We start from the raw sequence: 57,671 nt of genomic DNA, 5'->3' as shown, positions 1-57,671 counted from the left end.
GCCCAAAGAATACCGAAATTTTATCTTTAAGAATATTTTTAAGTTCCTCTAAATTTTGTTGGGTACGAGACGAAATCAAAAGACTGTCGTAACCAATATGATGATAGATAGTTCTAAGAGCTTCTACATATTCTATATCGTCTTCATTCAGCATATCCGCTTTATTGAACAATATAAGTGGGCGGATATTATAAGCCTCACAACAAGCCAAAAAACGGTCTAGGAAACCTAACGATGTTTCGGGACTATTTAAAGTGTAAAGAAAACAAGCGACATCTATATTAGACGCTATGATATGAGCTTCTTTGGATAAATTAACCGACTTTCTGATGAGATAGTTTTTTCTTGACTCTATTTTGGTAATCCAAGCCACGCCATCGGTCTCTAGCTGAAATTCTACCCAATCTCCCACAGCGAGAGGATTGGTAAGCCTTGTTTTTTGGAGTTTAAATTTACCTCTCATTCTTGCCTCGTAGAACTGCTGAGTATCTTGCTCCAAAACTTGATACCAGCTTCCAGTGGATTTTGTAATCAGTCCTTTAAATATTATGGTTTCATTACTACTACTCATAAGAGGTATATTCTACTATTTTTTATTAGTATTTGCACTATCTACTACTAATATGAAAATCTCTTCGTTAGATTTTTTCATAAAGTAATTCTCTCTAGCAAACTTTTCTTTTTCGCCTTTATTAAACATTAGTTTTTTGTAGAAAGCATCATTTTTTTCATACTCTGTTTTGTAGTAATCTAGCTGCTCTTCGTACTTTTTAATCTCTGAGTTTAAATCTCTTATCACAAGAAAAGAGGTGTTGTCAAAAAAAGTCATCCAAACAAAGAAAGCCACAATGGTAATAACATACTTATTAAGTATGTATTTCTTAAAAAACACCATTTTAGGAGAAAGTTTTTTAGGCTCTTCTGTTGGATTTATATCTTTAATGAGCTTTTTCATTCAGATTGTTTTTTTAGAGAATTACTGATGACCGTGGTTAAAAAGTCTATCGCCACAGGATTTTGTTTCATATTAGGAATAATGATGTCTGCTTCGTTTTTAGACGGCTCTATAAACTCTTGATGCATTGGTTTCAAGGTTGTTTGATAGCGATAAAGCACCTCTTCTAAATCTCTGCCCCTCTCCTGCGTATCTCTTTTAATACGACGGATTAGACGCTCGTCTGAATCAGCGTGGACAAAAATCTTCACATCAAACTCCTTAAGCAATTCTTTATCTGTAAGTACTAGGATACCTTCTACAAGCAATACTTTTTTCGGCTCTACGGTTACATAATCTCCTGTACGAGAGTGCGTAACGAAGGAATAGATAGGTTGTTTTATAGACTCATTATTTTTAAGAGCCTTTACATGTTTGCGTAGAAGTTCAAAATCTATTGATTTTGGGTGGTCATAGTTAAGTCCTTCTCGCTCTGCCATACTAAGATTTTGGTTGTCATGATAGTAGTTATCTTGAGAAAGAACATTTACGCCCTCCACATTTAGTTTCTTCAAAATTTTGTTGACTACCGTAGTTTTTCCTGAGCCTGTACCACCTGCTATTCCTATTACTAACATCTTATTTAATTCTATTTTTTACTCCGCAAAGATACACAATATAACAAAAAATAATGTAGAATATATTCAATTAGCCATTGATAAAATTCACATTGTGAAATTCAGTTTAATTATCTAACTTCACACTATGAAAAAATAATCTAATGGAGAATCATATTTTAGTTAACGAGTTCCCTGAGTTTTCGGAGAAAATTTCAGATTTGAAACAAATTGATAATCATTTCAAAAAACTTTTCAATGATTATGATGAAGTTAATGGTAAAATTAAACATTACGAAGCTGGAGAGCAAAATCATACCACAGATGAGTTTCTCACAGAACTTAGAAAGGAAAGATTACATCTAAAAGATGAAATCTATGAATATCTAAAAAGTAAGTGATATAGATGTTTATTTTTAGAGCAACGCAATGGGGAAAGCCTGTTGCGTTTTTTATTATCTATTAAAAGACCTTCTAAGTCCATTTTTTTTCCTATTTTTGCCGCGTAATTTTTTCTTTATGCAAAATATTAGAAACATCGCGATTATCGCCCATGTTGACCATGGAAAAACAACTTTAGTGGACAAAATTATCCACGCAACTAACATCTTTAGAGAAAACCAAGAAAGTGGTGAGCTTATTATGGATAATAATGACCTCGAAAGAGAACGAGGCATTACTATCCTTTCTAAAAATATCTCGGTAACCTACAAGGATACTAAAATAAATGTAATAGATACACCTGGACACGCCGATTTTGGTGGAGAGGTAGAGCGAGTGCTTAAAATGGCAGACGGTGTGTTACTACTTGTAGATGCCTTTGAAGGACCTATGCCACAAACTCGTTTCGTTTTGCATAAAGCATTAGAATTAGGATTGAAGCCTATTGTGGTTATCAATAAAGTGGACAAACCTAACTGTCGTCCAGATGAAGTTCACGACCAAGTTTTTGATTTGTTCTTTAACCTAGACGCTACCGAAGAACAACTAGACTTCCCTACTTTCTATGGCTCGTCTAAAGAAGGTTGGTTTAATTCAAGCCTAGAAAAATCAGAAAATATTTTACCACTTCTAGATGGTATCCTACAATATGTACCAGAACCAAAGGTAGAAGAAGGTAACCTACAAATGCAAGTAACCTCGTTAGACTACTCGTCTTTCTTAGGAAGAATTGCCGTAGGGAAAATCATCAGAGGTTCGGTTAAAGAATCTCAATGGATTGGCTTAGCTCAAGAAGACGGCAAAATCGTTAAAGGTAAAGTAAAAGAGCTTTATATTTTTGAAGGTTTAGGTAAGAAAAAAGTAAGCGAAGTATTTGCTGGAGATATTTGTGCTATTGTTGGTTTTGACAATTTCCAGATAGGAGATACTTTCGTAGATTTAGAAAACCCAGAGCCTCTCCCAAGATTGTCTATAGATGAGCCTACTCTTAATATGACTTTCTCTATCAACAACTCTCCGTTTTTTGGTAAAGATGGTAAATATGTTACCTCTAACCATTTAAAGGAAAGATTAGAAAAAGAACTTGAGAAAAACTTAGCCTTAAGAGTACAACAAACAGAAGATGCAAATACTTTCTTGGTATTTGGTAGAGGGATATTGCACTTATCTGTACTTATAGAAACTATGCGTAGAGAAGGTTATGAGATGACTATCGGTCAGCCTCAAGTAATTCTTAAAGAAATAGATGGCGAACAGTGCGAACCTTACGAGTCTTTAGTGGTAGATGTTCCTGAAGAATATGCTTCTAGGGTGATAGATTTAGCTACACAAAGAAAAGGAGATTTACACATTATGGAGACCAAAGGAGAAATGCAACACCTAGAGTTTGAAATTCCTTCTAGAGGTCTTATCGGACTTCGTTCTCAAATGCTTACTGCAACAGCTGGGGAAGCAATTATGGCACATAGATTTGTGGATTACAAACCGTTTAAGGGTCAGATACCTGGTAGAAGTAATGGCGTATTGATTTCTAAAAATCAAGGGTCATCTACCGCTTACTCTATTGAAAAGCTACAAGACAGAGGACGTTTCTTTGTAGACCCAGGTGAAGAAATTTATGTAGGTATGATTGTAGGAGAACAGAACAAGCCTGGAGATTTAGTAGTGAATATTGTGGAAGGTAAGCAACTTAACAATATGCGTGCTGCAGGTAAAGATAAAGATGGAAGCATCGCGCCTAAAGTTCTTATGACTTTAGAGGAGTGTATGGAATACATACAACAAGACGAATGTATAGAAGTAACGCCTAATTTTATCCGAATGAGAAAGAAGATTCTTTCTGAAGAGGATAGAAAAAGAGCCGAAAGAATGGCAAAAGCCTAAAATACCAAAATCCCACTATAGTTTTTATAGTGGGATTTTTTTGTCTAAATAAAAAAGCTATTCCAAATCAATGGAATAGCTTTTTAATAAATTTAGGTGGAGAATACGGGATTCGAACCCGTGACCTTTTGACTGCCAGTCAAACGCGCTAGCCAACTGCGCCAATTCCCCAAGATTGCTTTTACGAAGATATAAATATTTCAACACAAAAGCAAAATAGTATTTCTACTGTTGAGACTTTAGATATTCATCTACAATTTCTAAAGCCTTTTTTTCATCTTTTAATTCTACCTTAACTTTCATAGTCGTTGCCGTAGGCGTAGATAAAAATGAAAGATAACTATTCTCTACTTCTGCTGTGATACCAGCTTCTTCTAACTTTGATTTAATTAGTTGTACTTCTTGTATGGTATCTCCCTCAAATACGGGAACTCTTGTTACTACGTCCATAATCATTATTTTTTAGGTTAATGACCCCAATATACTACTTTTATTTGTAATAACCAAATTTCTACAAGGCGTATTTATTTTGATAGCTCATTTATCGTTTTCTGAATATCAGGATCATCAGGTGTGATGGCATAATATTTAGCAATGCCAGATTTTTGATTAACCACAATATACCTAGGAATCCAATTCAAATCTATGTAGTTGTTAAAATCATTTTTCCAACCAGAAAAGAACCAATAATTTTCTTTATTAGCTAATTCATGCTTGTCTAATCCTTTTTTCCAAGCCTCTTCGTTCCTATCTAAAGATAGAAATACAAAGTCTACATTAGGATTGTTGTTCTCTAATGTTCTTGCAGCAGGTAAGGCGTTAATACAATCTCTACACCAACTTGCCCACATATCTAGTACTAGTATTTTCCCTTTGTGTTTAGCTAGTACATCTTTAATTGTAACTTTCTTTCCGTCTATTGTTTGTACTTTTTGAGACAGAGCAGATGCACTAAAACTAGTCTTTAAAACTTTAGGAGCTTCTTGTGAATAAGCTAAAGCTCCAAATATCATTCCTGTTATTACGAGTATTTTTTTCATAAGTTTTAAATAAATGAGATTACAATAATACAGACTTTCCTCATCAAAAACAAAACCAAAAAGCCTTTTGATATCCCATTTTTTTAAATTATTTTTGTAACATTCTAATAAAAAAGTAAAAAATATGTCAACTTATGTGGTAGTAGGACTCCAATACGGAGACGAAGGTAAAGGTAAAATTACAGATGTACTCTCTGCAAAATCTGACTATGTGGTTCGTTTTCAAGGTGGTAATAATGCAGGGCATACGGTATATGTGGGTGAAGATAAATTTGTTCTACATCTTTTGCCTTCTGGTGTATTGCAGTGCAAAGGTAAATGCGTGATAGCTAACGGTGTAGTAGTAGATCCTAAAGCGTTTATCTCCGAAATAAAACAAATAGAAGCTAAAGGGCTTAGTACAGACCATATCTTTATCAGTAGAAGAGCTCATGTCATTATGCCTTATCATATTCTTTTAGATACTTATAGAGAAGAAGAGTTGGTAGGAGAAAAGCAAATCGGAACGACTAAGAAAGGTATAGGACCGTGTTACGAAGATAAGATTGCAAGAGTAGGAATAAGAATGATTGACTTACTAAACCCAGAAGTCTTAGCTGAAAAAATTAAAGTAAATCTTAAGGTTAAAAATTCATTATTTGAAAAATATTTTAATAAACCAACTTTAGATTTTGATACCATTTATAATGAATTTTTAACCATTGGAGAACAGCTAAAAGACAGAATTGTAGATACAGAACTAGAGATTAATGAGGCGATTAAAGAAGGAAAAAATATCTTGTTTGAAGGGGCTCAAGCTTTAATGTTGGATATAGATTTTGGTACCTATCCTTATGTTACTTCATCATCTCCATCTACAGGAGGCGTATGTACAGGTGCGGGTGTGCCACCTACAGCTCTCAAAAATTTAATAGGTGTGGCTAAGGCTTATACCACAAGAGTAGGTAATGGTCCCTTCCCTACTGAGTTAGATAATGATTTAGGCGAAAAAATTAGACAAATTGGTCATGAGTTTGGAGCAACCACAGGAAGACCTAGAAGGACAGGTTGGCTAGATTTGGTTTCGTTAAAACACGCTTGTATGATTAACGGGATCAATAATTTAGTTATTACAAAACTAGATGTACTCACTAATATTGAAGAGCTAAAAGTAGCAACTAAATACAAAACAGAAGACGGAAAAATTATAGATTACTTTACCTCTTCTACTACTAAACTCTATCATTATGAGCCTATATATGAAACTCTAGAAGGTTGGACGGAAGACATTACCAAAGCTCGTTCTTATGATGAGTTACCCGTGAACGCTCAAAAATATATAGAATTTATAGAGAAATATTTAGGTATCAATGTTTATTTGGTGTCTGTAGGGCCAGAAAGAACTCAGAATATTATAAGGAAAGAATTATTTTAAAATTAGACTTTATCATTCAGTATTATAAAAGTTAGTTGTGAAAATTCATGACTAACTTTTTTTGTAAAAAATGACACTTACATTATTTATATTTAAAATAAATTATAATTAAAGTAGTGGTAATAGAAATATTCTATAAATGTAATTTATCATAATATATCTCGGTAATATGTGGTATTTTTGCAAAAGAAATATAATAATTCTGATATGAGAAGGAGTAACGCTATTTTTACAGTACTTTTAGGAGCTATGTTAGTAAGCTGTACTGAACAAGTGGACAAAGGAAAAGCAGAGTATGTGTTTGACACTTCTGGAATGTCTGATTTAATGAGAAGTGCTAATCAGTACTTTAAACCAGTATCAATAACTGATAAAGGTGATTTCAGTGAGGATATGATTAATCTTGGTCAGAAGTTATATTTTGACAAAAGACTTTCTAAAAATGAAACCATTAGTTGTAATTCTTGTCATAACTTAAATACTTTTGGTGTAGATAACCTGCCAACTTCTCCTGGAGATACTAAAGAATTTGGAGGACGAAACTCTCCTACCGTGATTTATGCTTCGCTACACAGTCAGCAGTTTTGGGACGGAAGAGCTAAAGATGTAGAGGAACAAGCAGGAATGCCTATCTTAAATCCGATAGAACACAATATCCCATCTGAGAAATTCTTAGAAGACAAGTTAAGACAAATCCCTGAATATCAAGCTTTATTTAAAAAAGCATTTCCTAATGAAGCTCAGCCTATTACTTATAAAAATTTAACTAAGGCGATTGGTAGTTTTGAGAGACAACTATTACCTGAAAGTAGATTTGACAAGTATCTAAATGGAGACGAAAATGCATTAACACAAAAGGAAAAAGATGGTCTAAAAGCCTTTATAGATAATGCTTGTATTGCTTGCCATAACGGTTCTGCCGTGGGTGGTGGCTCTTTACAAAAATTTGGAGTTTATGCAGATTATTGGAACTACACTAAGAGTAAAAAGGTAGATGCTGGAAGGCAAGATGTAACCAAAGACGAGAAAGATAAATTCTTATTTAAAGTACCAAGTCTTAGAAATATTGAGAAAACTTACCCTTACTTCCACGATGGTTCTGTAGCTTCATTAGAAGAAGCCGTAAGAATTATGAGTAAAATACAAAACAATAAGGATATTAGCGATAAAGATGTTGAAAATATAGTTGCTTTCTTGAAGTCGTTAACGGCAGATATAGACAGCAAGTATAAAACAGTAGCTAATAAATAAAGTACTTCGTAGTATATTTTTAACTAAAAACTCAAGGTTTTCAATATAGCCTTGAGTTTTTTTATGATATCAATCTTAGGTTTTTGGTGTCTCTATATTAAATTATTAACTTTGCAACCTCGTAATTTAGAATAAAATGATGCATTTATCAGAACAAGAAATTATCCGTAGAGAAAAGTTAGAAAAACTTTCTCAAATGGGCATAAATGCCTTTCCGGCAGACGAATATGCTATTACACATACTACACAATCTATAAAAGAAAATTTTCAAGAAGGAAGCAAGGTTAAAATCGCTGGTAGGCTAATGTCTAGAAGAATCCAGGGGAAAGCTTCTTTTGCCGAATTACAAGATAGCGAAGGTAGAATACAAGTGTATTTTAATAGAGATGAAATCTGTCCTGAAGAAGACAAAACCCTTTATAACGAAGTTTATAAGCATCTTTTAGACATTGGAGATATTATAGGCGTAGAGGGAGAATTGTTCAAAACTCAAGTAGGAGAAATGACGGTAATGGTTAAAAATTTCACTCTATTAACCAAAACGCTTCGTCCACTTCCTCAACCTAGAACTGATGAAAATGGCGTGGTACACGATGCTTTTAATGACCCTGAACTTCGTTATAGACAGCGTTACGTGGATCTTACAGTAAACCCACATGTTAAAGAAATTTTTGTAAAAAGAACCAAATTGTTTAACGCAATGCGTGGGTTCTTTAATGATGCTGGATACTTTGAAGTAGAAACGCCTATTTTACAGGCTATTCCAGGTGGAGCTTCAGCAAGACCATTCATTACGCATCACAATGCCTTGGATATTCCATTATATATGAGAATTGCTAACGAGCTTTATCTTAAAAGGCTTATCGTAGGTGGGTTTGATGGTGTGTATGAGTTCTCTAAAAACTTCCGTAACGAAGGTATGGACAGAACTCACAACCCTGAGTTTACAGCCATGGAGATTTATGTGGCGTACAAGGATTATAACTGGATGATGGATTTTACCGAAAAACTATTAGAACATTGTGCTACTGCGGTTAATGGTAAACCGGAATCTCAGTTTGGCGAACATACTATCAATTGGAAAGCCCCTTATCCAAGAATTTCTATGACGGAAGCCATTCAGAAATTTACAGGGTTTGATATTACAGGAAAAACCGAAGAGGAACTTAGAACCTTCGCTAAATCCATCGGTATTGAAGTAGATGACACGATGGGGAAAGGCAAGCTCATTGACGAAATTTTCGGAGAGAAGTGTGAAGGTAACTTTATTCAGCCGACTTTCATTACTGACTACCCTATCGAAATGTCTCCGCTTACTAAAAAGCACAGAAGTAAAGAAGGCTTAACCGAAAGATTTGAGTTGATGGTTTGCGGCAAAGAAATTGCCAATGCTTACTCTGAGCTTAACGACCCTATCGACCAAAGAGAACGCTTTGAAGAGCAGCTTAAACTTTCAGAAAAGGGCGATGACGAAGCGATGTTTATCGACCAAGATTTCCTAAGAGCTTTAGAGTACGGTATGCCACCTACGGCTGGTTTGGGTATTGGTATGGATAGATTGGTGATGTTTTTGACGAATAATGCTTCTATTCAGGAGGTACTATTCTTCCCTCAAATGAGACCAGAAAAGACTCAACCTAAAGTAGAGATAGGAGAAAACGAAGAAATTATCCTTGGCATTCTTAATAAAAACAATGGTAAAATGCTGATAGCTGACTTAAAAACACAATCAGGTTTAAGTGGAAAGAAATGGGATAAATCTTCTAAACTATTAGTTTCTAATAATTTAATTTCTCTAGTAACTGAAGGTGAGGATAAATATTTCCAAATAGTTTAAAAATAGAACTTTATAAAATTACAAGCAGGCTCAAAATTTATAGAGCCTGCTTTATTTTTTGAGTTACAATAATATTCTAAACGACAATGGTTTTGGTAAGGGTATAACCATTAGCAACATCTCCTTTGATATCATCTAACATATTACCACTTAAACTATCGGAGAAGACATTATCACTCTCGTTTTGTGTATCAGCCACTCCTTTGTAGCCTGTTGTTGCATAAACAGTATCGCAAACACTCTTTGGGAAAGCTATCTGCGAAACTCTAATAGAATTTCCATTTGCATCAAGAATTTCCAAATGTATGTGTGATGCACGCCCTCTGTACCAGCCTGGGAAAATACTTATAAATGATACTTGTCCGTTTTTATCCGTAGTGCTTCTGCCCCTTAAAAAATTATTACTAGTATAATTTGCCTGTTGCATACCTCCACCTCCATACTGTGAGTAATTGCCCTCGGCGTCGCAGTGCCAAATATCCACCAAAACACCAGCCATTGGTTGGCAATTATTACTTTGGTCTTGTACCGTTAAATTTATAAGGAGAGCAACACCTGAGCGGTCTCCTACAATATTTTCTCTAACTAATTGAGCAGGTGTCTTAATTGGGAACGGACCTGCGGTTTCACTTGGTGACAAACTACAACTTCCTGTACTAGAATCGGTACTTGTTGTACTGCTTGACTCTCTATCTTTTGAGCAAGAAGTAATTATTGATGGTATTGCAACTATAGTCCCCAACCCTAATAAACCTTTCTGTAAAAATTTTTTCCTATCCATATATTATTCTTTACTTACAAAGAACAATATTCTTTACTTCAGAAAATAGTAAAATACAGACATTTTATAAAACATTTTGTTCTTTTCTAAACTGCAAAGGAGTGACATTATTATTTTTTTTAAAGACCTTACAAAAATAAGATGGCTCTAAAAATCCCACTTCGTAAGCTATTTCAGAAATAGATAAATCACTATGTTTTAATAATCTTTTAGATTGCAGTAGCCTTCTATTCAATATTATGGTATTTAATGTAGTATTAGAAATAAGCTTTATCATACGACTCAATTGTCGGGTAGAAATTTTAATTCTGTTGGCATAGTCTTCTAGAGATAAATCTTTATAGTAATTGGTTTCTACTAAGTCTAGAAATAATTTGTAACTACGAATTTGATTGTTAGTATAAATAAAGTCGTCATTCGTATCAGATATAATGTTTCTTTTAACTTCATTTAAAAATAAAAATAATAAGGCTTTTATATTTTCTAAAGTTAGAGCTTGTTGGTCGTATTCTGACAAAAGTAAGTGGGCATAATTATATAATTCGCTATGCTCAGCAATTGAAATAAGTGGTTGGTATCGAATATTATGCAAATACACAATTTCAAATAAAAGATTAGAAGGAATTAAGCTGTTATTTATAAAGTCTTTTGTAAATAAAATCCTGTAACCTTTAAGCTCCTGACTAACATTTTTCTCTAAGTGATGTACTTGCCCTTCATTGATAATAAAGAGGTTATTGTTTTTAATATGAAATGTATTAAAATCTACATTATGTATGGCAGAGCCTTCTTTTAGTAAATAAATTTCATAGAATAGATGTTTATGTGGCGTTTTTATAGATTGAGGTGGTAAATAATCTAAATTTTCTAATTTATGGATAAGGAAATCTTTATGCTTTAGCTTTTGTCCTACGAAATCTTCTATACTATAAGCTGTAAACATTTAAAATAAATTATTATAAACAATAAACAAAGATACAAGTTTATTAAAATGTAAGAATTTAAATCAACTAAAAAGGATTAGCAAAATGCTAATCCCTTTTTTAATTTAGTCTTTACCTACAGGATAACGCTCTGTAAAGCAACCGAAACAATGTTTATCCGAGCCCAAAATAGCTTTAAGATTTTCTAAGCTCAAAAACTCTAGAGTATCTACACCTAAATAATTTCTTAGCTCTTCTAAGCTCATATTGGCAGAGATTAAATCGTCTTTTGTGGGTGTATCTATTCCCAAATAACACGGTGCAATAATAGGCGGAGATACGCTTCTAAAGTGGATTTCTTTAACTCCAGCATCTTTTAAAATCTTTACCAATCGTTTGGAGGTTGTCCCTCTCACAATAGAGTCGTCTATAATTACTACTCGTTTCCCTTTAATTTCGGAAATAATAGGGTTGAGTTTTAGATTTACTATTCGCTCTCTCATTTCCTGTGTAGGCACAATAAAAGAACGACCAATGTATCTATTTTTAATTAAAACAGGACGAAACGGAATACCCGATGCTTTAGAAAATCCAATAGCGGCTGGCACTCCAGAATCAGGAACACCTATAACAATATCAGCTTCTACAGGTGCTTGTTCCCAAATTTTCTCCCCGGATTTTTCTCTAATTTCGTGTACATTTATCTGCTCCATTTCGGAGTCTGGTCGTGCAAAATAAATGTACTCGAAAGAGCAAATGTTTCTTTCACAGTCATTTTTTACCATATAAGATTTCAGCCCCTCTTCGTTTTCACCTGTATAGATGATTTCTCCAGGTTGAATATCTCTTACATAAGTAGCTCCCACAGCGTCTAAAGCACAACTTTCAGAAGCGACTACATAGGCATTACTATCCTTCATCTCTCCTAGTACCAATGGACGAATGCCGTTAAAATCTCTAAAGGCAAAGAATTTATTTCGGGTCATACCCACCACAGAGTAAGCACCTTTTATCTTTTCCATCGTTACCTTTATTGCTCCACGAAGCCCTAAATCTAAGTTTTTTTGTATAAGTCTTAGGATAACTTCAGAATCGGAAGTTGCTCTAAAAACCACGCCTTCTGCTTCTAGCTCTTGCTTTAGTTCCATAGCATTGGTTAGATTTCCATTATGAGCTATGGATAGGATAATTTGGTCGTACTCATTTTTGGCAAAAAACGGCTGATAGTTGTATTTTTTCTTATCCCCAGCAGTGGTATATCTGGTATGTCCTATTACAGCATTACCCATAAAATCTTCGGGGTCTTTAATTTCTTTATAGACATCTAAAACAAGACCTTCATCTTTAATATTGATGATTTTTCCGCTGTTACTCACAGAAATACCACAAGCCTCTTGACCTCTGTGCTGAAGAGCAAAAAGCCCAAATTGAGATAATGAAAAGGTATCTAAATTTTCTTCCGAATACAGTCCAAAAATACCGCACTCTTCTTGTGGAGCGTCTAAAGCCTCTTCTTGTTTCGTTCTCAACAGGTTTCTTCCATACGGACGATGTTGAAACTGCTTTAGATAAGTTTCCTTATGTTCAGTTAAGTTTTTCATTAGTTAATATATCCTAAATATGAGTTAGTTATTATGCTAACACTTTTTTTAGTCTTTCATAAATTTCCTCGTATGCCTCTGTAACACCACCTAAGTCTCTTCTAAAACGGTCTTTATCTAATTTTTTCATTGTGTCTTTGTCCCAAAGGCGGCAAGTATCAGGAGAAATTTCATCAGCCAAGATGATTTGTCCGTCTGAAGTTTTACCAAGTTCTATTTTGAAGTCCACTAAAATAATATTCATTTTATCAAATAACTCTATTAGAATTTGGTTGATTTTATCTGTTAACGAATACATCTCGTCTAATTCTTCTCTTGTAGCTGCCCCTAGAAATATAGCGTGATAATCGTTGATTAGTGGGTCTCCCAATTCATCTTTTTTGTAGCAAATATCAAAAATAGTAATAGGAGATTTAATGCCTTCCTCCATACCTAAACGCTGTGCCATACTTCCCGCAGAATAGTTTCTCACTACCATTTCTAATGGAATAATGTCCACTTTTTTCACTAACTGCTCTCTGTCGTCTAGCTGTTTAATAAAATGGGTAGGAATCCCTTTCTCGTTAAGGTATTGAAAAATAAGCGTTGTAATGGCGTTATTCATTTGCCCTTTCTTATCTACTTGTCCTTTTTTTTGAGCATTAAATGCCGTAGCATCATCTTTAAAACGAACAATCACCTCGTCTGCTTTATCCGTAGCGAATACCTGTTTCGCCTTACCTTCGTAAAGCATAGCTCCTTTTTGACTCATTTTTATACTTTTTATTTATTTATTATTTCTCTAAAACATTCACTCATTTTTAATCTCTGAAATAAGAAACTCCGTTCTTAAATATATTATGATAATTTGCCGTTGGGATATTCTTCATCAATCCTTCTGCATAGCGTTCAGGGTGTCCCATTCTACCGAATATCTTACCGCAAGGGCTGGTAATACCCTCAATTGCAAATAGAGAATTGTTAGGATTGTATGGCATACCGTGAGCAATAGCTCCATCTAAATCCACATATTGTGTCGCAATTTGTCCATTTTTGTATAATTGAGTAATCACTTCTTCTGATGCCATAAATCGTCCCTCTCCGTGGGAAATCGGAATGGTATAAATCTCCCCTTTCATACCTTTAAGCCAAGGGCTATCATCATTTATAACCTTTACATTTACCATTTGAGAAATATGTCTTCCGATGCTATTATGAGCTAAGGTAGGCGAATTTTGGTCTAAATCTCTAATCTCTCCGTAAGGCAATAGACCCGATTTTACCAATGCTTGGAAGCCATTACAAATACCGATAATCATACCATCTCTCTCCAAAAGTCGGTGTACAGCCTCACGCATTATATCATTCTTAAGCACATTTACGATGAATTTGGCAGAGCCATCTGGTTCGTCTCCAGCAGAGAAACCACCCGAAAAAGCCAAAATCTGAGATTGGTCTATCTCCTTAGCCCACGCTTTGATACTCTCTTGCAAAGCATTGTGATTAAGATTAACCAATGGCTTCATAGAAACCTCCGCTCCTTCTTTTCGGAAGGCATTAAGTGTTTCGTATTCGCAATTAGTACCTGGGAAAACAGGCGTGAACGCCTTTGGTTTGGTAATATGATGTTTTTTAATTATAATCGTTCTAGGTTCAATAGAATTAAGTTCGGTGTCTAATTCTAGCTCTATTTTTTGTTTTTCTTTTGTTGGGAAAAGCGTTTCAAAAGTTTGGCAATAGACTTTCTTCAAATCGTCTATATCAAAACTATCATTGTTGATTACTAATTTTTTATCATTGCTAACTTCACCTATCTTTTGTAGTAACTGGTGAGATAAAGGCTCTGTACTTTCAATAAGTAATCCACCAATATTTTTTTCTAATAAAGCTGTATCATTGGCATTAACTATCGCACCTAACCCATTTCCAAAAGCCATTTTGGCTAACCCTACAGCTATACCACCTTCTTTTATGGTTTTTACAGAAACGATTTTTTTATCTTTAATTTGATTGAAAATATAGGTGTATATTTCCTTTAAATCGTTATAGTTAGGAAGTCCTTTAGCTTCTTCTGTTTCTTGAGAATGATGATAGAAATGATAAATTAAATTTCCTGCTTTTTTAAATTCAGGCGAAATTATATTTGATTTCTGACCATCTGCACACGCAAATGAAATAAGTGTAGGTGGTACATTGATGTCTTGATAAGTGCCAGACATAGAGTCTTTTCCGCCAATAGCGGCTAACTCAAAATTCATTTGAGCATGATAAGCTCCTAGCAACGAGGCTAATGGTTTTCCCCATTTATCAGGATTTTGCCCAAGCTTCTCAAAATATTCTTGGAAACTTAAACGAATTTTGCGGAAATCTCCACCCATCGCTACAATTTTAGCCACACTTTCCACTACGGCATTAGCCGCTCCTACCATTGAGTTTTGTTCCGAAATAGTGGCATCAAATCCCCAACTGGCTAAAGAAACAGTTTCTATATCCTTAGCCTCCATAATTGGTAAGGTTTGAACGCTTCCCTCCATTGGTGTTAGTTGATGTTTTCCACCTAGAGGCATTGCTACCGTAGTTGCTCCCACACTAGAGTCAAACATTTCTAATAAACCTTTTTGAGAGGCTACATTTTTATCAGCTAATAATTTTTTAAAGTTAGTTTCGTTAAATTCTAACCTTTCTGTCTGTACTTCTTGAAGATGATTAACCGCTACTTCTTGTTTTTTAGAACAGCCGTTGGTATCTAAAAATGCACGGCTTAAATCTACAATCTTCTCACCTCTCCAAAACATTTGCATTCTGCCAGAATCTGTAACTTTAGCAACTTCTACTGCCAAAATATTCTCCTCTTTACAAAAGTTGATGAATTTATCTTTATCGTTGGCATCTATTACCACTGCCATCCTCTCTTGAGATTCAGATATAGCTAATTCTGTTCCGTTAAGTCCTTCATATTTTAATGGAAGAACATCAAGATTAACCTCCAAACTTTCAGCTATTTCGCCTATTGCTACCGAAACTCCTCCAGCACCAAAATCATTTGATTTTTTAATCAATTTTGTAACCTCTGGATTTCTGAAAAGTCTTTGTATTTTTCTTTCCTCCACAGCATTACCCTTTTGTACCTCGGTAGATAGTGTGTGGATAGATGTTTCGTCTTGCTCTTTAGAACTTCCCGTAGCACCTCCTACGCCGTCTCTACCCGTAGCACCTCCTAAAATAATGACTAAATCACCTGCCTTAGGTTGCTCTCTTTTTACCCAATCTACAGGCACAGCTCCTACTACAAAACCAACTTCCATCCTCTTAGCACGATAGCCCTCGTGATAAATTTCGGAAACTTGTGTCGTCGCTAAACCAATCTGATTTCCGTAAGATGAGTAGCCATTAGCGGCTTGTTTGGTAATTGTTCTTTGAGGTAATTTTCCTTTGAGCGTATTTTCCACAGGCTCCAACACATCTGCTGCTCCCGAAAGACGCATCGCCTGATATACAAACGAACGCCCAGATAATGGGTCTCTAATAGCACCACCTAAACAAGTCGAAGCACCACCAAAAGGTTCTATTTCCGTAGGGTGATTATGAGTTTCATTTTTAAATAAAAGATACCAAGGCTCTTTTTTACCATCAAATTCAGCATCTATTTTGATAGTACAAGCATTGATTTCGTCTGAAACTACAAGATTATCTAGTTTGCCTGTTTTATGGAAATATTTAGCACAAACGGTAGCCAAATCCATTAACGAAATAGGTTTAGCCTCTCGCCCTAAAAAAGCTCTTTTCTCCAAATAATCTTTAAAAATATGTTCTAAAGTAGCCTTAAACTGTCCCTCAAAACGAATGTCTTTAAGTTCTGTTTCAAAGGTGGTGTGTCGGCAATGGTCACTCCAATAAGTATCTAAAACTTTAAGCTCTGTTTCTGTTGGATTTCTCTGTTCTGACTTAAAATAATCTTGTATATAAGCTAAATCGTCTAAACCAAAGGCGAAGTTTTGCTCTGTATAGAACTCCTTTAATTGTGATTCGTTTAAAGTTATAAAATCGTGATAGGTTACCACTTCTTTCGGAGTTTCCTCTTTTGGGATTTCCAATTTAGAAAGGTCTTTCTCCTGAGACTCTACTCTATTGATGAGTAAATCTTTTACTTTTTGTAGCTCTTTTTCGTTGATACCTTCTATTTCTACTAGCTTTCCGCTTCTTACTTTGGCTTGAGTATTTTCCGTTAGCAATACAATACATTGCTGTGCAGAATCTGCTCTTTGGTCATACTGCCCTGGCAGAAATTCCATAGCGAAAGATAGGCTTTTAGCAGGGTTTTCATAGTGTAAAATATCGGTTACAGGGTCTGCAAAGACATTATATACTACTTTATCAAAATCAGTGTCATTAAGTCCAAAAACATCGTAGATATTATAAACCTTTACCTGCTTGATGTGAGGTAATATATTCTTTATTTCATCGAAAATTTTAGGACTTTCCACATCAAAAATCCCTCTTTTTTCTATGTAAATTCTTTTACTCATTATTAGATTTTTTAGATTTTATTTTTCAAAAATTAGAGCGTTCCAAAAATACTCAATTTTTGATTTTATTCAGAATATAAAGCCGACTATTTTACGACTTCTGTAAAAAAATATCACAAAAAAAGCCGCTATTGGACACCCCAATAACAGCCTTTTATGTTAATAACGAATTTAAGTCATTTTTTAGTCTAAATCTTCGTCATCATATTTTTCTAATTCAGCATCGCACCACTTGAAAGCAGCTTCTACAGCTTTAGTAGCTTCATCTGCAATGCTCTCTTCATCATCTCCTTCTAAATCATCTAACCACTCTACTTCTTCCTCCTCTACATTAAGAATGAATCTAGGGTACTCAGTGTGAACTACGAATAAGTCTTCTGGAAACTCGGTGTTGTCCGCTAATAAAAATTTAGGTAATTTCATTGGTTTAAAATTTTAATATTCTAATTTTAGAATCTTGTCCTGCAAATATAAACAATTATTTCTGTTAATCTGAATTAAATTTTGTTAATTTTTAGAAAACATACGGGCTACTTTTTCAGCCTTTTTTGTTTCGGTATAGTCATAGAAACCTTCTCCTGATTTTACTCCTAATTTCCCTGCCATTACCATATTTACCAATAGTGGACATGGGGCGTACTTTGGATTCTTAAAACCATCATACATTACATTAAGAATTGCTAAACAAACATCTAGACCTATAAAATCTGCTAGTTGTAGCGGTCCCATGGGATGTGCCATACCTAACTTCATCACGGTGTCTATTTCCTCTACTCCAGCTACATTATTGTATAAAGTTTCTATAGCTTCGTTTATCATTGGCATTAGGATTCTATTGGCTACAAATCCAGGATAATCGTTAACTTCTACAGGCACCTTTGATAAGTCTTTTGACATTTTATAAACCACATCGAAAGTTTCTTTAGAAGTAGAATACCCTTTGATAATTTCCACCAATTTCATAATAGGAACAGGATTCATAAAATGCATTCCGATGACTTTATCAGGTCTCTGCGTTACCGCTGCAATCTGCGTGATGGATATAGAAGAAGTATTGGTTGCTAGAATACAGTGTTGTGGTGCTAAAGTATCTATTTTTTTAAAGATATTCAATTTTAACTCTGTATTTTCAGTGGCGGCTTCTACAATCAGATCTGCATCTTTAACAGCACTTTCTAAGGAAGTGTTTTTGGTAATATTGTTTAATGTTTCTTCTTTTTGAACTTCGGTAAGATGTCCTTTAGAAACAATTCTATCTAAATTTTTAGAAATAGTCTCAACACCTCTGTCTAGAGCTTCCTGTGAAATATCTACTAAATTTACCTTAAAACCATTTTGAGCAAAGGTATGAGCTATCCCATTCCCCATTGTCCCAGCTCCGATTACTACAATATTTTTCATTTTTGATTTAATTATAAATTTTGGTCACTAAAAATAATATAAAATTCCGATAGACACAAATAAAAAAGAGAGAGTAACTAAAACTCTCTCTTTATATTGATAACAAAAAAATTAAACATTTATTTTACTTGATCTACAACAGCTTTGAATGCTTCAGGGTGATTCATTGCAAGGTCTGCAAGAACTTTTCTGTTCAATTCGATGTTGTTCTTTTTAAGAGCTCCCATAAACTGAGAGTAAGACATTCCATACTCTCTGCATCCTGCGTTGATACGCATAATCCAAAGGCTTCTGAAATTTCTTTTCTTCTCTTTTCTACCACGGTAGGCATATTGCATTGCCTTTTCCACGGCATTTTTAGCAACAGTCCAAACATTTTTTCTTCTACCGAAAAAACCTTTAGCTTGTTTCATTACTTTTTTTCTGCGTGCTCTTGACGCTACAGAATTTACTGATCTTGGCATAATTTAATAATTTGTTTTTTTGAAATGGGCGAAGTTTTAACGCTTTCTTAGTGGCACCATTTCAGGGTTAAACTTGTTTGAATTTTTTGAATTCTTATAAACCGAATAACTGATTTATAAAAACTACTTGATAGCTAATTGCTTCAAAACGCTTTTCTCGTCAGATGGATGAACATAAGAAGTTTGCGTAAGATTTCTCTTTTGCTTAGTTTCCTTCTTAGTCAAGATGTGACTTTTGTAAGCATTTTTTCTTTTGATTTTACCAGTTCCGGTAAGAGCAAAACGCTTCTTAGCTCCTGATTTCGTTTTTAATTTTGGCATTTTTTTGCTTTTTTATCGTTTTGTTATCAATATATTTTATTTACATTTCTTTTCAAAATACTCAACAAATGGCATAGGAGAGTCTTTGAATTTCAGTTCTTTATTCTCAAATGCCTCCTCCATCTTAGGACATTTATCCTTGAAGAATTTTACAATTCTTTTTCCGTTACCTTTTTTAGTTAAATCTATCGTTGAAATGTTATGTGTTACATGATTTACCGCTACAAAAGTTACTGGCTCATCCGACCACTGAAAGTAATAGTATGTAGAACTACCCGCCGGATCTGTAATCATCATTCTTGATGCACCAGCACCTACCATCGTGGTCTTCATATCACTTTCAAACAATTGAGCATAGATTTTGACTTTACCTGTATAATAATTATAAACCCAAATGTTTTTCTTTTTGTAAGGAACAGATATAAAATCTATATATTTACCACTGTCCTCTAAGTAAGAAAGTTTCTTTACATCTTCTAAGTTAATATCCTCTTTTTTTGCAGATTTATCAAGACTGCTTTTAAACACGATTGAATTCTTCGAAATTTCTTGAGGGCGTTGTAAATAACCTTTCTTCTTACTACCATCTTTGTAGACAACTATCCCATTCATATATTGGGAAAAAAATGTACTACAAAAACCTAATGATAACAAAAAAAGTAATCTATATTTCATCATAACAAATATGTTTATTTCGTTTTCTTAGGACTCATCATCATAATCATTCTTTTGCCCTCTAATTTAGGTAGCTGATCTACTTTCCCTACATGCTCCAAATCCTGAGCAAGTTTTAATAAAAGTATTTCTCCTTGATCTTTGAAAACAATAGAACGACCTTTAAAAAACACATAGGTCTTAAGTTTAGAACCTTCTTCTAAGAACTTTTCGGCGTGTTTTTTCTTGAATTCGTAGTCGTGGTCATCGGTTTGAGGTCCAAAACGAATCTCCTTTACTACTACTTTTACTTGTTTAGCTTTAAGCTCTTTTTGTTTCTTCTTCTGCTCATAAAGGAACTTTTTATAATCCATAATACGAGCGATGAAAGGCTCTGCTTTATCAGATATAACTACCAAGTCTAGTTCTTGTTCTTCTGCCAATTCTCTAGCTTTGGCTAGCGGATATATACCTGGTTCTACATTATCCCCTACAAGGCGAACCTCTTTAGCACGGATTTTTTCATTAATCATGTGCGCATCCTCCTGCTGGCGACGCGGTGCTGACCTGTTAATTTTTTTTCTAATTGCTATGGCTTTATATTTTTAATTGTTAAACCTTACTTTATAATCTTTGCTTCATTTTTAAAGTATTCCACAAAGCTCTCTATACTCATTTCTCCTAAATCTCCTTCTCCTCTTTTTCTTACAGATACCGTTTGGTTTCCTGCTTCATTCTCTCCTACAATGAGCATAAATGGTATTTTTTTCATTTCTGCATCACGGATTTTTTTACCCGTTTTTTCATTTCTCTCATCTACCAGTCCGCAAATATCGTGATTTTCTAATAATTGTGAAACTTTTTTAGCGTAATCTGTATATTTTTCACTGATTGGAAGTAGTATATATTGGTCTGGATTTAACCAAAGTGGGAAATCACCTGCTGTATTTTCAATTAAAATAGCAATAAATCTTTCCATAGAACCAAAAGGTGCACGGTGAATCATGATAGGACGATGTCTCTCGTTATCACTACCTACATAGGTTAAATCAAATCTTTCAGGAAGGTTATAATCTACCTGTATGGTTCCGAGCTGCCAACTTCTACCCAAAGCATCTTTAACCATAAAATCTAATTTAGGCCCATAAAATGCAGCCTCACCATATTCTACAACAGTATTGAGTCCCTTGTTCTTAGCAGCCGTAATAATCGCAGATTCTGCTTTCTCCCAGTTTTCTTCAGAGCCGATATATTTAGCTCTGTTCTCTTTATCTCTTAATGACACCTGTGCTATAAAGTCTTCAAATCCTAAAGATTTAAACACATAGAGTACCAAATCTATTACTTTTTCAAACTCCTCTAATAGTTGGTCTGGTGTACAGAATAAATGGGCATCATCTTGAGTAAATCCTCTTACTCTAGTAAGTCCGTGTAATTCACCACTTTGCTCATAACGATATACTGTACCGAACTCTGCATACCTTTTAGGTAAATCTTTATAAGACCACTGCTGTGCTTTATAAACTTCGCAGTGATGCGGACAGTTCATTGGCTTTAATAAAAACTCCTCTCCTACATGCGGCGTTTTTATTGGTTGGAAGCTATCTGCTCCGTATTTTTCGTAATGTCCAGATGTTTTGTACAATTCTATGTTTCCGATATGTGGAGTCATTACAAATTCGTAACCGCCTTTTCTTTGTGCTTCTGAAAGGAAGCTTTCTAATTTTTTTCTAAGGGCAGCTCCTTTAGGTAACCATAAAGGTAACCCTGCACCTACCTTTTCAGAAAAAGTAAATAAGCCTAGCTCTTTTCCTAATTTTCTATGGTCTCTACGCTTAGCCTCTTCTAGTCTTTCTAGGTATTCTTTAAGGTCTTTTTGTTTAGGGAAAGATATTCCGTAAACTCTCGTTAATTGTGGATTTTTCTCATCACCACGCCAATAGGCTCCTGCAGCGTTAAGTATCTTAACTGCTTTGACAATCCCCGTAGAAGGTATATGCCCACCTCTACATAAATCTGTAAAATCGTCGTGAGAACAGAAAGTAATTTCTCCATCATTAAGATTTTCTATCAATTCTGTTTTATATGGGTTGTCAGCATATTCTTTCAAAGCCTCTGCTTTGGAGATAGCATAAAGTTTAAAGGTAGAGTCTTTCTTGGCATTTTCTAGCATCTTTTGCTCTATCTTTTCAAAATCTTTTTCAGATAATGTTTCGTTTCCAAAATCTACATCATAGTAAAAGCCATTTTCTATGGCAGGTCCAATGGTAAGTTTAGCCTCTGGATAATACGCCAATATTGCCTGTGCCAAAAGGTGAGCAGAAGAATGCCAAAAAGCCTTCTTTCCCATATCATCATTCCATGTAAGAAGTTGTACCGTAGCATCTTCGGTTATTGGGGTGGTTACTTCCACTTGTTTATTATTTACCATGGCCGAAATGGTATTTCTAGCCAACCCTTCACTAATAGATTTTGCTACTTCTAAAGGAGTTACTACTCCTTCAAATTCTCTGATACTTCCGTCAGGGAGTGTGATTTTTACCATTATTTTAATATATTTTTATAAATAAAACACAAAGTTACAAAAAGTTTTTTACCGTAGAAACATATTATTTTAAATTTATGGTAGTCATCAATAAAATTAAAAGTACATCAAATCAATTTTAACTTGGATAAAATAAATTTCAGATTTAACATTGTCTTTTAATAAAAAAATATTACATTTGCTGGGTGAAAACAAATAGTGTAATACAAAAGTGGTGGTGTCAAACTCTTAAGCAGGGTCTGAACTTCTATCGTATTTAGCTTTTTGGGTGAGAAAACAAATTTAAGGGTAGTAACAAACAATAAAGACTTCTGCGGATTATCGTAGGAGTTTTTTATTTTAAATAGATTTAATAAAGATGATTAGCATTAAAACAGAATCCAAGTCCCTTATGGGGGATCTACATACTCCAATGGGAGTTTATCTAAAACTTCGTGATGCATATAGAGATACTATTCTTTTGGAAAGTACAGAACATAACGCAGATAACGGTAGCTATTCTTTTATAGGCGTAAATGCGATTGCTGGTATAGAGGTAAATAATTATGAAAGTTATGAAATTAAATTCCCAAACCAGCCACCACAAAAATTAAACTTTCAAGAAGGTGTTCTTCTAACTGATGTACTCCAAAGTTTTGCAGAAAATTTCAAATGTGAAGAGGTAGAAAGTGCTATTGATAAGGTAGCTCAAGGGTTTTTCGGTTATACGAGTTACGAGGCTATTCCTTTTTTTGAATCTATTCAGTTTAAACCTCAAAACAAAGAAACGGAAATCCCAATTCTTAGATATAGATTTTACCAATATATCATTGCTTTTAATCACACCAATGATGAAATGAGAATTATAGAGAATAAGATAGAGGGATTAAATTCGGAAATATCTTATTTAGAAGATATTATCAATCATAAATCCATAGCAATATATCCGTTTGAAAGCGTAGAACAAGAAACTTCTAACCTTGAAGATGCAAAATTTTTAGAAATGGTAAAACAAGCTCAAAAACACGCTTTTAGAGGAGACACTTTCCAAATGGTGCTTAGCCGAAGGTTTCAGCAAAAATACAGAGGTGATGAGTTTCAAGTATATAGAGCTTTAAGAAATATCAATCCTTCGCCATATCTATTTTTCTTTGATTATGGTGATTATAAATTGATGGGTTCTAGTCCTGAAAGTCAGTTGATTATCAAAAATAAAAAAGCCATTATTCACCCTATCGCGGGTACTTTTAAAAGAACGGGAAATATTCAGGAAGATTTAGCGGCGGCAAAAGACTTAAAAGCCGACCCAAAAGAAAATGCAGAACATACGATGTTGGTAGATTTGGCTCGAAATGACCTTAGTAAATTAGGGAAAAATGTTAGTGTTTCTAAACTAAAGGAAATCCAGTTTTTTTCATCAGTGATACATATGGTAAGCGAAGTAACTGCCGAATTAAGCGACAATATCAATCCATACGAAATGACAGCGACTACCTTTCCACAGGGTACATTGAGTGGTGCTCCTAAATACAAAGCTATGGAACTTATTGATTTGTACGAGCCTACTTCGAGAGGATATTATGGCGGTTGTATTGGCTTTGTAGGATTTGATGGAACTTGCAACCAAGCGATTATGATTAGAACTTTTTTAGCCAAGAATAATCATCTTTATTATCAAGCAGGAGCGGGAGTTGTAGCAAAATCTTCCCCAGAAAGCGAACTACAAGAAGTTAATAACAAACTAAATGCTTTGAAAAAAGCCATTAAAAAAGCAGAAACTCTAAATAGAGCTTAAAAATTTAAACACAAAGAAAATGAAAATATTGGTATTTGATAATTATGATAGTTTTACCTATAATTTAGTTCAAATGATAGAGCAAATTACAGGTAATGAGGTAGATGTTTTTAGAAATGATAAAATTCCGTTAGAAGATATAGAGCAATATGATAAAATAATATTGTCCCCAGGGCCTGGTATTCCCAGCGAGGCAGGACGATTGTTAGAAGTGATTAAAACTTATGCACCTACCAAATCTATTTTGGGAGTTTGTCTTGGGCAACAAGCTATTGCAGAGGCTTTTGGAGGAAGCTTGGTTAATTTAGATAAAATTTATCACGGTGTAGCGACATCAGCCGAAATTATAAAGCCAGATGCCCTTCTGTTTCAAAATATGCCGAAAAATATAGAAATAGGCAGGTATCATTCTTGGGCTGTAAATCTTGAGGATTTTCCTTCGGAATTAGAAATAACGGCCGTTGATGAGGAGGGTATGATTATGGCACTTCAGCACAAAACTTACGATGTACACGCCGTTCAGTTTCATCCTGAGAGTATTTTAACACCTTTAGGAAGAACGATTTTAACTAATTTTCTAAATGCTTCATAGGAGCTATTTGTAAAAAATAAATTATGAAACAAATATTAAACTATCTATTTAATCATCAGACGCTTAGCAAATCGGAGGCAAAGTCTGTTATGATAGAATTAGCTCAAAATAAATTTAATGAGACCGAAGCCACGGCTTTTATAAGTGTTTTTATGATGAGAGCCATCACTTTAGAAGAGTTGATGGGTTTTAGAGAAGCCTTGCTCAATCTGGCTACTCCAGTAGATTTAGGAACTCAAGACTTAGTGGATATTGTAGGCACAGGAGGCGATGGCAAAAATACCTTTAACATTTCTACCTTAGCCTCTTTTATCGTTGCAGGAGCTGGACAAAAAGTGGCGAAACATGGTAATTATGGAGTTTCTTCGGTAAGTGGTTCGTCTAATGTGTTGGAACTTTTAGGATACCAATTTAAAAATAATTCAGAAGGACTAAAATCAGATTTAGAAAAAGGGAATATCTGTTTTCTTCACGCGCCGTTGTTTCATCCCGCTTTAAAATCGGTAGCACCACTTAGAAAAGCGTTGGGACTTAGGACTTTCTTCAATTTATTAGGGCCTTTAGTTAATCCTGTTCAGCCTAAATACAGTATGATAGGCGTTTACAATTTGGAGATAGCAAGGCTTTATCAATATCTATTACAAAGGGAAAATGCCGAATTTATGCTTGTCCACGCCTTAGATGGCTATGATGAAATCAGCCTTACTCAAGATACCAAAATTTTTGATAAAAACGGAGAGTACATCTATTCCGCCGAAGAATTAGGGTTTAAAAATATTTCAGAAGACCATATTTACGGCGGTAAGACTAAAGAAGAAGCGGCTGCTATTTTTCTTAATATATTAGACGGCAAAGGCACTCCAGAGCAAAATGCGGTGGTTTTAGCCAATGCGGCAATGGCACTCTATAACACCCAAAAATACGGTAATTATCAAAATTGTTTTGAATTAGCGAAAAAAAGTCTATTGGAAGGAAAAGCTAAAGATTGCCTAAATAAAATAACCACCTAATGGAACTAAAAAATAAAGAACGATGTGGCTGGGTAACCAATGATGAAATTTACATCAATTACCACGATACAGAATGGGGCGAGCCTGTTTTTGAAGATGAAAAACTCTTTGAAATGCTTTTGTTAGAAGGATTTCAAGCGGGATTGAGTTGGATAACTATTTTGAAAAAAAGAGAAAATTTCAGACAAGCCTTTGATGATTTTGACTACACCAAAATCGCCACCTACAACCAAGCTAAACTTGAAGAATTACTCTGCAACACAGGGATTATCCGTAACAGATTAAAGATAGAATCTTCGGTTAAAAATGCTAAGGCATTTATAAAAGCTAGAGAAGAGTTTGGTTCTTTTTCCCAGTATATATGGCGTTTTGTAGAGCATCAACCAATTAGAAATGAGTTTAAAAACCTATCAGAAGTACCTGTCTCCACACCTCTATCGGATAAAATATCCAAAGACTTAAAAAAGCGAGGGTTTAAATTCGTAGGGACTACCATTATTTATGCCTTTATGCAAGCCATCGGTATGGTAAACGACCATGTGCAAACTTGTTACAAACACCCTAAAAACTTAAATTAAATGACCATTTTAGATAAAATAGTAGATTGTAAACTGGACGAAATCCAACAAGCCAAAAAGCAAACATCGTTAGAAAAACTCAAGGATACTCCGTTTTTTCACCAGCCTACACGAGGTTTTATTGAGAGTTTAAAGTCCAATCCATACGGGATTATAGCCGAGTTTAAAAGGAAATCGCCCTCCAAAAATAACATCAACATAGAAGCTAAAATCCAAGAGGTTTTACCGCTATATAAGGAATACGGAGCAGCTTGTGTTTCTGTATTGACGGATACGCCTTTCTTCGGAGGAAGTTTATCTGATTTGGAGGAAGCTAATATTTACGATATACCTTTGCTAAGGAAAGATTTTATTGTAAATGATTATCAAATTTATCAAGCCAAAGCCCATGGTGCCGACTGTATTTTGCTTATAGCTAATATTCTATCTAAATCCCAAATTGAAGACCTTACAGATACGGCACACCACTTGGGATTAGATGTGTTATTGGAATTTTATAGTGGCGAAGATTTTGATAAATATTATTCCAAATTAAAAATGGTAGGCATTAACAATCGGAACCTCAATACTTTTGAAGTGGATTACGAACACGCCATTAGAATGCGAAACCAATTGCCTGAAGGGACTTTAAGCGTTGCTGAAAGTGCCATTTATAGTCCTGAAATTTATAAAAAACTAAAAAACAATGGCTTTGATGCTTTCTTGATGGGCGAATATTTTATGAAACAAAACCATGTTGGAATGGCTTTACAATCTTTTATTGAAGAAATAAAATAAAAAATGAAACCAGCACCTAAAATAAAAGTTTGTGGACTTACCGATTTGAATCAAATTCGGGAAATTATAGATTTAGAAATCGATTATCTCGGTTTTATATTTTATGAAAAATCACCAAGATATGTATTGAATTATTTAACACCAAAGGAAATTGCTTCGCTAAATCACAAGCAAAAAGTGGGCGTTTTCGTAAATGAAACCATCGAAAAAATAGTGCAAATCGTTACGGAAGCTCAACTTAATTTGGTGCAACTGCACGGCGATGAAACCTCTGATTTTATTCGTGATTTAAAGAGTAAACTTCCACAAGAAATCCAAATTATAAAAGCGATACGGGTGGGTGAAACCGTTCCTGATATTTCGGAATTTTCAGAACCATCTGAAATAGATTTTTTACTTTTTGACACGGATAGCAAAACCTTTGGCGGAACAGGTAAACGATTTGATTGGCAACTATTAAACGAATTAAACCTTACAAAACCTTATTTTTTAAGCGGTGGTATTTCTAACGAGAACATTGGCAAAATCTCAATTATTAAACAAAAACCAATCGCTTTAGACCTCAATAGTAAATTTGAAATTTCCGCAGGCAACAAAGATGTAGCACTTATTAAAAATTTTAAATTAAGTTTGTATCAATAGAAATAGATTAAAATGAATTATCAAAATCCAGATAAAGAAGGGTATTACGGTGAATTTGGCGGTGCTTTTATTGCCGAAATGCTCTACCCTAATGTTAAAGAACTACAAGATAAATACTTGGAAATCATTTATTCGGAAGATTTTCAAAAGGAGTTTAAAGATTTATTAAAAAACTATGTAGGGAGAGAAACTCCATTGTATTTTGCACCCAATTTGAGCCGACAATATGGCACTAAAATCTACCTTAAAAGAGAAGATTTAAACCATACGGGAGCCCATAAAATCAATAATGCTTTAGGACAAGCGCTTTTAGCAAAAAAGTTGGGCAAACAGCGTATCATAGCCGAAACAGGTGCTGGACAGCACGGTGTTGCCACTGCGACAGCGTGTGCTTTGCTTGGTTTAGAGTGTATTGTCTATATGGGCGAAATAGATATTGCCCGACAAGCTCCTAATGTGGCCAGAATGAAAATGTTGGGGGCCAAAGTCGTTCCAGCAACCTCGGGTTCTAAAACTTTAAAAGACGCTGTAAACGAGGCTTTAAGAGATTGGATAAATAATCCTACAACCACCCACTATATCATAGGTAGCGTGGTTGGTCCTCACCCTTTCCCCGATTTGGTGGCAAGGTTTCAATCAGTTATTTCAGAGGAAATTAAAGTCCAATTACAAGAACAGGAAGGCAGAGATTATCCCGACCACCTCATTGCGTGTGTGGGCGGCGGTAGTAATGCCGCAGGAACTTTTTATCATTTTGTGAATAATGATAAAGTCAATATCATTGCGGCAGAAGCTGGTGGTTTGGGCGTTCATTCTGGAGAAACTGCTGCAACAACGGCTTTGGGGAGCATTGGCGTTTTGCACGGCAGTCAGAGTTTGGTTATTCAGACCAAAGACGGACAAGTGATTGAGCCCTACTCTATTTCTGCAGGGTTAGATTACCCAGGGATTGGACCAATGCACGCCAATCTTTACCAACAAAAACGAGCCGAATTTTTAAGCATTAACGATGATGAAGCTCTAAAATCTGCATTCAATCTGACTAAAACAGAAGGTATTATTCCAGCGTTAGAAAGTGCCCATGCCTTAGCGGTTTTGGATAAAAAGAAGTTTGGAAAAGAAGATATCGTTGTCATCTGCCTAAGCGGTAGAGGCGATAAGGATATGAAAACTTATTTAAGCTATCTAAATGTTTAATCTATGAAAAGTAATATTATCCATATTGTAGTAAGAATAGTTATTCTAATTTTATCTTAGATTTTAGCCCTTCCTATGGCTTATTCTTATTTAGATTACACGGCTCCTGACCGGCGTTGTGGCACAGCCGACTTAGGACTTATTTTTTTTCTTATTATTTTGTTTTCATTCCTATGGTTTGTTGCAATGATTATAGAAGCTATCATACTAAATAAGAAAAAGAAAATAATGAAGAGAAATATCAATCTTATTATAATTGGTTGTTTAGTCTTATTTTTTATAATTTGTACTCTTTTACCTTAAAATACTCTAAATGAAAAAATTAAATATATACTTTACAGCAGGTATTCCTCAGCTGGAAGATACTGCGGAAATCATTAAAATAATTCAAGAAGCTGGGGCTGATATGATGGAGATTGGTATGCCTTATAGCGACCCCGTTGCCGATGGCGAGGTTATACAACAAGCTCACATTAAAGCCTTAGAAAACGGAATGTCAATAGAGAAACTCTTTGAACAATTGGCAAAAATTAAGGGTGAAATTCATATTCCAATCATCTTGATGGGTTATATTAACCCTGTGCTTTCTTATGGCTTTGAGAAGTTTTGTCAGAAATGCCAAGAAACAGGCGTTAATGGGCTGATTATCCCTGACCTCCCTCCTATTGAGTTTGAAAAAAAATACCAAACCATTCTCAAAAAGTTTAATCTAAATTTTACTTTTTTGGTAACACCAGAAACATCTGACGAGCGAATTTTGTATTTGGATAGTCTAAGCTCTGGATTTTTGTATGCGGTGAGTTCTTCGTCCACAACGGGCAACCAGTCCAAAACATTGAAAAACGAAGATTACCTTAACCGATTAGCCTCATTACCGCTGAAAAACCCACTAATGATAGGCTTTGGGATTAAAAATAAAACCGACTTTACCACAGTTACCGAACAAGCCGATGGCGGTATTATAGGCACTGCTTTTGTGAAAATTATTTTAGAAGAACCGGATTGGAAAGAAAAAACTAAACATTTTATACAAAGTATTAAATCTTAGTGTTTTGCTATTTTTGTGTAACCCAAAGTACAATTACAAAAAACGATGTAGAAATAAATGACTAAACAATGAACTTATACACAAAATATTTAGAAAAACTAAAAACAGAAAACATTTTGGTGGATATTTATACCGATAATTATGATGAATCTGATTATGGTTTTATAATTGACTTTAATGATGACTTTTTGTTAATTGAAAAATTTGATAAAGAATGTAATTATGATGGTTTAACGATTCTTTTAAGGCATAATATTACACGAATAAGATGGTCAGGAAATGATCTTGAAAGTGTTGCAAAACTTATAGACTCAACCCAAAGGGTAAAAAGTAAAGTAAATATAAATTTAGAATCAATTCAGACAATTTTAGAAAGCGTCAACCGACTCTATAATCATCTAACGGTTCATATCCAAGATATTAACAGTAGCGTTTGTTTCATAGGAGAAATTCACGAAATGGATAACAGCTCGGTTGTGATTCACGAATTTGGAACGATGTCTTCATTGGATAGAAAGTTTATACTTTTGTCACTTAGTGATATTACAAGAGTTGATGTGAACGGTCAATATGAAAGTAATCTAAAGAAATTATTTAGAAAAAGCTAGTATATATAATTCAAAAAGTATTTATTGTATACCAAAAATTCCACATAAATAGTATGAAACTTTTTTCAATAATTCTAACTTTACTATTATTAACTTCTTGCTTTGTAACACCAAAGCAAAAAGAAAATCTTAAAAATGAACTATCTCTAATTTTAAAGTCCGACCAAGAATTAAGGGAACTTTTTACACCTGATTTGAAACCTGAAAGGAAAAATGAAATCTTAAAGTCCTATAATATTTCTGAAGATAAATTTCAAAAATTAGGTTGGAATTTAACCACAAAAAATGATAGCGTAAACTTAATCAAAATTGAAAAAATAATAAAGAAATATGGCTATCCAGGAAAAAAACTTGTGGGGGAAAAATTAAATACTGCGGCTTGGTATGTAATTCAACATTCAAAACTACCTGTAATTGAGAAATATTATCCATTAATGATAAAAGCAAGTGAAAATGGAGATTTAGGAAAACAACATATTGCGATGATGAAAGACAGAATGCTAATGTATCAAGGAAAAGAACAAATTTACGGAACTCAAGGTGCAGGAAGACTGTTTATAAATCCTGAAACTAAAAAAGAAGAGTGGGTAAATTTTATTTGGCCAATTAAAAATCCTGAAAATGTTAATGAATTAAGAAAATCAATGAATATAAAAACATCTATAGAAGATTACGCTAAATCTATGGGAATAGACTATTCTAAAAAATATACATTAGATGAAATAGAAAAACTTACAAAAAAATAAAGGTGTAACAGCTAATATAATTTTTGTAAAAGGTAGCCATTTTTATTCCGAAAAAATATTTTACTTCCACTAATTTGTTTAATTTAGCGGTTGAAACCCAACTAAATGTTACTTCCTAAAAATTTTATTGAAGTTTATCCTGATGATTGGGGTATGATACAAAAAAATCATAACAAACATCTTCGAAAATCAAAAGATGGGAAAAATATTCCAATACCTGAACCTAGACAATATTTGAAGAATGCACTAAATATTTACGTTAAAAAAATAAAAATTAAGTAGCAATGACAAAATCAACCCAAATTAAAGAGATTCAAAAAAGGCTTCCTGAAAATATTTATATCGTAGACGAAACTAACTTTGATTTTACTGAAGACGAATTTGTCAGCATTTTGTCTTGGATAAAATATTTTAACAATCACTATGAAAATAAAGGTAAAACTGAACATCCAGATATTTTATTTCCAATCATTTCAAAAAGATTGAGATTGGATTTTGGACTTTATTGTTTCCCAAGTGATATTGAAGGCGAAAAAGGGAAACACAATATTTATCTTTCAACTAATGGAAAACTTTTAACGGGGAAAGTTGAAAAACAATCTGTGAAAAAAATAATTGCGACTTGGCAACTTTAATAAAAGAAACGTAGTGTAGCATAGTATTTACAAAACTAATTTGTTTAATTTGACGTCATTAAACTCATAACAAAATGATTTGATAGAGCTAAAAAGCTCCCCATAAATATTCAATTAACATATGAAAAAGATAAAATTTGTAGTATTTACATTATGGTCTGTGGTAATTTCTGCCCAATTTACGGATTATGATATAGTAAAAGAAGTTAAAACTCACAATAAAAGTGTGGTGGTCTCAGCTCACCCTCTTGCCAGTGAAGCAGGTGCTTTAGTATTAAGAAAAGGCGGTAATGCTTTTGATGCTGCTATTGCTACACAGTATGCTTTGGCTGTGGTTTATCCTCAGGCAGGTAATATCGGTGGTGGTGGTTTTTTGGTAGCGGTAAAATCTAACGGAGAAAAAATAGCCATAGACTTTAGAGAAACGGCACCTGCCAAGGCACATAGAGATATGTATTTGGATAAAAAAGGTGTTGCTAGTACAGATTTATCACAAAACGGACGACTAGCTGTAGGAATACCAGGCTCGGTAGCAGGATTTTATGAAACTCTAAAATACGCTTCTCTCCCAATGGAGGTACTGATACAACCTGCCATAGATTTAGCGGAAAAAGGCTTTGCTATCACGGAAAAAGAAGCCAATCTACTTAATGAATGCCAAAAAGATTTTGTAAAACATAATAAGAACTCCATTGTTTTTGTAAAAGAGCAACCTTGGAAGGCAGGAGATGTATTGGTACAAAAAGACTTAGCAGAAACACTTAAGAGAATACAAAAATTTGGTAAAAAAGGCTTTTATGAAGGTAAAACGGCTCAACTGATAGTTGAGGAAATGAAGAGAGGTAACGGCATTATTAGTTTAGAAGATTTAAAGAATTATCAAGTTAAAAACCGTAAGCCTTTAACTTTTGATTACAAAGGACACCAAGTAGTTTCCATGCCCTTACCGTCAAGCGGTGGAATATTGTTGGCTCAGATGTTGAAAATGTCGGCTTATGAAAATCTTGCTCAATATCAATATGCCTCTCCAGAAGCGGTTCAGATTATGGTAGAAGCAGAACGCCGTGCCTATGCAGACAGAGCAGAATATATGGGCGACCCCGATTTTATTGAAGATAAAACAGAAATGCTACTTTCAGATACCTATCTTAAGAAGCGTTGGGCATCGTTTAATATGTCTAAAGCAACGCCTAGTGCAGAGGTTGGGAATATTGTTAATCCTAATCAAGAAAGTACACAAACAACACATATATCTATTTTAGATAAAGAAGGGAATGCGGTTTCTGTCACTACAACGCTTAATGGGTATTATGGTAGCAAAGTAGTAGTTTCTAGTGCTGGTTTCTTTTTAAATAATGAAATGGACGATTTCTCTATCAAACCTGGAGTTCCTAACTTATTTGGAGCAGTAGGCGGAGAAGCTAATGCTATTAAAGCTGGTAAAAGAATGCTGTCTTCTATGACGCCAAGTATTTTATTAAAAGATAATAAACCTGTAATGGTGGTAGGAACGCCTGGTGGAACTACGATACCTACTTCTGTATTTCAAGCTATTGTAAATGTTGTAGATTTTAAGTTAAGTCCAAATTTAGCGATTAACTTGCCGAAGTTCCATCATCAATGGCTACCAGAAAACATCGCAGTTGAAAAGGATTTCTCTAAAGCTACGATAAAATCTTTAGAACAAAAAGGCTATACCTTTAAAGAACGAGGAAGTATTGGTAAAACAGAAATTGTTCTGAAAGATGAAAACGGTAATATCACTGCCGTAGCCGATAGCAGAGGCGACGATGCCGTAGCTGTGGAGTAAATATATCACTAAAAAATAAAAAATGTACTTAACAACAGATTGGTATAAGTACATTTTTTATTTTTAGTATTTGTTGTAATGAGTGTATATAAAATCATTCAATAGAACAATATTAGAGTGCTTTTACTTTATTACCTAAAAGCCGCTTCCTTAGAAACTGATTATCATAACTCCCTTGGAAAAGGAACGAAGATTGTTTTATTATGAAATTTATTTAGCATCTTTACAGCATTATATCCTGTACCCGAAAAAATTTTGTTTGCTTTCTCTAGCATTTCTAAAGGAGGTTGCTGCATTTTAAACACTACCGAGTTATTCATCAATAAATTATCTTCTAATATTGCAGTAAAAATAATAATTTGTTCTGATGTATACATTCTTGCCATTTGATACAAATATTCTACCTCCTGTAGTGGCTGACTATGTATAATAATCGAATATGAGGACTTAGGAACATTAAGACTCGTTTGTTTTAAATTCTGATATTTAATTTCTATCTCAGTGATAGTTTTGCAACTATAATTTTCTATATCAATACCAGATTCAGTTAAAAAAACTTCATTATAAATGTGATTAGAAGGATATTTTTTAAAATATTCATTTGAAAGTATTCTTGCTAATAATACCTTTTTCCCTTTAAACAACGATAAACAACTACCTAATTCACCAAAAAAACCTTCAGGAAATACATCTACAATTACTTCAGAAATAGGAAAACGATATAGAATTTTTTTAAACTCAATCTCAAATTGTAATGCATTACAAAAAGTACTTCTTGGTAATTTTACCACCGTCCAGTCCTTTTCCCAAAAATATCCAAATTGGGACTGTGTAACTATAATACAGTCTTTAGCTGAAATACTCTGCTGGCCAATAAAATCGGACACCCTTTTCAGATGTCCAAGTCCAGTTCCATAAGCATAAATAAGGTACATTATTTAGTTCTACAAAAATATTCTAAAATTATAAAAAGACGTTGATCCATAGGTATTTCCTCAACACCAAGCACTCCCAACACATACTGATTATTCGTAGGGCTTATGATATAAGATTCCTTCTCATTTACATTTACTTTTCCGTCTTTTATAGTAACAGTAGCTATTTTATGCTCATTTTTACTAATTTCTATACTCCCATTTCTGTTTTTTATTTCGAATGGATTAGTACTTTCTTCATTATCCGAAATTTTTATTTTATCAGGATATATCTTTACTTTCCACAAGAGCTTAGACTCAGCATTTCTCAACTTAAAACCATCATCTTTTAGTTTTACCTCATAGGTAAAAGCTCCATTACTATAGTATTTTTTCTTATCTCCTTTCGCTTTGGACTCGTAAATTTTATCCGCAATTTGGATTTTTGAGTCCTCCAAATTAAATGCTCCTATAAGCTTTCCAGAAAAATCTTTAATTTGCATTGATGCATCTATTACTTTAGCAGAAGAGCTTGTAATCTCTGATGTATTTTTAGACTGAGTAGCCTCCTTATTACAAGAAACTATTACAAACAATGCCGTAAAAAGAGTTAAAAAAATGTTTTTCATGATAATTTTATTTTAAGTGTTTTATATAGTTATTGATTTCGTCTTCTTCTCTATACAAGTTTTTAATTTTTTCATGTAGATTCTTCTGAATAGCTTCTATCTCACCCGACATAACAAGCTCCTCATAGCGAAAAAAGGCATCAATGAGGCTATTCTTTACTAAAGGATTAAATAAAATTCCAGAGATAGAATCTTCAATAATATCTGGAATACCTCCGACATTTGATGCTATAACTAATTTTCCACATGCTGCTGCTTCCAATAAAACATTAGGCATTCCATCATAAAATGAAGGAATACAAATAATATCAGAAGAGTGATATAGCAGTTTCATTTCCATACTACTAACAAAAGGATAGCTCTTCACATCAAAGGATAGCTCAGACAGTTTATCTTCTATTTCTTTTGGAATATCCCCTACTAAACGAACTTCGTAATTATTCTTATTTTTGAAGTTTTCAAAATTTTCAAGAAACTGGAGTGTCCCCTTTTTAGGTTTTAATTGTCCTGTAATAGTGATAATTTTCTTCCCTCCGTTTGATGAAAAGTTTTCTAGACTTTCCTTTTCTAAAGAATGTAGTTTCCACTCATCCACATTAATACCATTTGGCGTATAACAAACTTCTACTTTAGGGAAAATTTTTTCTATTTTTCTACATTTTTCCTGCGTTACTGAAAAAACCTTCGCAGAATTTTCAAGTGCATAAAATAGAACATTTCGTCTTTTAGAAAAGATAAACTCATCAAAATCATTTCCTCTGATACAAGTGTAAAGTGGCTTTTCAAAATACTGAGCAACTATTGGCGACCACATTAGCGGTAGATAACCACCAAATGCCATTACAATATCAAAAGAAAAGTTTGATATATGACTTTCAAGAAAAGTTTGAGCTAAATTTAATGTATATTCTTCAGAAGGATATATTGCTAAAGATGCATAATTTCCGTTAATCTCTGTTCTTATCTCAAAATTATATTTCCTATTGATAAAATGTAATACATGAACTGTAACTCCGCTCTTGCGAAGATTCCTCACTATTCTTTTACAAGAGTTAGCCATTCCTCCTTTAGAAGGAATATAATTTTGAGTAATAAGTAGAACTTTCTTCATTAACTCTCAAATGACGATGAACTATTTGTAGAATCATTAGAACCAGCAAATATTACTGTATCAAAAAGACTATCATATTGATCTGCCATAGCAACTAAATAAGGATACTCTTCATGAAACCGAGTGTTCATTTTTTTTCGCCAAATAGCACGATCAGAGGAGTAAAGCTCTATTTGTGAGGTTATCCTAGGGTCTAATACAGCCTTGCAAGTAAGGCAAAGTTCATTTAGAGCTGAGCTTAATTTATGTTGAAAAACATGGTTTTTACAAACCTTTTTTCCACAATTACTACAAGTACACATTGCACCATTTGTACAAGTATCTACTAAAAAAAGACCTATTTTTTCTTGACAAGTTATATCTTTTTCCATTTAAATTGTATTTCTTAGGGTAAAACATCCATAACAAATATTCAGTAAATTCATTACCTCTAACGTAAAGTAATCTACTGAAAACAACTGAATAGAGTTATACATATATGGTGAATAGTCCTCAGGCTTTTCTTCTCTAATATCAAATTTCCTTTTAGCTTTCAGATAGTAAAAATTATCATCTTCTTCTATTTTTAAATCATAAGAGTCCACATCAGGCTTTAAGATATAAAGTGATTTAGGTATTTTCATTTTCAAAATAAAAGGATAAGTGGTTTTATATTTATTCTTCACTTTTCGCTTTCCGCTTATTCCTCTTTTATTTATAACACGGTTTCTCAGAACTTCTATAAAACTAAAGTTAGCCTCTGCTCCATCTTTTAATTGACAAGTACCGTTACAAATCTCTCTTTCGTAAAACTTCTCTACTCCAGATATAAAACCTTGAGTTTTAAAATTAGCATCGTTAGAGCTTTTAAAAAATTCTGAAGACATAGTTTTCTTTACATTCGCTCTTAGAGAAATAACTCCTGTTTCTGGCATTTCTTCTTCCATTAAAGTAAAAAGTGCAGTAAAATAGCTAGCAAAAAAATCGTATCCATCAGCATATTTTTTATTAAAGTTTCTTCTGTATATATAATTCAAAATACCCCCTAAAACAAGTAGGACAAATAGTGCTAGGGTAAAAATTTTAGGAGCAAGGATAGTTATTAAAATAAATATCCCTAATAGAATTCCCCACATAATTGCGGTCTTTTTCTTTCTTGCCTTAAGAGCCTCTTCTCTTTGTAGTACACAAAGCCTGAAAAAACGTATCCATTTAATTGGTGTTTTTTTTGAGCTAAACCCTCTCAAAAGATGAGCCTGCTCTATTGGAGCCATATTTTCTGAGGATAGAAGAATATTTGAATTTTCTAACATTTTTTATGATAATAGATTTCTATATACTTTTTTTAATTCTTCATTATGATGCTGCCAAGTGAAGTTATTTTGATAACGCTCATATGCATACTCTGCCTTTTCTTTGGCTAAATTTTGATTATCTAATACGAAACGAATACATCTACTTAAATCCATCTCGTCTTCAGGCCAAAAGTAGTAAGCATAATCTCCCACCAATTCTTTAACCACAGGTACTTCTGACGAAATAAGAGGCGTTTTACAAGCTATAGTTTCTAGAACTTTTATCGGACAACATCCTTGGGTAATATTTCTAAGTCCAAATTTCAAAGGGGAAACCGAGGCTTTTGCACCTCTCACAATATGATGTAATGTAGCTTTATCTAGCTCATTGTAAAACACCAATCGTTCAGAAACACCAATATTTTCTGCTAATTTTATAAAATTCTTATTGGCTTTTTCTTTAACTGATGAGCAAATAACCAGCGAAAGATCTTCATAATCTCTTAAATAATGTAGAGATTTTATTAGTACATCTAGGCCTTGCCAAGGTTGCAATGCTCCAAAATACAAAATATAATTTTTCGGAAGAGAGATATTAAATTGAGGCAGACCTTCAGCAACATCACCACCGTTAGGAATTACTGTAATTTTATTTTCGGGAATACTAAACTCTTCTATAAGATAATCTTTAGTAATACTAGAAGGTGTTACTATATGTTGACAGCTTTGTAGACAAAGAGTTTCTAACTTTCTAATTTCCTCTAAGAGTTTGGGAGTGAGCAGAGGATATTTTTCAGGAAGCTCTATGGAAGTAAGAGCATTAACTTCAAAAATAGTTTTTAGTTTTGGACGATTTATCATTCCCAAACCTGACCAAATATCCCGAAACTGTGCCACTCCTTCCGCAGCAACAGTTTCCATACAAGCAAATATCTTCTCAGAAAAAAGAGTTGCTTTTCTTAAGTAATTTCCTGTACTATCATCAAAATAAAACGGATGTACTTTTACATTTTCTGGCAAACAATTATGTTCTGCTCCTGAAAGACAAAACAAATCTACTTGTTTAGAAACTTCTGAAAGAGCAATACATGTATTCTGAATATGAGTAGATGCTCCCTTGCTTGTAGGAAAGGCATCAAAACAAGCATAGAAAACTTTTTCACTCATATCTTATCTTATTAAAAGCTAACTTTTACAGACTCACGCTCTGCTTTATTCTCAATTTCAAAAAACTCGGATTTGCTAAACTTAAACATATTAGCAATGATATTAGACGGAAAAGATTCTACGGCAATATTATTTTCCTTTACCATACCATTATAGTACCTTCTTGCCATTTCTATATCATCTTCCATACTATTAAGATCCTGCTGTAGTGTAATAAAGTTAGTATTGGCCTTTAAGTCTGGGTAATTCTCTGCAACAGCAAAAAGATTCATCATAGCATTCTGCATTGTTTTTTCTGCTTTGATTTGTTCTGTTGGAGAACTAGCGGATGTAGATAGCTGACGAGCCTCAATTACTTTTTGGAGTGTACCACTTTCATGTAAAGCGTAACCTTTTACAGTTTCTACAAGATTGGGAATAAGATCATTTCTCTTTTTTAAGAAAACATCTACAGAACTCCACGCCTCCTGCACATTAGCTCTTTTTCTTACAAGCCCATTATAAATAGAGATAACTACAAAAACCACTAAAACTACAACCACTAAAACTACTAATAATACTGTCATAATATACTATTATTTAAACATGCTCTACAAATCTAAACATAATTTTTCAAAAAAAATCATTTAACACAGGTAATTTTAATACTTATGAATTAATAACTATTATAAAAAAGAAAAACCGCCTAAAAAAGCGGTTTTTTATTTTACTTATATTTGTAATGAAATTACATCATACCTGGCATTCCACCTCCCATTGGCAGCATTGCAGATTCTTCTTTAGGTAATTCTGTAATTACACACTCAGTAGTTAATAGCATACCAGCCACAGAAGCTGCATTTTCTAATGCTACTCTAGTAACTTTAGTAGGGTCTATAATCCCTGCTTCTAACATATTAACATACTCGTCTGTTTTAGCATTGTATCCAAAATCTCCTTTACCTTCTGAAACTTTAGCCACCACTACAGAACCTTCGCCACCTGCATTGGCTACGATTTGTCTCAATGGCTCTTCTATAGCTCTTTTAACTATTTTAATACCTGTGTTTTCATCTTGGTTAGCACCGCTAAGATTATCAAGAGAAGCAATGCTTCTTACCAAAGCTACACCTCCACCAGCTACGATACCTTCTTCTACTGCCGCTCTAGTAGCGTGTAATGCGTCATCTACTCTATCCTTCTTCTCCTTCATTTCTACTTCAGAAGCTGCACCTACATAAAGAACAGCTACACCACCAGCCAATTTAGCCAATCTTTCTTGTAGTTTTTCTCTATCGTAGTCAGAAGTAGTGCTTTCCATTTGAGCTTTGATTTGATTTACTCTAGCTTTAATTTGAGCTTCTTCTCCAGCACCATTTACTACCGTAGTATTGTCTTTATCTATAACTACTTTTTCTGCTCTACCTAGCATATCAATAGTTACATTATCCATAGTAAAGCCTCTTTCTTCAGAAACTACTTGTCCACCCGTTAAGATAGCAATATCCTCTAACATTGCCTTTCTTCTATCCCCAAATCCTGGAGCTTTTACTGCAGCAATTTTTAAAGAACCTCTTAGTTTATTAACCACTAATGTTGCCAATGCTTCACCTTCTACCTCTTCTGAAATGATAAGCAAAGCTTTACCTTGCTGAGCTACTGGCTCTAAAACAGGCAATAATTCCTTCATAGAAGAAATTTTCTTCTCTACTAAAAGAATATACGGATTGTCTAACTCCGCTACCATTTTGTCTGGATTTGTAACGAAATAAGGCGACTGATAACCTCTGTCAAACTGCATACCTTCTACCACATCTACCGTAGTATCTGTACCTTTAGCCTCCTCAACAGTAATTACACCTTCTTTACCTACTTTACCAAAAGCTTCAGCAATAAGGCTACCTATTGCATCATCGTTATTTGCAGAAATAGAAGCTACTTGCTTAATCTTTTCAGAAGAATCCCCTACCGCTTGAGATTGAGATTTTAAGTTTTCTATTACAGTAGAAACTGCCTTATCAATCCCTCTTTTTAAATCCATAGGATTAGCTCCAGCAGCCACATTTTTAAGACCTTCTCTTACGATAGCTTGTGCTAGTACAGTAGCTGTAGTGGTACCATCTCCTGCCAAATCGTTGGTTTTAGAAGCTACCTCTTTTACCATTTGAGCTCCCATATTCTCTACTTTGTCCTCTAGCTCTATCTCTTTAGCCACAGAAACACCGTCTTTAGTTACATGCGGAGCACCGAAAGACTTTTCTATAACCACATTTCTACCTTTAGGTCCTAAAGTTACTTTAACTGCATTTGCTAATGCATCTACACCTCTTTTAAGTGCGTCTCTTGATTCTATATCAAATTTAATATCTTTTGCCATTTTTATATTTAATTAAATTATTGTTATGAAAACACAGATTAAACTTCTGTATTACTTATTTTTTATTGATTAGATTTTTAACCTAAAATACCTAAAAGATCACCTTCTCTTACGATAAGATAATCTTTACCATCAAGTTTAAGTTCTGTACCAGAATACTTACCATAAAGCACTTTATCTCCTACTTTTACAGTCATAGGTTCATCTTTTTTCCCTGCACCTACAGCTACTACTACACCTTCTTGAGGTTTTTCTTTTGCTGTATCTGGGATAATAATTCCTGATGCTGTTTTAGTTTCAGCTGCTGCTGGTTCTACCAAAACTCTGTCTGATAATGGTTTAAAATTTACTGACATATCGTTTTAAATTTTTATTGTTTAATTTTAACTTCTACCCTAAACACGAAAAAAATGCCAAACAACTCATAGTATCAAACATAAGACATTTTGACACATGAAAATGACAAAGATTTATAAAATATGACAAGAATTAAAACAGTAGTGATAAATACAATCTTATCTTTCCTTTCTATACAAAAAACGGATTGAAATATTTTCTTTTCAATCCGCTTTATATTATTTAATCAAAACAATCTACTTCTTACTAAACTTCATTAGTGGTAACTGGTCTTTGTAAAGCGTAAGAGTAGTGCCATCACTTTCGTATCTATTGGCTTTTTCCAACATTTTTAGAAAGTTTTGCTCCACCAACATATCCTTACAAGCCATTCTAGTAGAACCTACATTCTCTACCGAGAAAGCTCCCGTTTGTGCATCTATTTTAAGCTGTCCAAAATAATTGTTACACCCAGAGTTTCCTGATACTTTCTCTGTTTCTACTATCAAAGTAGGTACTTTGCTAGAACCGAGTCTGCTTTCCGCTAAAACCCACTCTGTTGATAATAAACTAACTTGATTCTTTTTACTCTTAGTTGTAGTTGTATTACCAACCGTGGCACAAGAAAACATCAGCAAACCTATACCTAATGTTAATATTATATTTTTCATAACCTTTTTATTTGTATTTACGAGCGTAGCTCTGCATTAAAATTTTTCTCAAAGAGCGTGATTAGCCCTCCCATTATTTCTGAAATTTCTTTTTCTTCTAATGTTTTTTCTTCGTTAAGAAGTTCAAAACTCAAAGCGTAAGATTTCTTACCCTCTGGCAAATTCTTACCTTCGTAAACATCAAACAAATTAACCGATTTAAGATACTGCGACGGCTTCTTCATCACCTCTTGATATAAGTCTGAATAAGTGATGTTTTTATCTAAAAGTAACGCTAAATCTCTTCTTATCTTATTAAATTTAGGTATTTCTCTAAACTTAAAATTACCTTTAGTCCTCAGTTCTTGACAGGTCTCTACTTCTATCTCTGCATAAAACGCCTCCTGCTCCATATCTGCTGATTTAAGATATTCTGATGCTACTTTACCTAGCCTTGCCAATACCTTACCGTCAGAAACAAACTCTAACCCATCACTGAAACGAGCATCTTGCAAAGGTTTCTCCTGAATAACAATACCTAAAACTTCTAACGCTAACTTAACATAAGACTTTAAGTGATAGAAATCTGTACTAGATTTCGGTACAAGCCAATTTTCAGATTGATGTCTACCAGAAATCAGCATTGCTAATTGCTTTCTTTCTTTATAAGTTTCAAATTTATGATAGATTTTACCTAATTCAAAAAACTTAACATCTGTATTTTTACGGTTGATATTATAGACTGCATTCTGTAATAAACCTTCTAATAAAGAAGTTCTCATAAATGCCAAATCATTACTCAATGGGTTAAGTAATTTAACTGCATTGGTTTCATCTTTCACCGTAGTAAGCGAGTTGTTCATCACTTCATTAAATCCGTTGGACTGTAACAATCTAGCCCAAGTATTTTCTAAAGCATCTTGGTCTTCAAAACTCAATTTTACTGGCGAAAACGCAATCTTCTGAGGGCTATCTATTTTGTTATATCCATAGATTCTAAGCACTTCTTCTATCACATCTATCTCTCTAGTAACATCTGCTCTATAAGTTGGCACAGAAAGCTCTAGACCATCTGGAATTTCGTTAAGAATTTCTATTTCAAGCGATTTTAATATCTTCTTTACCGTCTCACGGTGGATTTTAACTCCAAGAATTTGGTCTAACTTAGAGTATCTAAATAGCACATAATGCGGATTTATTTTCTCAGGATATACCTCTATTAAATCTCCTATAAGCTCTGCTTCTGCCACCTCTTTAAGAAGGCTTATCGCTTTGGTAATGGCTATTCTAACCGCATTAACATCTACACCTCTTTCGAAACGGAAAGATGCATCTGTATTTAAACCATGAGCTTTCGCCGCTTTTCTTACGGATACTGGATTGAAATAAGCACTTTCTAGGAAAACTTTTGTCGTTGAATCCGAAACACCAGAATCTGCTCCACCAAATACCCCTGCAATACACATTGGCTTATCCGAAGCGTCTTTTATCATAATCTCTGCACCGTTAAGCGTTCGTTCTACACCATCTAAAGTGGTAAATTTAGTTCCAGAATTACAAACACCTACAACTACTTTTTGTCCAAAAATTTTATTTGCATCAAATGCATGTAGAGGCTGCCCCAAACCGTGTAAAATATAGTTGGTAACATCTACCACATTATTGATAGGATTTAAACCTATGGCTTTAAGTTTATTTTTCAGCCACTCTGGAGAAGGCTTTACCTTAACATTATCCAAAACAGCTCCTATATATCTAGGGCAAAGCTCTGCATCTTCTACCTCTATAGAAAATCCGTGCTCACCTTCTGGGTGAAAAATATCAGATGATACCTTTTCAAATTCTGTTTCGGTGGTATTAGACGCGTACAGAAAAGCATTCAAATCTCTAGCCACACCATAATGAGACATTGCATCTGTTCTGTTAGGCGTTAGCCCTATTTCATAGACTTCATCTTTAGTGATTTCAAAATAATCTGCAAAAGGCTTCCCTACTTCGTGAGTTTCGTCTAAAACCATAATTCCATCATGGCTAGTCCCTAACCCTAGTTCATCTTCAGCACATATCATTCCTTCGGATACCTCTCCTCTTATTTTAGCCTTTTTGATTTCAAAACTATTCCCTTCTTTATCATAAAGCGTTGTTCCTACTACCGCCACAGGCACTAATTGCCCAGCCTCTACATTAGGTGCTCCACATACAATTTCTAAAACCTTACCTCCTCCTACATCTACAGTTGTTTTTTTGAGTTTATCTGCGTTTGGGTGTTTTTCACAAGTTAAAACTTTACCTACCACAATACCCTCTAAACTTCCTTTTATACTTTCAAAAGTTTCTATACCCTCTACTTCTAGCCCTATGTCCGTAAGGTAAGCTCCTATCTTCTCTGAACTCAAGTCGGTTTTGATGTAGTTTTTTAACCAATTATTTGATATTTTCATTCTTTATTATGTGTTTGAAAATCTTTATTATTTTTAAAATATTGACTTAAATTTTCCTTAAAACAAAATTTGAGATTTGTATTTCAAATCTCAAATTCTGAAAGTAATTTAATATACAATCACTTTAGTTATTACTGTTTACATTCCTATGACAGGCATAGAAAGCATTAAAATATGTTCGTTTTCATCTAACCCATCTATCGGTTCTAAAATACCTGGACGGTTAGGCTGAGACATTCTCATCAATACATCATCGGAACTCAAAACTGATAACATTTCTGTTAAAAATTTAGAACTGAAGCCAATGTTGATATCTTCTCCTTTATAGTCGCAAGGAATCTGCATATCTGCTTTATTAGCAAACTCGGTATCCTCCGCGTGTAGATGAAGGATATTCCCTGATAACTTAAATCTTACTTGATTAGTAGATTTGTTAGATAAAATAGATGCTCTTCTAATAGAACTAAGTAGTAAATTTCTATTTACTGTAAGCAAATTAGGGTTTTCTTGAGGGATTACCGCAGAATAATTAGGATATTTACCATCTATTAAACGACAAATCCAAATATGATTACCAAAGGTAAATTTAGCCATATTCTCATTAAACTCAATAACAACTTCTTCCTCTGTATTGGCTAGAATATTTTTAAAAATACTCAATGGCTTTTTAGGCATAATGAACTCTATAGGCTCACTATTTTTAATGTCTTTTCTCTTGTAAACTACCAATCTATGAGAATCTGTAGATACAAAATTAGCCTCATTTTCTCCAAACTGGAATAAAACTCCCGTCATTACAGGGCGAAGCGTATCATTACTTGTAGCAAACAAAGTATTTACCAACGCTTCTGCTAATACCCCTGAAGGTATCGTAACACTTTGTGAAGCATCAAACTCTGGCAACTCTGGGTAGTCTTCTGCGTTATCTAGAGCCACCTCATAGTTATCTCTATCATCTAGAATTTCTAGTAAAGCTCCCATTTCATTAGCAGACTCCTTTACTGTAAAAGTTAAAGGCTGTTCACCAAAGGTCTTTATTAACTCCTGAAAAGTCTTCGCAGGAACTGCTATTTTACCTTGATCTTCAGACATTACCTCTAGAGAAGTTACCAAAGTAGTTTCCCCGTCAGATGAAGTAATTTTAAGATTTTGATTATCTAGTTCGAACAAATAGTTTTCTAGAATAGGGCGTGATTGTGAACTGGAAATCACACCACTTACCACTTGTAAAGCCTTTTGTAACTCGCTACTTGCTACGATAAATCTCATAAATAAAAATTATTTGGATACAAATATAGGTAATTGTAATAAAACAATAAAAAAAAGTAACATTTTTTGAACTTCTAGACTCAAAAAGTTATTAACAAATACTAGTGTTTGGGTTCCCATATCAATCTTAGAAAAGAGCTCAATCGTTCATTTTCTCTACTTACAGGAATCCCCACAACAACACCCAACATCAGCTGCTCCGAAATACCCAAACGCATCTGAGGACGCATGACCATATCAAAATTACCTTTATCAAAGGTTTTATTAAGTTCCACTCCCACAAAATTTCTTGTCCCCGAAATCATATAATGGAAACTAGAATGTACATCGTACACCATATGAAATTTATTGGTGATAAAACTCTGCTCTATCATTGGTCCTGTATAAACCAAAGTATGGAAATTATTTCTCCAGCGTTTAGCCACTACAAAAAATGGATTGTATATATTTCCTTTAATTAAAGGTTTTCCAAAGCGTCCAAAATCTGAAAACTCTAGCTCGTTGATGTAGCCTAAAGCCATTGTTGTCGCTTTCTCTTCGTTTACCAAAAACGACCATTGTAACGCTAATTTCAGACTATTAAGTTTACTAGACGGTGCTTGCACTCTCTCGTTTCCTGTAGGAGAATAGAATGTAAACGGTAGCTCTACTTCTAACCCTAACCTATCAATAGGAGCCCATTCGTACTCTACCAATGCTTCATAAGCATCAAAATTGAGTTTATCTGTTAAACCAAGTCCTAAATTCCATTCTTTTTCACCTTTTCTCGCTCCTAAATCCCTTATCAAATCTATATACAAAGGTTCTGCGTGTAAAACTTTGGCTGGTTCTTTAGTATCTTCCACCTCTGCTATATAAAGACTATCTTTTTCATTTTTAATATTTTGAGAAAACAACATAGCAGATAACAAGCCTAAGACAAGTAGTATTATTTTTCTAAAATTCATGTTATTTTTGATTTTAATCTAAATTTATTTCACAACTCTAAATAGTCCTTAATTCATTAAGAACTATAATTATCATAAACCATTTATAAATTAAAATCAAATTTTAGGCGGAGGCACATCAAATTGAGAAAAGCCGTTAAGGAGCTTGGATACACCAACAGCACGAATATATTTTGAGAAACAAATCTCAACCATCTGAACTGATTTACACAGAGAAAATAATCCGAAAAACCAGTTATATTTAGCTTTTTTAGTATAATTATCCAAATCATACTCCTCGGATTCTTCTATGGCATTTTCATACTTAAATACTTTTTCTACAATAACCTCTATAATGCTTTCCATATCATTATAATTTGAAGTTTCTGAGAAATAGTATCTATCATCATCTGGAGTATCTATGCTTATATTCATGAAATAAACTCCCAAAATTCCCCAAAGAAATTTTAGAAAAGTTTTATTTCTGAAATTATTCATTTTAATGATACTCTTTTTCGCCATAATATATCTTTCTAAACACTTTCCTCAAAATCTATATCAGGGTTGAGAATTTCTGTAATAATACTTGATATTGAAACCATAGCATCAGACAAATCACCGTCTATTTCTAGCATTTGTACTCCACGACTTACCTCTGCAAAACTCCATATCCCACAACTAATATCCTTACCCAAAAACTCGGAAAGTTGCCCCATAGAATAGGCATAAATACAAAGCTGAAGTGCTTGTTTATAGTCTTTATTTTTAAGGAGTGTTTCCCTATTTTTATCAGAAATTTTCAGTCTTAGATTTTTAGTTTTAGCCGTTTTATAATCTATCACTCTTAGATTTCCGTTGAGCCTATCAATCCTATCTATAAAACCTTTAAAAGCCACTTCTAACTCATCTGAAACCTTAAATTTAACATCTTTGATTTCTTTTTCTAAATCCAGAATTTCTAAGGTATTTCCACTAGAAACCAGCTCTAAATCTAACTTTAAAACATCTCCTATGACTTTTTTAGCCATCTGCTGATGTACGAAATTCATACCTCTTTCGTAAAATTCGGGCTGATGTTTCAGTGTTTTTATTGCAAACTCAACACTTTCATCTATTTGAGTAATTGCCCATTCTAAATCCTGTGGAGTTAATATCTTTCCTTTTAATTTACCGTATAAAAACTCCAATGCATAATGCACTAAATTACCATAGTTTCTGAGAGAAAGCTCCTCCTCTATTTCGGAGGTTTCCTTTATCTTTAAAACCACTTTAGCATAAAAATCAATAGGATTATAGAGGTAAGTGGTAAGGTGTGATGCCGCAATATTATGTTGCCATTCTTTGAGCCGTTCCATTACTTGTGGAGTTTTATAAACCACCATCGGAAGCACCTCTACAGGTTGAGACTCATTCTCCACCATAATTTTTTGCACTTGATGAGGACTTTCCATTTCTATTTGAGTGATAAACCTGCTTTTCTCTCCCGTATTAACGCCTGAAGACAAGGCATTATAAAGTAAATGGATATGATGAGCGTCTTGCAACAATCGGTAGAAATGATAGGCATAAATACCATCATTCTCCAAGAAAGTATTAAGTCCGAAGTTCTTCCTTACATCAAAAGGCAGATAGGTATTTTGCGAGTTCCCCAGCGGAAGTTTACCTTCGTTAGTGGATAGCAAAATGATGTTTTCAAAATTGAGCAATCTGGTTTCTAACAACCCCATAACCTGCAAACCAGACAATGGTTCACCCTGAAAGTCCACAGATTCTGTGCTTACCATCTGATTAACCAAAATCTCTAAATCCTCTATACTTACTTCAAATTGGTAAGGCTCTAATTGATTTTTAACGATTTTAAAACTCTTTTCAAAATAAGAAATATTCTCGTACTGAATATCATCTATATGTTTGTATTTCAACTGATAACAAAAAGCTATCAATATTTCCAGCAGCTCTTTAACACCTTGTTTTTCAAAGATGTTAAAGAAATTCAATCCACCCAAGTATTCTTTTAAAAGAGAGTAGGAAACATAAACAATATTATGCTCCGAAATGTAGTTTACAAAAGTTCTAATGATTTTATCTTCCTGCTCATCGGTTGGCAAAGTTTCCAAAATCCCCACGACATCGTGATGATAATAAGTTGATGATTTTTTCTCTAGCTGTTTGTGCAGATAAAAAATCTGTTTCATAGCGTTGCTAAAAGATAAATTCTTAAGCGGAAGCCCCATCGTAATATTAACTTTAGGCACTTCTGATAGAACTTCTAAACAAGCAGGAAGTAAGTTTTCGTCTAGTAAAACCAACGCTGTCTTAGAGTAGTCTGACTCTTTATAATCTTTGAATATTTTAGGAATCACCTGCGTTTGGGTAACATTGCCCGAAACCTCATAAACATTGATGTTTTTAGATTGAGTAAACTGATTCTCTACCCAACTAAAATCTCTGTAATCATTGAACTCCGCCCAATCTATATAACGCCTTAGAAACTGCCCTGCTTCTTGCCTTTTGTCTTTAATATAATACTCGTCCGCTTGGAAAAAACATTGTGCTTTGTCCCATTGTAACAACTGCCTTACTAGCAATTCTTCAACCGGCGTAAAGGCATTAAAACCACAAAAAACATATTGCTCCGATGTCTGCTCTGCAAATAATTTAACTTTAGATTTGGCTTCCTGATGAAGCATTCCAGAGGTTGCCCATTGCTTAGCTTTAAGCTCTTTTTTTAGCAATGGTAAAAAGGTGGTCATTTTTCGCCAAAAGTTGAGATTTCTTTGCCTTGCGTTGTCTTCTTCTCCTAAAGTTTCTCCCCAGTTTTTAATGCGTTCCTCATCAAACATATATTCCAACACCGCCTCATCAGAATCAGAAAACATTAAAATATCGTCCCAATCCTTCAATAATGTTGGAAACCATTTTAAAAACTGATCAAAATCCTCTGTCGGAAATAGCTGCCTATAAACATTATAAGCAAATAGCCATAAGGAAATACCTTTGATTTCTTGATAACCAGAAATATCCCTAATGAGTTCCTCAATAGTAGAAAATTGCGGAAGTAGCCCCGAATATTTTTTTTGATTTTTTAGAATATCCTTAATAAATATCACGGGTCTTTTACCTGGTAAAACGATGTTAAACCGAGATAAATCCGATGACTGCTCTAATAATTCATCTACAATTTTATTAAGGAAATTCATAAGTGATTTTTTGCTAAATCTATTTTTTAACTTTTATGAATTGATGTTACCTTTAGAGAGATACACTACTTTTTTGGTATCAAAAAACTCTTCTTCAAAGTAATTTTTAAGGTTAAAAATCTCGCATTTAAGTCCTGCCAATTCCTCCGCCAAATCACCACCTTTTAGATAAAGCACACCATTATGTTTAGGATTAAATTGTTCTTTTTCAAATTTTCCTTTTAGCCATCGCAAAAACACAGGCATCTGCGTAACCGCTCGGCTGACTACAAAATGGTATTTATCCTTAAGTTTTTCGGCTCTTCCGTGTATGGCTATTAAATTCTTCAGTTCCAACGCTTCTGATACCGCTTGTACTACTTTTATCTTCTTCCCAATAGAATCTATTAAAGTGAACTCTACTTCTGGAAACATTATCGCCAAAGGTATCCCTGGAAATCCACCGCCAGTACCAATATCTAGAACTTTTGTTCCTTCAGAAAAAGGCATTACCTTAGCGATACCTAAAGAGTGTAATACATGTTTTTCATAGAGGCTATCCGTATCTTTCCTTGAAATCACATTTATTTTTTCGTTCCACTCTTTATAGAGAGGTTCTAACATAGCAAACTGATGTTGCTGCTGCTCGGTAAGTTCTGGAAAATATTTTAATATCAGATCCTTCATCATCAATTTAATTCATCAAATATTAGTATTCTTCTCTAGATATTTTTGCCATTCCCAAGTCGTTCTAAGTGCCTCTTCTAAAGAAGTTTCTGCTTTCCAACCGAGTTCTCTCTCTGCCTTATCTACATTAGCATAAGCTATAGTAATATCGCCTTCTCTACGACTGCATATTTGATACGGCACTTCTACCCGATTGGCATTTTCAAAAGCTTTAACGACTTCTAAAACCGAAGAACCTTGCCCTGTTCCTAAATTATAAATATCCAAAACAGTCTCTTCTTTTGCATTGATGAGCTTTTTAAGTGCTGCCAAATGAGCCTTAGCTAAATCTACCACATAAATATAATCTCTAATCGCAGTACCATCTGGCGTTGGATAATCGTCTCCCCAAATACTAAGTTTCTCTCTAATCCCTGCCGCTGTTTGTGTAACATAAGGCACCAAATTGTTAGGTACTCCCAACGGTAACTCTCCTATTTTGCCCGAAGGATGTGCCCCAATGGGATTAAAGTACCTCAACAAAGACACTTTTTTAGCGTGAGCTCTAGAAAAATCCTTTAAAATCTCCTCTCCCATCTGCTTGGTTTTACCATAGGAAGATTCTGGAGTTTTAAGTGATGTATTTTCGTCTATTGGCATTTCGTCTGCCTGACCATAAACCGTACACGACGAAGAAAATATAAAGTTAGATATATTTCGTTCTTTAAATTCTTGTAATATATTGATTAGAGAAAATAGATTGTTCTCATAGTAATCTATCGGTTTCACTTGGCTTTCTCCGACCGCTTTAAAAGCAGCAAAGTTGATACAACCTTCTATATTATGAGCATCTAAAACTTGGCTTAATAATTCTCTTCGTTTTAAATCGAAAGGATAGAAAATAGGTTTTTTGTCTGTAATTTCTTCTATATTTCTAAGTACAAATTTCTCCGAATTAGACATATCATCTACAATCACTACATCAAAACCATCATTCAATAGTTCAACCACTGTATGAGAGCCTATATAGCCTAAACCTCCAGTTACTAATATCGTCATAACTCCTTCTTATTTATTTACAAACTCTAAAACAGTTTCTGTAATATATTTTAACTGTTCGTCATCTAACTCGGTATGCATTGGTAATGAAATTACTTCGGATAACAAACGGTCTGTATTTATAAAATCGGCATCATTACTTTCTTGGTAGTAAGCCTTCTGCTTTCTAAGTGCCACAGGATAGTATATCATCGCAGGAATTTCTTTTTCTGCCAAATATTGCTGAAGTTCATTTCTTTTTCCATTAAGGATTCTAAGAGTGTATTGATGAAATACGTGCGTTGAATTTTCTGCTCTTTTTGGAGTTAAAATATGAGGACAATCTTTAAAAGCCTCATCGTAAAAATCCGCAGCTTTGCGTCTAGCTTCGTTATAGTTATCCAAATGTGGTAGTTTTTTTCTTAGAACCGCTGCCTGTATGCTATCTAGTCTTGAATTAACACCCACCTCATCGTGATAATAGCGTTCGTACATTCCATGGTTTACAATTCCTCTTAGGCGGTGAGCCAAAGCATCATCATTAGTAAAGATAGCACCTCCGTCTCCATAACACCCTAAATTCTTAGACGGAAAGAACGATGTCGTTCCTATAGTTCCCATCGTACCAGATTTTTTAGTTGTTCCGTCGGCAAAAGTATATTCTGCACCTATAGCCTGTGCATTGTCTTCTACTACAAAAATATTGTGTTCCTTTGCTACTTTTAGAATCTCCTCCATGTTAGCACATTGCCCAAATAAATGCACAGGAATTATTGCTTTAGTCTTTGGTGTAATGGCTTTCTTTAACTTTTCTACATCTATAGTAAAAGTATCATAGTCCACATCTACCAAAACAGCTTTCAACTTCAATAAGTGTATTACCTCTACCGTTGCAGCAAAGGTAAAGTCTGCAGTAATTACCTCATCTCCTTCTTTTAAATCTAAAGCCATTAAAGCTATTTGGAGTGCATCCGTACCATTAGCACAAGGGATTACATGTTTTACATCTAAATATTCTTCTAACTCGGATTGGAAAGATTTAACCTCCGAACCATTGATGAATTGTGCCGACTGCATTACATTAAGCACCGCATTATCCACTTCATTTTTAATTTTAAAATACTGGCTCTGCAAATCTACCATTTGTATCTTTCTCATAATATTGAGTTTTATGTATTAAATAGGTTGAGCGACTGCCGTTAAACAATCGCTCTTATAATTTTTATTACTGTTTATATTCTAGGAAATTTACTTGGATTAGTTTCGTGAAACACCGCATAAACTTCCTCTACTATATCGTCCACAGAAGGTTTACTAAAGTAATCCCCATCACTAGCATAAGCTGGTCTGTGGTTTTTAGCCGTAATAGTTACTGGGTCGCTATCCAAATATCTAAAGGCTTTTTGTTTTTCTAAAATTTGCTGAAGAATAAAGGCAGAAGTTCCTCCTTCCACATCTTCATCTATCACCACCAAACGATTGGTTCTCTGAAGACTTTTTGCAATTTCGTTCTCTAAGTCAAACGGAATTAACGACTGAACATCTATCACCTCCGCTGAAATGCCTAGCTGCTCTAGCTCTTTCGCAGCCTCCATCACCACACGCCAAGTAGAACCATAAGTAACAAGGGTAACATCTACCCCTTCTTTCGTTACCTCTATTTTACCCACAGGCACGGTAAATTCGCCTAAGTTGTCTGGTTGTTTTTCTTTTAAACGATAACCATTAAGACACTCCACAATTACCGCAGGTTCATCACTTTGTAACATCGTGTTGTAAAACCCAGCTGCTTTAGTTAAGTTTCTAGGAACTAATACCAAAATTCCTTTGGACAAGTTAAGTATCCCCGCCATAGGAGAGCCTGAATGCCAAATCCCCTCTAATCTATGCCCTCTGGTTCTTATAATTACTGGCGCTTTTTGTCCCCCTTTAGTTCTGTATTGCACTGTTGCTAAATCATCACTCATACCTTGCAAACAGTAGAGAATGTAGTCTAAATATTGAATTTCCGCAATTGGACGAAGCCCTCTCATCGCCATACCAATCCCTTGACCTAAAATAGTGGCTTCTCTAATCCCTGTATCTGCCACTCTCGTTGCGCCATACTTCTCCTGCATTCCTTCCAAACCTTGGTTCACATCTCCAATGTTCCCTGTGTCTTCTCCAAAAACTAAGGTTTGTGGATATTTTTCAAATATTTTATCAAAATTATTTCTTACTACTACCCTTCCGTCCACTTCTTCGGAGTTATCACTATAAATTGGCTTTACTTCTTTTACATTAGTTGCCTTCCATTGAGATTGAGAGTAAAGATGAGATGAATAATGGTCTTGCTCCTGCAATAAAAGCTCTTGATAAGTATTTTCTAAATCTTTTCTTTCCGCAGAATCTTGCCCTCTTGTAAGCCATAGTGCTTTTCTCATCAGATGGAACACATCTCTCTTTCCAACCGATATGATTTTACCAAAATCTTGCAATAAAGACTCTACTTGAGTATTTTGAGCTTTAAGTTTTTCTACCGCTGACAACCCTCTATCTTTAACGGCTTTAATAGCGTTTTGGTAGTCTTCCCACGCTCTTTTTTGTCCTTCTTTAACTTCTTTCTTTGCCTCTTTATCTAAAGCATCTAACTCTTCTGCTGTGGCAAGAATTTCCGTTTGTCCGTCTATTTCTATACTATAATTAAGTATCCATTCTCTAAACTGTTTAAGACCATCGTACTCTGCTTCCCAGTTTAATCTCTCTTCTGATTTATATCTTTCGTGAGAACCCGATGTAGAGTGTCCCTGCGGCTGCGTAACTTCTTTAACGTGAACTACCACTGGAATGCTTTGATTCCTTGCAAAATCTTCTGCTCTAGCGTAAGCGTCTAACAAGGCTGGATAATCCCACGCCTTTACGGTAATGATTTCGCAACCTTCAGCTTTACCTTCTTTTCTTTGGAAGCCTGATAGCATTTCGGTAATATCCGTTTTAGCTCTTTGGTTGTGCGTAGGCACAGAAATACCATAACCATCGTCCCAAATACTTACAATCATAGGGACTTGCAAGGCACACGCAGCATTGAGAGTTTCCCAAAAATGACCTTCCGCAGTAGAGGCATCTCCTATCGTCCCGAAAGCTACTTCGTTGCCATTACGAGAAAATTTTTCTGAACCTTCAAACTGAATTTCTTTATAAATTTTAGAGGCTTGTGCTAAACCTAAAAGTCTAGGCATTTGCCCTGCTGTAGGTGATATATCGGAAGAGATATTTTTTTGTTCTGTTAAATTTTTCCAACTGCCATCTTCGTTAAGGCTTCTAGTGGCGTAATGTCCGTTCATTTGTCTTCCTGCCGATGCGGGCTCTCTTTCTACACTTGTATCTGCATAAAGCTGTGCGAAAAAACTCTCTACACTTACGGCTTGTATCGCTAAGGCAAAAGTTTGGTCTCTGTAATATCCCGACCTAAAGTCGCCGTTTCTAAATACCCTTGCCATCGCCAACTGTGGCAACTCTTTACCATCACCAAAGATACCAAATTTTGCTTTTCCTGTAAGCACCTCTCTCCTACCTAGATAGGACATCTCTCGGGAAATTTTCCCTAGTTTATAATCGTTTAAAATACTATTTTTAAAATCCTCAAAAGACACTTTTTGAGACTCTATGTAAGTTGTACTCATAACTTATTTTGAATTTTGACAAATATAACAATTCTAAATGAAATATTTTTAGAGCTTGTTTAAAATTTGTTTATCTAAAATTTCTCACAACTACCCAAACAATAAACTCATTATTAGTGGTTTTTATTCTTTTGAAATTTATTTATCTAAAAACCTAATTATACAAAACACATCATAGTACAAAGAATTAACTATTCGTATGTAATGGGAACAACTTTATACACAGAGGTATCTAGTGAGTTTACAAATTTTCTATTAGCAAAAATCCTCAACGAATACTCCTTATTTTTTGAATGAAAAATTTCAAAAAAACCATAATTTTCAATAAATCTCTTGTCTAAATGTATATTCTTTAGAATTTTCGCGTATCCTTCATTTGAGTCGATTTTAAATCTCGCAGGAACCAACTCACTAGGTTTAACAAATTTACAGTCTTGATACCAAAGAACATCTGGACTAAGTTCAAAAAATATATCAAGGTTAAATGACGCATGATTTTTTGGTAAATGCCTATCTTTAACTTTATCAGCATGAGCCATTTTTGTATTATTAAGTCCCAACAAATCAATGGTCTCTCCTTCATATCCAAAGGCAAATCCTCCTGCTGGTATAACTCCCTGAGAGGGAAGTACTTTATTATCTTTAAAAAATAGATTCATTTTTCGTGACTCTTCTCTTCCTCCAATAGCCAAAAACCATTCCTGAATTAAAGGATATCTTACTTCTGTAAAACAATCTTTATAGTTATATTCATTCGAAAAGAATATTAGAAAAAACAATAATATTAATTTAGTTTTACCGGTAAAAAAGCCTAAGTCTCGTAATACTATCACTAATAATAAAACAATGAGTGGAATAATAGGTACGATAAATCTATGTAATCCAAAATGATCCCCCCCACTAAATAACGGAACCAACATAGAGACTCCTACTATTGCAACTAAAATAGTATTTGCCAATACAGCTTTATTCTTTGAAAAAGATTTGAAAACAAACCATATTGAAAAAAACAATAAAACTAAAATAAAAGGCTTTTGAAAAAAAAGTGTGGATAAGTATTCTATACCCGACAACAAATTATCTATTCTGCTATTAGAGACCTTTGCATAATATGTATTAGGTAAAGGATAGCCAAAATACTTTACCCTCCAAAAAAGTAAAAGAAACAGAGTTATAGCGAATGTAAAACAATTTATTAAAGTTCCTATAATAACACTCTTGAGTAATCTCGATAAAAAGTATTCTTTTATTGAGCTTACCATTATAAAAAATGGAACTAAAAACATAGATTCTGGTCTACAAAGCAATAACAAGACATAGAGTATACATAGAGTAAAATAATGCTTAAACTTACTTTCAGTAGATTTATATCTAAGTATCTTTAGAGACACTAAAGTTAGTAGAAAACCCCACAATCCGGTTTCCATAAGTGACAATATTGTCCAATCAATAAAACCAGGAGTAACGCCTATCACAGCAAGAAAAAAAAGTGAACGCCTAGTAAAACTCCCTTTCCTTCTATCTATATAATTAGAAACATCATAGAGCGTGTAAGATATAATGGTAATATTAACTAAAAGCAAGAGTTTTTCCGGAGCTTTCAATATAAGAAAAAATATAGCTCCTATTAAAGTCCAAAGTAAGGAAGTAAATCCTTCTACTCTTTCTCCTCCAATATTATATACAAACCCATAACCATTAGCAAAATTTCTCATGTAAACTAAATATATATTCGCATCATCAATACCTATCAAAGACTTCCCATTAATAAGCCAAGATATAAGGGTTAAAATGATAACATAAAGAAAAATACATAGAAATTTTATAAGTCGTAAAGGACACTATCCCGTAAAGTGTGTAAGTTAAAATTACCGAGGGTTTAACTTTTTTAAAGTTGAACCCTTTGTTCAAAAATAGTTAAAAATTGATTTAAAATCAAGCCCCAATTATGAATAGGTTTCGACCATTTCTTAGTAGCTTCTCTTAAAGCCAAGAAAGTTGATTTCATAACCGCCTCATCTGT

At 34.1% G+C, this 57,671-nt stretch carries 55 protein-coding genes, 1 tRNA gene and 1 pseudogene (1 of these 57 running past the window's edge); 18 read left to right on the top strand and 39 right to left on the bottom strand.

All coding sequences use genetic code 11. The features are described 5' to 3' along the window. The 3 genes in view from rsgA to udk are tightly spaced (at most 15 nt apart) and all read right to left on the bottom strand, a layout consistent with a single transcriptional unit that may run on beyond the window. Nucleotides 1-571, bottom strand: partial view of a ribosome small subunit-dependent GTPase A gene (gene rsgA, locus GXW81_RS07175; protein ID WP_161531772.1) — the 5' portion only. The gene continues 380 nt to the left of window position 1, outside the view; only the first 571 of its 951 coding nucleotides appear in the window; it begins with the start codon at nucleotides 569-571; its stop codon lies beyond the left edge, outside the window. A 15-nt stretch (nucleotides 572-586) separates the two neighbouring features. Then, a complete protein-coding gene (locus tag GXW81_RS07170; RefSeq protein WP_161531771.1) occupies nucleotides 587-955 on the bottom strand; it encodes a septum formation initiator family protein in 369 nt (122 codons plus the stop codon). After that, on the bottom strand, nucleotides 952-1,572 hold the full coding sequence (gene udk, locus GXW81_RS07165) for a uridine kinase (protein ID WP_064969558.1): 621 nt from the start codon (nucleotides 1,570-1,572) through the stop codon (nucleotides 952-954). The genes GXW81_RS07170 and udk overlap by 4 nt, the downstream gene beginning before the upstream one ends. 143 nt (nucleotides 1,573-1,715) lie before the next feature. Here udk and GXW81_RS07160 point away from each other — a divergent pair, with 143 nt between their 5' ends. Then, nucleotides 1,716-1,952, top strand: coding sequence for a YdcH family protein (locus GXW81_RS07160; RefSeq protein WP_161531770.1), 237 nt, complete (start codon nucleotides 1,716-1,718; stop codon nucleotides 1,950-1,952). A gap of 118 nt (nucleotides 1,953-2,070) precedes the next feature. Next, the gene (gene typA, locus GXW81_RS07155; RefSeq protein ID WP_052911040.1) at nucleotides 2,071-3,876 is read left to right on the top strand and encodes a translational GTPase TypA; all 1,806 of its coding nucleotides are present in this window, start codon (nucleotides 2,071-2,073) and stop codon (nucleotides 3,874-3,876) included. A gap of 97 nt (nucleotides 3,877-3,973) precedes the next feature. Here the strand turns inward: typA and GXW81_RS07150 are convergent. The 3 genes from GXW81_RS07150 to GXW81_RS07140 form a co-directional block, all read right to left on the bottom strand. Next, nucleotides 3,974-4,047: transfer RNA gene (locus GXW81_RS07150), tRNA-Ala, on the bottom strand. A gap of 54 nt (nucleotides 4,048-4,101) precedes the next feature. Next, nucleotides 4,102-4,332 (bottom strand): DUF2007 domain-containing protein, encoded by a 231-nt coding sequence (locus GXW81_RS07145; RefSeq protein ID WP_004918958.1) that lies wholly within the window; start codon nucleotides 4,330-4,332, stop codon nucleotides 4,102-4,104. A gap of 68 nt (nucleotides 4,333-4,400) precedes the next feature. Then, a complete protein-coding gene (locus GXW81_RS07140; RefSeq protein WP_161531769.1) occupies nucleotides 4,401-4,916 on the bottom strand; it encodes a thioredoxin family protein in 516 nt (171 codons plus the stop codon). A 124-nt stretch (nucleotides 4,917-5,040) separates the two neighbouring features. On the opposite strand from GXW81_RS07140, the gene GXW81_RS07135 reads away from it, so the two are divergent. From GXW81_RS07135 to lysS, 3 genes are all read left to right on the top strand, one after another. Further along, a complete protein-coding gene (locus tag GXW81_RS07135) occupies nucleotides 5,041-6,330 on the top strand; it encodes an adenylosuccinate synthase (RefSeq protein ID WP_014938689.1) in 1,290 nt (429 codons plus the stop codon). Between the two features lie 207 nt (nucleotides 6,331-6,537). Beyond that, nucleotides 6,538-7,581, top strand: a complete 1,044-nt coding sequence (locus GXW81_RS07130) for a cytochrome-c peroxidase (RefSeq protein WP_161531768.1) — start codon at nucleotides 6,538-6,540, stop codon at nucleotides 7,579-7,581. A gap of 139 nt (nucleotides 7,582-7,720) precedes the next feature. Further along, complete coding sequence (lysS, locus tag GXW81_RS07125; RefSeq protein WP_161531783.1) at nucleotides 7,721-9,418, top strand: lysine--tRNA ligase; 1,698 nt, start codon at nucleotides 7,721-7,723, stop codon at nucleotides 9,416-9,418. Between the two features lie 76 nt (nucleotides 9,419-9,494). Here lysS and GXW81_RS07120 read toward each other — a convergent pair whose 3' ends face one another. The 12 genes from GXW81_RS07120 to thrS all read right to left on the bottom strand — a co-directional run bounded on the left by GXW81_RS07120 (nucleotide 9,495) and on the right by thrS (nucleotide 22,613). Then, the gene (locus tag GXW81_RS07120) at nucleotides 9,495-10,199 is read right to left on the bottom strand and encodes an intradiol ring-cleavage dioxygenase (protein ID WP_161531767.1); all 705 of its coding nucleotides are present in this window, start codon (nucleotides 10,197-10,199) and stop codon (nucleotides 9,495-9,497) included. A 64-nt stretch (nucleotides 10,200-10,263) separates the two neighbouring features. After that, nucleotides 10,264-11,142, bottom strand: coding sequence for an AraC family transcriptional regulator (locus tag GXW81_RS07115; protein WP_161531766.1), 879 nt, complete (start codon nucleotides 11,140-11,142; stop codon nucleotides 10,264-10,266). 105 nt (nucleotides 11,143-11,247) lie between these two features. Then, entirely contained in the window at nucleotides 11,248-12,723 is a 1,476-nt protein-coding gene (gene purF, locus GXW81_RS07110; protein WP_161531765.1) for an amidophosphoribosyltransferase, read from the bottom strand. A 31-nt stretch (nucleotides 12,724-12,754) separates the two neighbouring features. Then, complete coding sequence (gene purC / locus GXW81_RS07105) at nucleotides 12,755-13,474, bottom strand: phosphoribosylaminoimidazolesuccinocarboxamide synthase (protein ID WP_079208059.1); 720 nt, start codon at nucleotides 13,472-13,474, stop codon at nucleotides 12,755-12,757. Between the two features lie 49 nt (nucleotides 13,475-13,523). Next, nucleotides 13,524-17,228, bottom strand: a complete 3,705-nt coding sequence (locus GXW81_RS07100) for a phosphoribosylformylglycinamidine synthase (RefSeq protein ID WP_161531764.1) — start codon at nucleotides 17,226-17,228, stop codon at nucleotides 13,524-13,526. 183 nt (nucleotides 17,229-17,411) lie between these two features. Continuing rightward, on the bottom strand, nucleotides 17,412-17,651 hold the full coding sequence (locus tag GXW81_RS07095; RefSeq protein WP_004918972.1) for a hypothetical protein: 240 nt from the start codon (nucleotides 17,649-17,651) through the stop codon (nucleotides 17,412-17,414). 84 nt (nucleotides 17,652-17,735) lie between these two features. Further along, a complete protein-coding gene (locus GXW81_RS07090) occupies nucleotides 17,736-18,629 on the bottom strand; it encodes a 3-hydroxybutyryl-CoA dehydrogenase (protein ID WP_161531763.1) in 894 nt (297 codons plus the stop codon). 119 nt (nucleotides 18,630-18,748) lie between these two features. Further along, entirely contained in the window at nucleotides 18,749-19,093 is a 345-nt protein-coding gene (rplT, locus tag GXW81_RS07085) for a 50S ribosomal protein L20 (protein WP_004918977.1), read from the bottom strand. A 123-nt stretch (nucleotides 19,094-19,216) separates the two neighbouring features. Beyond that, nucleotides 19,217-19,414: a 50S ribosomal protein L35 gene (gene rpmI, locus GXW81_RS07080; protein ID WP_154136846.1), complete on the bottom strand. Its 198-nt coding sequence runs from the start codon at nucleotides 19,412-19,414 to the stop codon at nucleotides 19,217-19,219. Between the two features lie 36 nt (nucleotides 19,415-19,450). After that, the gene (locus GXW81_RS07075) at nucleotides 19,451-20,026 is read right to left on the bottom strand and encodes a hypothetical protein (RefSeq protein ID WP_260393567.1); all 576 of its coding nucleotides are present in this window, start codon (nucleotides 20,024-20,026) and stop codon (nucleotides 19,451-19,453) included. 77 nt (nucleotides 20,027-20,103) lie between these two features. After that, nucleotides 20,104-20,601 (bottom strand): translation initiation factor IF-3, encoded by a 498-nt coding sequence (gene infC, locus GXW81_RS07070; RefSeq protein WP_052911051.1) that lies wholly within the window; start codon nucleotides 20,599-20,601, stop codon nucleotides 20,104-20,106. Between the two features lie 86 nt (nucleotides 20,602-20,687). Further along, nucleotides 20,688-22,613 carry a threonine--tRNA ligase gene (thrS, locus tag GXW81_RS07065; RefSeq protein WP_161531761.1) on the bottom strand — a complete coding sequence of 642 codons (1,926 nt, stop codon included), beginning with the start codon at nucleotides 22,611-22,613 and terminating at the stop codon, nucleotides 20,688-20,690. A gap of 358 nt (nucleotides 22,614-22,971) precedes the next feature. On the opposite strand from thrS, the gene GXW81_RS07060 reads away from it, so the two are divergent. The 13 genes from GXW81_RS07060 to ggt all read left to right on the top strand — a co-directional run bounded on the left by GXW81_RS07060 (nucleotide 22,972) and on the right by ggt (nucleotide 34,030). After that, nucleotides 22,972-24,387 (top strand): anthranilate synthase component I family protein, encoded by a 1,416-nt coding sequence (locus GXW81_RS07060; protein ID WP_161531760.1) that lies wholly within the window; start codon nucleotides 22,972-22,974, stop codon nucleotides 24,385-24,387. A 19-nt stretch (nucleotides 24,388-24,406) separates the two neighbouring features. Then, a complete protein-coding gene (locus GXW81_RS07055; protein WP_161531759.1) occupies nucleotides 24,407-24,979 on the top strand; it encodes an aminodeoxychorismate/anthranilate synthase component II in 573 nt (190 codons plus the stop codon). A gap of 23 nt (nucleotides 24,980-25,002) precedes the next feature. Beyond that, nucleotides 25,003-25,989, top strand: coding sequence for an anthranilate phosphoribosyltransferase (gene trpD, locus GXW81_RS07050; protein ID WP_161531758.1), 987 nt, complete (start codon nucleotides 25,003-25,005; stop codon nucleotides 25,987-25,989). Next, the gene (locus GXW81_RS07045) at nucleotides 25,989-26,567 is read left to right on the top strand and encodes a DNA-3-methyladenine glycosylase I (RefSeq protein WP_161531757.1); all 579 of its coding nucleotides are present in this window, start codon (nucleotides 25,989-25,991) and stop codon (nucleotides 26,565-26,567) included. Before trpD ends, GXW81_RS07045 begins: the two co-directional genes overlap by 1 nt. Continuing rightward, complete coding sequence (gene trpC, locus GXW81_RS07040; protein WP_161531756.1) at nucleotides 26,568-27,344, top strand: indole-3-glycerol phosphate synthase TrpC; 777 nt, start codon at nucleotides 26,568-26,570, stop codon at nucleotides 27,342-27,344. It abuts the gene before it with no gap. A gap of 3 nt (nucleotides 27,345-27,347) precedes the next feature. Then, nucleotides 27,348-27,986 carry a phosphoribosylanthranilate isomerase gene (locus GXW81_RS07035; protein ID WP_161531755.1) on the top strand — a complete coding sequence of 213 codons (639 nt, stop codon included), beginning with the start codon at nucleotides 27,348-27,350 and terminating at the stop codon, nucleotides 27,984-27,986. Nucleotides 27,987-27,998: 12 nt separating this feature from the next. Continuing rightward, on the top strand, nucleotides 27,999-29,183 hold the full coding sequence (gene trpB / locus GXW81_RS07030) for a tryptophan synthase subunit beta (protein ID WP_161531754.1): 1,185 nt from the start codon (nucleotides 27,999-28,001) through the stop codon (nucleotides 29,181-29,183). Nucleotides 29,184-29,496: 313 nt separating this feature from the next. Beyond that, entirely contained in the window at nucleotides 29,497-30,231 is a 735-nt protein-coding gene (gene trpA, locus GXW81_RS07020) for a tryptophan synthase subunit alpha (protein ID WP_161531753.1), read from the top strand. Nucleotides 30,232-30,299: 68 nt separating this feature from the next. Beyond that, nucleotides 30,300-30,839 (top strand): hypothetical protein, encoded by a 540-nt coding sequence (locus GXW81_RS07015; RefSeq protein ID WP_161531752.1) that lies wholly within the window; start codon nucleotides 30,300-30,302, stop codon nucleotides 30,837-30,839. 53 nt (nucleotides 30,840-30,892) lie between these two features. Continuing rightward, nucleotides 30,893-31,585, top strand: a complete 693-nt coding sequence (locus GXW81_RS07010) for a DUF6624 domain-containing protein (protein WP_161531751.1) — start codon at nucleotides 30,893-30,895, stop codon at nucleotides 31,583-31,585. 105 nt (nucleotides 31,586-31,690) lie between these two features. Continuing rightward, nucleotides 31,691-31,867, top strand: coding sequence for a hypothetical protein (locus tag GXW81_RS07005; RefSeq protein ID WP_161531750.1), 177 nt, complete (start codon nucleotides 31,691-31,693; stop codon nucleotides 31,865-31,867). A 2-nt stretch (nucleotides 31,868-31,869) separates the two neighbouring features. Next, entirely contained in the window at nucleotides 31,870-32,220 is a 351-nt protein-coding gene (locus tag GXW81_RS07000) for a hypothetical protein (RefSeq protein WP_161531749.1), read from the top strand. Between the two features lie 121 nt (nucleotides 32,221-32,341). Then, entirely contained in the window at nucleotides 32,342-34,030 is a 1,689-nt protein-coding gene (gene ggt, locus GXW81_RS06995; RefSeq protein WP_161531748.1) for a gamma-glutamyltransferase, read from the top strand. A gap of 164 nt (nucleotides 34,031-34,194) precedes the next feature. Here ggt and GXW81_RS06990 read toward each other — a convergent pair whose 3' ends face one another. The 21 genes and pseudogenes from GXW81_RS06990 to GXW81_RS10540 form a co-directional block, all read right to left on the bottom strand. Further along, nucleotides 34,195-34,965: a hypothetical protein gene (locus tag GXW81_RS06990; RefSeq protein ID WP_161531747.1), complete on the bottom strand. Its 771-nt coding sequence runs from the start codon at nucleotides 34,963-34,965 to the stop codon at nucleotides 34,195-34,197. Further along, entirely contained in the window at nucleotides 34,965-35,573 is a 609-nt protein-coding gene (locus GXW81_RS06985) for a hypothetical protein (protein WP_161531746.1), read from the bottom strand. The genes GXW81_RS06990 and GXW81_RS06985 overlap by 1 nt, the downstream gene beginning before the upstream one ends. A gap of 7 nt (nucleotides 35,574-35,580) precedes the next feature. After that, the gene (locus GXW81_RS06980; protein ID WP_161531745.1) at nucleotides 35,581-36,684 is read right to left on the bottom strand and encodes a glycosyltransferase family 4 protein; all 1,104 of its coding nucleotides are present in this window, start codon (nucleotides 36,682-36,684) and stop codon (nucleotides 35,581-35,583) included. Continuing rightward, nucleotides 36,684-37,055 (bottom strand): hypothetical protein, encoded by a 372-nt coding sequence (locus GXW81_RS06975; protein WP_161531744.1) that lies wholly within the window; start codon nucleotides 37,053-37,055, stop codon nucleotides 36,684-36,686. The genes GXW81_RS06980 and GXW81_RS06975 overlap by 1 nt, the downstream gene beginning before the upstream one ends. Then, nucleotides 37,056-37,976, bottom strand: coding sequence for a hypothetical protein (locus tag GXW81_RS06970; RefSeq protein WP_161531743.1), 921 nt, complete (start codon nucleotides 37,974-37,976; stop codon nucleotides 37,056-37,058). A gap of 3 nt (nucleotides 37,977-37,979) precedes the next feature. Continuing rightward, nucleotides 37,980-39,125, bottom strand: coding sequence for a glycosyltransferase family 4 protein (locus GXW81_RS06965; protein WP_161531742.1), 1,146 nt, complete (start codon nucleotides 39,123-39,125; stop codon nucleotides 37,980-37,982). A gap of 11 nt (nucleotides 39,126-39,136) precedes the next feature. Continuing rightward, nucleotides 39,137-39,691, bottom strand: a complete 555-nt coding sequence (locus GXW81_RS06960; protein ID WP_161531741.1) for a LemA family protein — start codon at nucleotides 39,689-39,691, stop codon at nucleotides 39,137-39,139. Nucleotides 39,692-39,852: 161 nt separating this feature from the next. Then, nucleotides 39,853-41,481 (bottom strand): chaperonin GroEL, encoded by a 1,629-nt coding sequence (gene groL, locus GXW81_RS06955; protein ID WP_161531740.1) that lies wholly within the window; start codon nucleotides 41,479-41,481, stop codon nucleotides 39,853-39,855. 77 nt (nucleotides 41,482-41,558) lie between these two features. Next, complete coding sequence (groES, locus tag GXW81_RS06950) at nucleotides 41,559-41,837, bottom strand: co-chaperone GroES (protein ID WP_004919811.1); 279 nt, start codon at nucleotides 41,835-41,837, stop codon at nucleotides 41,559-41,561. Nucleotides 41,838-42,074: 237 nt separating this feature from the next. After that, on the bottom strand, nucleotides 42,075-42,488 hold the full coding sequence (locus GXW81_RS06945) for an META domain-containing protein (protein WP_161531739.1): 414 nt from the start codon (nucleotides 42,486-42,488) through the stop codon (nucleotides 42,075-42,077). Between the two features lie 17 nt (nucleotides 42,489-42,505). Beyond that, complete coding sequence (gene pheT, locus GXW81_RS06940) at nucleotides 42,506-44,908, bottom strand: phenylalanine--tRNA ligase subunit beta (protein WP_161531738.1); 2,403 nt, start codon at nucleotides 44,906-44,908, stop codon at nucleotides 42,506-42,508. Between the two features lie 138 nt (nucleotides 44,909-45,046). After that, entirely contained in the window at nucleotides 45,047-46,177 is a 1,131-nt protein-coding gene (dnaN, locus tag GXW81_RS06935) for a DNA polymerase III subunit beta (RefSeq protein ID WP_154136963.1), read from the bottom strand. Nucleotides 46,178-46,278: 101 nt separating this feature from the next. Next, on the bottom strand, nucleotides 46,279-47,124 hold the full coding sequence (locus tag GXW81_RS06930; protein ID WP_161531737.1) for an HAEPLYID family protein: 846 nt from the start codon (nucleotides 47,122-47,124) through the stop codon (nucleotides 46,279-46,281). A gap of 96 nt (nucleotides 47,125-47,220) precedes the next feature. Further along, the gene (locus tag GXW81_RS06925; protein WP_161531736.1) at nucleotides 47,221-47,625 is read right to left on the bottom strand and encodes a hypothetical protein; all 405 of its coding nucleotides are present in this window, start codon (nucleotides 47,623-47,625) and stop codon (nucleotides 47,221-47,223) included. A gap of 11 nt (nucleotides 47,626-47,636) precedes the next feature. After that, the gene (locus tag GXW81_RS06920) at nucleotides 47,637-50,303 is read right to left on the bottom strand and encodes a PD-(D/E)XK nuclease family protein (protein ID WP_161531735.1); all 2,667 of its coding nucleotides are present in this window, start codon (nucleotides 50,301-50,303) and stop codon (nucleotides 47,637-47,639) included. 33 nt (nucleotides 50,304-50,336) lie between these two features. Further along, nucleotides 50,337-50,972 (bottom strand): 16S rRNA (guanine(527)-N(7))-methyltransferase RsmG, encoded by a 636-nt coding sequence (gene rsmG, locus GXW81_RS06915; protein WP_161531734.1) that lies wholly within the window; start codon nucleotides 50,970-50,972, stop codon nucleotides 50,337-50,339. Nucleotides 50,973-50,984: 12 nt separating this feature from the next. Then, the gene (gene galE / locus GXW81_RS06910) at nucleotides 50,985-52,007 is read right to left on the bottom strand and encodes a UDP-glucose 4-epimerase GalE (RefSeq protein WP_161531733.1); all 1,023 of its coding nucleotides are present in this window, start codon (nucleotides 52,005-52,007) and stop codon (nucleotides 50,985-50,987) included. A 9-nt stretch (nucleotides 52,008-52,016) separates the two neighbouring features. Next, the gene (locus GXW81_RS06905; RefSeq protein WP_161531732.1) at nucleotides 52,017-53,144 is read right to left on the bottom strand and encodes a DegT/DnrJ/EryC1/StrS aminotransferase family protein; all 1,128 of its coding nucleotides are present in this window, start codon (nucleotides 53,142-53,144) and stop codon (nucleotides 52,017-52,019) included. Between the two features lie 74 nt (nucleotides 53,145-53,218). Continuing rightward, a complete protein-coding gene (locus GXW81_RS06900; protein WP_161531731.1) occupies nucleotides 53,219-55,648 on the bottom strand; it encodes a thiamine pyrophosphate-dependent enzyme in 2,430 nt (809 codons plus the stop codon). Nucleotides 55,649-55,839: 191 nt separating this feature from the next. Continuing rightward, nucleotides 55,840-57,402: a hypothetical protein gene (locus tag GXW81_RS06895; RefSeq protein WP_161531730.1), complete on the bottom strand. Its 1,563-nt coding sequence runs from the start codon at nucleotides 57,400-57,402 to the stop codon at nucleotides 55,840-55,842. Between the two features lie 134 nt (nucleotides 57,403-57,536). Then, nucleotides 57,537-57,671, bottom strand: a pseudogene (locus tag GXW81_RS10540) (IS256 family transposase); the annotation flags it as partial.

It is taken from the genome of Riemerella anatipestifer, assembly GCF_009932355.1.
GTDB classification, from domain to species: Bacteria; Bacteroidota; Bacteroidia; order Flavobacteriales; family Weeksellaceae; genus Riemerella; species Riemerella anatipestifer_E.
Note: the sequence above shows the minus strand (reverse complement) of the source record. Positions and strands in the feature narration are given on the sequence as shown.

Coding starts and splice junctions, on each gene's coding strand:
- GXW81_RS07170 (WP_161531771.1), bottom strand. CDS start 955: ATGAAAAAGCTCATTAAAGATATAAATCCAACAGAAGAGCCTAAAAAA.
- udk (WP_064969558.1), bottom strand. CDS start 1,572: ATGTTAGTAATAGGAATAGCAGGTGGTACAGGCTCAGGAAAAACTACG.
- GXW81_RS07160 (WP_161531770.1), top strand. CDS start 1,716: ATGGAGAATCATATTTTAGTTAACGAGTTCCCTGAGTTTTCGGAGAAA.
- typA (WP_052911040.1), top strand. CDS start 2,071: ATGCAAAATATTAGAAACATCGCGATTATCGCCCATGTTGACCATGGA.
- GXW81_RS07145 (WP_004918958.1), bottom strand. CDS start 4,332: ATGATTATGGACGTAGTAACAAGAGTTCCCGTATTTGAGGGAGATACC.
- GXW81_RS07140 (WP_161531769.1), bottom strand. CDS start 4,916: ATGAAAAAAATACTCGTAATAACAGGAATGATATTTGGAGCTTTAGCT.
- GXW81_RS07135 (WP_014938689.1), top strand. CDS start 5,041: ATGTCAACTTATGTGGTAGTAGGACTCCAATACGGAGACGAAGGTAAA.
- GXW81_RS07130 (WP_161531768.1), top strand. CDS start 6,538: ATGAGAAGGAGTAACGCTATTTTTACAGTACTTTTAGGAGCTATGTTA.
- lysS (WP_161531783.1), top strand. CDS start 7,721: ATGCATTTATCAGAACAAGAAATTATCCGTAGAGAAAAGTTAGAAAAA.
- GXW81_RS07120 (WP_161531767.1), bottom strand. CDS start 10,199: ATGGATAGGAAAAAATTTTTACAGAAAGGTTTATTAGGGTTGGGGACT.
- GXW81_RS07115 (WP_161531766.1), bottom strand. CDS start 11,142: ATGTTTACAGCTTATAGTATAGAAGATTTCGTAGGACAAAAGCTAAAG.
- purF (WP_161531765.1), bottom strand. CDS start 12,723: ATGAAAAACTTAACTGAACATAAGGAAACTTATCTAAAGCAGTTTCAA.
- purC (WP_079208059.1), bottom strand. CDS start 13,474: ATGAGTCAAAAAGGAGCTATGCTTTACGAAGGTAAGGCGAAACAGGTA.
- GXW81_RS07100 (WP_161531764.1), bottom strand. CDS start 17,228: ATGAGTAAAAGAATTTACATAGAAAAAAGAGGGATTTTTGATGTGGAA.
- GXW81_RS07095 (WP_004918972.1), bottom strand. CDS start 17,651: ATGAAATTACCTAAATTTTTATTAGCGGACAACACCGAGTTTCCAGAA.
- GXW81_RS07090 (WP_161531763.1), bottom strand. CDS start 18,629: ATGAAAAATATTGTAGTAATCGGAGCTGGGACAATGGGGAATGGGATA.
- rplT (WP_004918977.1), bottom strand. CDS start 19,093: ATGCCAAGATCAGTAAATTCTGTAGCGTCAAGAGCACGCAGAAAAAAA.
- rpmI (WP_154136846.1), bottom strand. CDS start 19,414: ATGCCAAAATTAAAAACGAAATCAGGAGCTAAGAAGCGTTTTGCTCTT.
- GXW81_RS07075 (WP_260393567.1), bottom strand. CDS start 20,026: ATGAATGGGATAGTTGTCTACAAAGATGGTAGTAAGAAGAAAGGTTAT.
- infC (WP_052911051.1), bottom strand. CDS start 20,601: ATGATTAATGAAAAAATCCGTGCTAAAGAGGTTCGCCTTGTAGGGGAT.
- thrS (WP_161531761.1), bottom strand. CDS start 22,613: ATGGTAAAAATCACACTCCCTGACGGAAGTATCAGAGAATTTGAAGGA.
- GXW81_RS07060 (WP_161531760.1), top strand. CDS start 22,972: ATGATTAGCATTAAAACAGAATCCAAGTCCCTTATGGGGGATCTACAT.
- GXW81_RS07055 (WP_161531759.1), top strand. CDS start 24,407: ATGAAAATATTGGTATTTGATAATTATGATAGTTTTACCTATAATTTA.
- trpD (WP_161531758.1), top strand. CDS start 25,003: ATGAAACAAATATTAAACTATCTATTTAATCATCAGACGCTTAGCAAA.
- GXW81_RS07045 (WP_161531757.1), top strand. CDS start 25,989: ATGGAACTAAAAAATAAAGAACGATGTGGCTGGGTAACCAATGATGAA.
- trpC (WP_161531756.1), top strand. CDS start 26,568: ATGACCATTTTAGATAAAATAGTAGATTGTAAACTGGACGAAATCCAA.
- GXW81_RS07035 (WP_161531755.1), top strand. CDS start 27,348: ATGAAACCAGCACCTAAAATAAAAGTTTGTGGACTTACCGATTTGAAT.
- trpB (WP_161531754.1), top strand. CDS start 27,999: ATGAATTATCAAAATCCAGATAAAGAAGGGTATTACGGTGAATTTGGC.
- trpA (WP_161531753.1), top strand. CDS start 29,497: ATGAAAAAATTAAATATATACTTTACAGCAGGTATTCCTCAGCTGGAA.
- GXW81_RS07015 (WP_161531752.1), top strand. CDS start 30,300: ATGAACTTATACACAAAATATTTAGAAAAACTAAAAACAGAAAACATT.
- GXW81_RS07010 (WP_161531751.1), top strand. CDS start 30,893: ATGAAACTTTTTTCAATAATTCTAACTTTACTATTATTAACTTCTTGC.
- GXW81_RS07005 (WP_161531750.1), top strand. CDS start 31,691: ATGTTACTTCCTAAAAATTTTATTGAAGTTTATCCTGATGATTGGGGT.
- GXW81_RS07000 (WP_161531749.1), top strand. CDS start 31,870: ATGACAAAATCAACCCAAATTAAAGAGATTCAAAAAAGGCTTCCTGAA.
- ggt (WP_161531748.1), top strand. CDS start 32,342: ATGAAAAAGATAAAATTTGTAGTATTTACATTATGGTCTGTGGTAATT.
- GXW81_RS06990 (WP_161531747.1), bottom strand. CDS start 34,965: ATGTACCTTATTTATGCTTATGGAACTGGACTTGGACATCTGAAAAGG.
- GXW81_RS06985 (WP_161531746.1), bottom strand. CDS start 35,573: ATGAAAAACATTTTTTTAACTCTTTTTACGGCATTGTTTGTAATAGTT.
- GXW81_RS06980 (WP_161531745.1), bottom strand. CDS start 36,684: ATGAAGAAAGTTCTACTTATTACTCAAAATTATATTCCTTCTAAAGGA.
- GXW81_RS06975 (WP_161531744.1), bottom strand. CDS start 37,055: ATGGAAAAAGATATAACTTGTCAAGAAAAAATAGGTCTTTTTTTAGTA.
- GXW81_RS06970 (WP_161531743.1), bottom strand. CDS start 37,976: ATGTTAGAAAATTCAAATATTCTTCTATCCTCAGAAAATATGGCTCCA.
- GXW81_RS06965 (WP_161531742.1), bottom strand. CDS start 39,125: ATGAGTGAAAAAGTTTTCTATGCTTGTTTTGATGCCTTTCCTACAAGC.
- GXW81_RS06960 (WP_161531741.1), bottom strand. CDS start 39,691: ATGACAGTATTATTAGTAGTTTTAGTGGTTGTAGTTTTAGTGGTTTTT.
- groL (WP_161531740.1), bottom strand. CDS start 41,481: ATGGCAAAAGATATTAAATTTGATATAGAATCAAGAGACGCACTTAAA.
- groES (WP_004919811.1), bottom strand. CDS start 41,837: ATGTCAGTAAATTTTAAACCATTATCAGACAGAGTTTTGGTAGAACCA.
- GXW81_RS06945 (WP_161531739.1), bottom strand. CDS start 42,488: ATGAAAAATATAATATTAACATTAGGTATAGGTTTGCTGATGTTTTCT.
- pheT (WP_161531738.1), bottom strand. CDS start 44,908: ATGAAAATATCAAATAATTGGTTAAAAAACTACATCAAAACCGACTTG.
- dnaN (WP_154136963.1), bottom strand. CDS start 46,177: ATGAGATTTATCGTAGCAAGTAGCGAGTTACAAAAGGCTTTACAAGTG.
- GXW81_RS06930 (WP_161531737.1), bottom strand. CDS start 47,124: ATGAATTTTAGAAAAATAATACTACTTGTCTTAGGCTTGTTATCTGCT.
- GXW81_RS06925 (WP_161531736.1), bottom strand. CDS start 47,625: ATGGCGAAAAAGAGTATCATTAAAATGAATAATTTCAGAAATAAAACT.
- GXW81_RS06920 (WP_161531735.1), bottom strand. CDS start 50,303: ATGAATTTCCTTAATAAAATTGTAGATGAATTATTAGAGCAGTCATCG.
- rsmG (WP_161531734.1), bottom strand. CDS start 50,972: ATGATGAAGGATCTGATATTAAAATATTTTCCAGAACTTACCGAGCAG.
- galE (WP_161531733.1), bottom strand. CDS start 52,007: ATGACGATATTAGTAACTGGAGGTTTAGGCTATATAGGCTCTCATACA.
- GXW81_RS06905 (WP_161531732.1), bottom strand. CDS start 53,144: ATGAGAAAGATACAAATGGTAGATTTGCAGAGCCAGTATTTTAAAATT.
- GXW81_RS06900 (WP_161531731.1), bottom strand. CDS start 55,648: ATGAGTACAACTTACATAGAGTCTCAAAAAGTGTCTTTTGAGGATTTT.